Origin of the sequence: Moraxella sp. 179-F 1C4 NHS (assembly GCF_045370505.1) — a bacterium.
In the GTDB taxonomy this organism is placed as follows: domain Bacteria; phylum Pseudomonadota; class Gammaproteobacteria; order Pseudomonadales; family Moraxellaceae; genus Faucicola; species Faucicola tetraodonis.
In genome coordinates this window covers 1-57,671 of the sequence record NZ_JBIQEC010000016.1, presented here as the reverse complement: position 1 = coordinate 57,671, position 57,671 = coordinate 1, and the positions used below count along the sequence as shown (strand labels likewise).

Genomic DNA, 57,671 nt, shown 5'->3' with positions numbered 1-57,671 from the left:
CATAAAGCCTTTACGGAATGCCATTGAACCTGCCATTTTGAACGACAGCTCATCTGAGTCAACGTCATGGTATGAACCGTCATACAGTGTCGCTTTAATACCAACGACTGGATAACCTGCAAGAACACCATTTTTCATACGTTCTTGAATACCTTTGTCTACCGCACCAAAGTACTCTTTTGGTACCACACCACCAACAACTTCTTCAGCAAATTCATATTCTTTGCCATCAGCTGTGTCAAGTGGCTCAAGACGTAACCATACGTGACCGAATTTACCACGACCACCAGTTTGGCGTACGAATTTGCCTTCTTGCTCAACGGTGTTACGAATCGTTTCACGGTAAGCGACTTGTGGTGCACCCACGTTGGCTTCAACGCTAAACTCACGTTTCATACGGTCAACAAGAATTTCTAAGTGAAGCTCACCCATACCGCTGATGATAGTCTGACCAGATTCTTCATCGGTGTGAACACGGAATGAAGGGTCTTCTTTTGCCAAACGGTTAAGCGCGATTGACATTTTTTCTTGGTCAGCTTTGGTTTTTGGTTCCACTGCTAATGAAATAACAGGATCTGGGAACTCCATGCGCTCAAGGGTAATAATATTGTTTTCGTCACATAGGGTATCACCTGTGGTCACATCTTTTAGACCCACAAATGCAACGATGTCACCTGCGCGAACTTCATCCACTTCTTTTTGTGAGTTAGCGTGCATCTCAACGATACGACCAATACGCTCACGTTTCATTTTCACTGGGTTATAAACAGAGTCACCTTGTTTAGCAACACCTGAGTAAACACGTACGAAAGTTAAGTTACCTACGTATTTGTCATTCATGATTTTGAACGCAAGACCCGCAAATGGTGCATCATCCGATGATTCACGCGTCGCTTCAGTTTCAGCTTTGTCATCTAACACACCTTTGATCGCGTCAACGTCATTTGGTGCTGGTAAGAATTCGATAACCGCGTCAAGCATACGTTGTACGCCTTTGTTTTTAAACGCCGTACCACAAAGCATTGGTTGAATTTCGCCCGCTAGGGTACGCGCACGTAAACCTGCTACGATATCCTCACGTGATAAATCACCTTCTTCTAGGTATTTATCCATCAACTCTTCTGAAGATTCAGCCGCTGCCTCAACCATGTTGCTGCGCCATTCATCGACGGTATCAGCTAAGTCAGCAGGAATTTCTGCGTATTCAAATTTCATACCTTGAGAAGCGACATCCCAAATGATGGCTTTCATTTCTAGAAGGTCAACAACCCCTTCAAAAGTATCTTCTGCACCGATTGGCACAACCACAGGCACAGGATTACCACCAAGACGTTGTTTTACTTGGTCAACAACGCGGAAGAAGTTTGCACCTGTACGGTCCATTTTGTTTACGAACGCAAGACGCGGTACTTTATACTTGTTCGCTTGACGCCATACTGTTTCTGACTGAGGCTGTACACCACCAACCGCACAGTAAACCATACATGCACCGTCAAGTACACGCATTGAACGTTCTACTTCAATGGTGAAGTCAACGTGGCCGGGGGTGTCAATGATGTTAATGCGATGCTCTGGGAATTGATGACCCATACCAGACCAAAAACAAGTCGTTGCCGCTGAGGTAATAGTAATACCACGCTCTTGCTCTTGTTCCATCCAGTCCATGGTTGCAGCACCTTCATGCACTTCACCTAGCTTATGGTTTTTACCTGTATAAAACAAAATACGTTCAGTTGTTGTCGTTTTACCCGCATCAATATGTGCAGAGATACCGATATTACGGTAGCGATTTAAGGGTGTTGTACGTGCCATAGTTAATTCCTAAGGACTAAAGATTAAAATTATTCCATTATCAATAAACAGTTATGTCTTAAAATGAATAATAATTAGTTTTAACGTTTGATTGAAAGATCGACAACCAACTAGATAAAAGAAAGCCTTACTCTTGACATAAGTGCTGTATGATAAGAGCTTGCCATGACAAATGCATGACAAGCTTCTTTTTCAATATGCAATATTGGGCTAAATTTGCAAACTTCAAGTCACCCAATATTATCTATTTTATTATAAGCTAATTGCTACCTAGGTGATAGCAATCAGTATCAATTAGAAACGATAGTGTGAGAACGCTTTGTTTGCGTCAGCCATACGGTGAACTTCGTCACGTTTTTTCAGTGCATTACCTTTGCCATCAGCTGCGTCTAGCAATTCACCTGCTAAACGTAAAGCCATAGATTTTTCAGAACGTTTTGCAGCCGCATCAACTAACCAACGCATTGCTAATGCAGTACGACGGGAGGGACGTACTTCCATAGGAACTTGGTAGGTAGCACCACCCACACGGCGAGCTTTCACTTCCACCATTGGGCGAACTCTTTCTAACGTATCTTCAAAAAACTGGACAGGATCAACGCCCGAGTTTTTTTCTACAACACGGTCTAATGCACCGTATACGATTGATTCTGCAACTGATTTTTTACCGTCAACCATTACATGGTTGATGAATTTAGCAAGTGTTTTGCTACCAAACTTAGGATCTGGTAGGATTTCACGGGCAGCGATGACACGACGTCTAGGCATGATAATTTCCTTGTGTATTCAGGGTAGTCTGGTAGCTAAGCGGTTGCTTTTCACCAGCCTTACTGCATAGTGTTGTAAAACTATAATCAACTATGCAAACAATGTTAAAAAATGGGGTAAAAAACGGCTAAAATTATGCTTTAGGACGTTTTGCGCCGTATTTTGAGCGGCCTTGTTTACGATCTTTTACGCCTGCACAGTCAAGTGCGCCACGAACGGTATGGTAACGAACACCTGGTAAGTCTTTTACACGACCACCACGGATAAGTACAACACTGTGCTCTTGTAGGTTGTGACCTTCACCACCGATGTAGCTTGATACTTCAAAACCTGACGTCAAACGTACACGGCATACTTTACGCATCGCTGAGTTTGGTTTTTTTGGTGTGGTAGTGTATACACGGGTACACACGCCACGGCGTTGTGGGCAAGCTTTTAAAGCTGGCACTTTTGATTTTTCAGTAATGGTATTGCGACCTTTACGAATTAATTGATTTGTAGTTGCCATAAGGCACTCTCTCCCGTTTGTTGTCAAAAAATCTCTAAAAACCGCTAATAAGCTATTTTTAGGACAGCGTATTATAGAGATTTTTGTTGGTTTTATCAACTAAAAAATCACCTAAATGATGCAGGTGATGATTGTTAGAAAAATTTGAGAAAACTAGGGGAAGGCAAATTATCAAACATCGTGCTTATCAAGCACACCAGGTATCAAGCCTACTGTGAATTACATCACAACAGATTAAAATAAAAAAGACTAAAACTAAAAGAACCAATGCGTTAACTTTGAAAACCTTAAGAAACTTATCGGTTAAAAGTCAATGCATTGGTTCTAGCTCAGTTATTATTTATGGTTATTCTTCAGTCATATGCGTCAACTTTGGCGCGGGGGCAAATACCGACATCGCAATTTCAATCACTTCATTGATAATAATATTGTTGTAAGCCGTACCCAAGCCAACTGCAGTGAGTGGAATGACTTTATGTAAAAAACCGAAATTAAACTGCTCAATGTTAATATTAAACTGCGTCGATAGTTCTTCTAGTTTGGTTAATATCCCCATCGCTGATTGGCTGTCTTCTTCGGCAAGTACTGCCGCTCTATATTCTTCAATCGACTGGTCGGTCATTGCTTCAAATATACCCAAGCCTGCGAGCAAAGTTTGCTTTTCTTGCAGTCTATTGAGATCCACTTTAGCTAAAATTTCATAAGCGATGGCGATACCTTGTTGTCCTGTCAACGGGCGGTCATAAATTGCACTGATTTGGAAAATCGTCCGCAAACACACCGCCAACAACCACATTGTATCTATCAAAATACCTGGTAAACCTGCCAAGTTACTAAGTCCGCCTAGGGCAGCTAAAGCACGGTTTTGATCGCCAATACTACGGGCTAAGGCTTGTCGCTCACTAGTAGCCAAAGTGTCTTTAAAACGCGCATCACGCGCCAAATCAAAATTCGCCCAATTTTGCGACAGTTTACCGACTTGGGAAAAAACCGCATCCGTTGCTTTATCAAAACTTGCCTTGGGGATTAGTGAGGTCGCCATTTTGGTATAGCTGCCAAATGGGGTTTTACCAAGTAGTTTTTTTGATAGTTTGGGAATATGCTCATGAAACGCGTTTTTATCGTTTGATAAGGCTTGTTGAAGGCTGTCAAAATCAATATCCGCTAAGGGTTTGGTTTGTATCGTATCTTTTGCGCTCAGTTGTGCTAATTTGTGACCCAACGCTTCAAAGACACGGCGGCTAATAGAAGTAGAGGCTGACATGAGAGTTATCCTTAATATTATGCTTTTTTATTGGAAAATAATGTTGTAGTAAAATAGCGTAAAGAAAGTGACCGCACTTTTCAACTTTAATGCGTAAAGAGACGTTACACAATGATATCTTTTATCGATTTGTTTGAGTGTTTTTCTTGTAGCTAGATTGGGTTAGGTTGGATTAAGACAAGAAAACTAAAAGTAGCTGTGATCAATAGCTGTGGTGTAAGAAATATTTTGTAACATTTTTGGGGAAAAACTAGGCAGGTGAAATCCAGAGGGGTACAATAGCGTGATATTTATCATCAATTGATTAAACCAAAAGGAATGGTATATGCAGCGCGTTGTAATCACAGGGGCAGGACTTATCTCATGTATTGGTAATGACTTAGCCACAGTCAGCGAGTCGCTACAGCAAGGCAAATCGGGCTTGGTATTTAATCCAATTTATCAAGAAAAAGGCTTTAAAGCCTGTGTCTCAGGTAGTATTGATGACGATAGTCTAGATACCTCGCATATCGATCGCAAACTTAAACGCTTTTTGTCAAAAGCCAGTTTATACGCCTATCTAAGTGCGCTACAAGCAATCGAGCAAGCAGGATTGTCATTAGCAGATATTGCTCACAATACCAATATTGGCGTGGTAGCAGGTTCGGGTGGGGCATCGAGTGCCGATGTGGCGGCAGCGGTCGATGCAATGCGTGAAAAAGGCTTGCGCGGTGTCGGCGCCATGGCAGTGCCAAAAACCATGGCAAGTGCGGTATCAGCCAGTGTTGCAACGGGGTTAAAGATCGGCGGGGTTAGCTACTCTATTGCATCAGCTTGCGCGACCTCAACGCATTGTGTGGGTCATGCCATGGAGCTCATTCAATTGGGTAAGCAAGACATCGTAATTGCAGGGGGCGGCGAGCAAGAAGACTGGACACAATCTTGTATGTTTGATGGTATGGGCGCGATGAGTACCCAATACAACGATACGCCGCAACAAGCCAGTCGCCCTTACGATGCAGATCGAGACGGCTTTGTGATTGCAGGCGGTGGTGGTATGGTCGTGGTTGAGAGTCTAGACTCTGCTAAACAACGCGGCGCGACTATTTTGGCAGAGATTGTTGGCTATGGTGCAAGCTCAGATGGTGCGGATATGGTGGCACCCAGTGGTGTGGGTGCGGTCAATTGTATGAAGCAAGCGCTTAAACAAGCAGGCTTAAATTCCGTTGACTATATCAACACTCATGGCACTAGCACCCCTATTGGGGATATCACCGAGCTTGAAGCGATTCGTCAGGTGTTTGGAAGTGAATTACCACCGATTAGCTCAACCAAATCAATGACAGGTCATAGCTTGGGTGCGGTGGGTGTGCAAGAATTGATTTATTGTTTGTTGATGCTCAATCAAGGCTTTATTGCGCCCAATATCAATATCGAAACTTTGGATGAGAAAGCCACAGACTTTGATATTGTGCGTGAGAAACGAGATGCAAATCTTAATACGATTATGACCAATAGCTTTGGCTTTGGTGGTACCAATGCAAGTTTAATCATCAAAAAGTTTGTTGAATAAATACTGATGGACCGTCATAATTGATAAAAATAGGCGATGACAGTTACCCGATTGTCATCGCTTTTTTGACGCTAAATATAATCATAAAGGTAAAGCATGTACCCAATGCCAAGTTTACAACATCTTGCGCCCTCTCAACTCATCACCCTGTTACAACAGTTTAATACGACCAATAATCATGCAATCTATCCGATTTGGCTCAATAACGAGGGTCAAAATGTCATCGGTTTATTGCCAAAAACAATTTTTGAAATACATTCTCAGAATCAGCTTACCCAAAAGCAACGGCAAAATTGCTCATTTGATGATTTTGGTTACTGTAATAGCGTGTTTAACCCTGGTGCTGATACTGCGACTAATACTGCTACTAATAAGGCGGCTAAAGCTGTTGATATTGGCGAATTAACGGCTGCGCTTGAGGCTTATCAACAGCTATCACTTAAACAGTCTGCTAGCCAACATACGGCTAATGTGGGCTACCAAGATGGCTTGATGGGATTTATTAGCTACGATTTATCAGCGTATCATTTAGCAAATGCAAACCGTGTAGCAAATGCAAACCACATGCAAACAAGGGCACATCACGTAGAATCTAGTTACTTAACGCCCAATCAGCCGCAGCTATTTTTGGGACATTACGATATTTATTTGACCTATCAGCACCAGAAGTGGCATTTACATACAACCACTGAGGAAGCCATGGCGCAAGCCGCCACCATCGAAAACTGGCTAAATGATTTAGTCAGTGACGTCAAGCTTCCTACACCAAAGCCGCTTAGCTTGTTACCTTTATGGCAAAAATCTGCGTACCACCAAGCTTTTAACAAAATCCAAGACTACCTAACAGCAGGGGACTGTTACCAGATTAATTTAACCCAGTGCTGGCAAGGTGAGTTATCCAATCAGCAGTTGGTCGATTATTTGCCAAGCTTGCATCAGTCCACGCAGGCGCCGTTTGCAGGATATCTAGCACTCGGCAATTACGAGTTACTAAGCTGCTCGCCAGAGTTGTTTTTTACCTTTGCAAAAAACGCGCAAGGCGAAAATTGCATCATTACCAAACCGATAAAAGGCACGCGCCCACGCGGACAAAACGTAGCTGCTGACCAAGCCAATAAAAATGAACTTGCTAGCAGCGAAAAAGACATCGCCGAAAATGTCATGATTGTCGATTTGCTGCGCAATGATTTGGGCAAATATGCCAAGACTGGGACGGTAAAAGTCCCAAAACTGTTTGATATCGAAAGTTTTAGCAATGTGCACCATATGGTGAGCACCATCACCGCCACCCTCAAAGATGACATAAGCCCTTGGACGGTATTGTTTGAAAGTCTGCCCGCTGGCTCGATTACCGGTACCCCCAAAAAGCGCGCGGTAGAAATCATCAATGAATTGGAAGCCAAACCGCGCGGGGCTTACTGTGGCACGATGGGGTATCTCAATTTTGATGGCACAGGGCAATGGAATGTGCTGATTCGTACGCTACAAGCTTCAGATAATAATGTCAGTCTGTGGGCAGGCGGCGGCATCACGATTGCGTCAGACTGTGCTGCAGAATACCAAGAATGTTTTCATAAAGTAGGAAATTTACTAAAAATATTGCACCAGTAAAGTTACAACAACCTGCCATCAAGTGCGGCATTGAGTTCAGCTGCACTGATGGGCACGCTTTCGTCCTCAAATGGATTAAACACTAGGTCAATATCATAAAAGGCGATATGGGTATCCACAATCGCCAGTTTTTTATCTCCCAAGGTTTGACCAAATGCTAACAAATCCACCTTTTCGGCAAAACGGTAAGTAATAACGTCGCCTGTTTCAATGTTTTGGCATTTTAAATAAAACTGTATGCTAGGGTCACTCACAGCCGTCAAACCAAACTTGTTAAGGTATCTAGTAAGCGTTGGTTTTGTTCTGCCGTACCGATGGTAATACGCAAATAACTGCTAATTTTTGGTTTGTTAAAATGACGAACAATCACCCCTTGCGCCCGCAGTTTCTCAAATACCTGTATGGTTTCTCCCATTGAAGCAGGTGGTTTGGCAAACACAAAGTTGGCTTGTGAAGGTAAGACAGTAAAGCCTAATTGGGTCAAAGCTTGAGTGACATCATGGCGTAGTGCGATGACTTTTTGGTTGCAGGCAACAAAATAGTCGTTATCTTGCAAGCTGGCAACTGCGCCTGCTTGGGCAAGGCGATCTAGGGGATAGCTGTTAAAACTATTTTTATAGCGATTTAATGCTTCAATGAGTGAGTGATTGGCAAACGCCATGCCGACACGCAGCCCTGCTAATGAGCGAGACTTTGAAAAGGTTTGGGTCACCACTAAGTTATCATATTTATCAATCAAACTGACCGCAGAGGCATTGGGTGTGTCTGCAAAATCAATATACGCTTCATCAATCACAATGACCGCATTGCGATGTTCTTGTAGAAGTTTTTCAATATCCGCCAGCGGCAAAAGTACCCCAGTTGGCGCATTCGGGTTGGCAATAATAATGCCACTGCAAGGGCGGCGATAGTCATCGACATCAATGCTAAAATCGGCTTTGAGCGCAATGGTCACCAAATCCACGTGGAAAGTATCGGCATACACAGGATAAAAACTATAACCAATATCAGGGGTTAATACCGAACGGTCTTTGACAAAAAAACAAGCAAAAATATGCGCCAAAACTTCATCAGAGCCATTACCGACAAAAATTTGATTGGGGGCTACCTGATAAACTTGTGCCATTACCGCACGTAGTTCGTCAGATTCTGGGGCGGGGTAACGCTTTAAATGATCGGCTTGATTGAGCAAAACTTGTGCGATGGCTTCAGCGACTTTGGGAGAGGGGGGAAAAGGGTTTTCATTGGTATTAAGCTTACACAGATTGTCATGCTTGGGCTGTTCACCCGGTGTGTAGGGCGTTAGGTTGCGAATCAAGGTGCTCCACAGTCGAGTGTTAATTTCGGGTGTTGCATCTGCGTTTGAAGTAAGCGTATCCACCATGACAAATCCTTACAAGATAATCAATGTGTTAAATCAATGTGGTCAGTCAATTTGCTAAGTCAATTTACCAAATCAATTTACCAAACCAATGCGCCAAAGGCTGGCACAAACAATACATAGTAGCATAAATTGGTTAAAAATTTATCCATCGTAGCCCACTGATATCATAAAATTTGGGCTCAACGGTTGAGCAAGACGGATAGGCAGTGAATTTTTAGCCGTTATGTGAATAATCCGTGCGCTGGCTTGGCGAATGTGTTAAAAGATAACCTTTTAACTCAAGGCCGTTAAACCAAGCCTATTAACTCAAGCCCATGAAAATAAGCTTATTAAATCACCCGTGCTAATAGATTACCTAGTTAAAATTTTGGAAGATGTATGAAATTCTCAGCGTCGCAATCGAGCGAGTCGAATATTCACCCTGCTGCTAACGCGTCTCAGATTTCGGTAGCGACTGCCCCGACCAAGGCATTAATTATCACGGTAGTCATTGCCATTTTACTGCTCGCTATCAATATGCGCGCGCCCATTATTGGGTTTGGTGCGGTAGCAAAACTGGTTCAGCAAGATTTGGGGTTAACGACCAAAACCATTGGTTTGATTGGTACGATTCCTGTCATGGCATTTGCATCGAGTTCGTTTGTTGCCCCTATGCTTTCACGGCGTATTGGCTTGGAAAACACCATGATTTTGGCAACCAGTTTGCTTGCTATCGGTATTTTTGTGCGAGTGGCGCATCCGCAATTAGGGTTTTTGCTAGCGGGCACGGTGCTTCTATCGTTAGCGATTTCACTCGGCAATGTATTAATCCCTGCCGTCATCAAGAAATACACCCCCAATCACATTGGGCTTGTGATGGGAAGCTATTCGATGTTTTTGTCGGTGTTTGCTGGCTTTGCGTCAGGCATTGCGATGTGGCTTGTTAGCTTGTCCAACTGGCAATTTGCACTGGGGGTATGGGGCTGGGTCTCTGTGGCAGCGGTAGCGGCTTGGCTAATGGTCGCCCATTTGCGGCTTCGGCAAAAAATTAGCAGCCATGATGCTCAAGTCATTAATCAAGCGGTTGCCGAAGCAGGACAGCTAAGCCGAAAATCAGTCTGGAAAATCCCGATGGCGTGGTGGATTAGTGCGTTTATGGGTTTGCAATCACTACTTTATTATACGCTCGCCAGTTTTTTACCGTCGTTACTCATTGATAAAGGGCTGAGCAAAGCGCAAGCAGGCAACGTGGGCATGGTGTTTCAATTGGTGGCTTTTCCTTCGATTTTACTGTTGACCAAATGGGTCTCTAGTCAGTGGAATTTACGCACGTTAGCGTTGCTTGCCGCAGTGGGAAACTTGGTGGGTGTGTTTGGTTTTGGGTTTCTGCCCCTGCAAGGCTGGGTATGGGTTTGGAGTATCGCATCAGGCTTTGGATGTGGGGTGATTTTTACCTTATGCATGATGATTTTTACCTTAAAATCAAAGGATAGTCAGCAAGCCGCTGAACTTTCAGGGATGGCACAAACCGTGGGTTATAGCATCGCCATAACCGGTCCGATTGTGACAGGTTGGCTTAAAGACTTGAGTTATACTTGGACGCTATCGATGGGGTTTTTAACGGTTTTGATGGCGATTAATTGTGTGTTTAGTTGGTTGGCAACGCAAAACAAAGCGATTGAATAGCGAGAGAAAACTCAGCATAACCTTGCACGTTTTACCCGGTGTTTTTATGTTAAAGGCTTGTGTATCTTTCAGCTAAATTGAGTAAAAAATCCTGTTTATTGCCAGCTTTTTATCTATACTGTGAGCGTCATTACCAATGCAATTAACGGTAAACAACGGCAATAGTATTGGTAATGCTCTGTTTTATCCTTAACAACTATATAGCCAATCTTGGTAGCCAATCATAAGATAACGTTGTCTAGTCAAGATTAGCCATCTTATAAAATTAGCCACAAAAAAAATCATCAGAGGAAAATAACATGTCAAACGATAAACGTATTTCAGACGCAATGGAACAAGCGCTAAACAAGCAAATGATGGAAGAAGCCACACAAGCGCAAGCATATATTGCGCTCGGTAGCTGGGCGGAAGTGAACAATTACCCAGGCATTGCAGATTTTTTCTATAAGCATTCCGCTGAAGAACGTAACCATATGTTCAAATTTTTAGCCTATATCAATGAGCGTGGTGGCGAAGCTAAAATTGAAGCGATTCCCGCACCGCGTGACAACCCTGTCAGTCTTGAAACCTGTATCGAAGACGTTTGGCAACATGAGTTAGAAAATTCAAAAAAAATCTATGCACTTGTGGACCAAGCCATGGCAGAGCGCGATTGGGCAACGTTTAATTTCTTACAATGGTTTGTCAAAGAACAAATCGAAGAAGAGGCGTTAATCAATAACCTACGTGATAAATTTGCCTTGGCATCAAAAGATAAGGCAGATAACCAAAACTTCTATGAGTTGGATAAAGACATGGCATCAGCTTCTCAAGAAGGTGATTTGCCACGAGAAAAATCGGTTGAATAATTTTGCCGGCATAAAAAAAGCTGAGAATCAATCTCAGCTTTTTTTTACTTCATTATTATTTAATTTCAGTTTTTACTTCAGTGACAACTTAGCTTTTTAAATTAGCTTTTTAAACTAATGTCACTGGCATCGACTGGCAATTGATTGGGTTTTAACGCCACAGGCTGTGATACCAACGCCGCTTTAAATACTTCATCAATCGTTTCTACTGGCTGGATGCTTAAGCCCTGTTTGACATTGTCAGGAATATCAATCAAGTCACGCTCATTGGATTTTGGAATCAACACGTGTTTGATACCGCCACGATGCGCTGCAAGCAGTTTTTCTTTCAAGCCACCGATACGTAACACTTTGCCACGCAAAGTAACTTCGCCTGTCATCGCAATATCGGGGCGAATGGCAATACCTGTCATCGCAGAGGCTAACGCAAGCGTTAACGCAATACCGGCAGATGGACCGTCTTTGGGAGTCGCACCTTCTGGCATATGCACGTGTATATCTGTGCCTTTGAGCTTATCATAGCTGACGCCTAAGCTATCAGCACGGGCGCGAACTACCGTCATCGCCGCACGAATTGACTCTTTCATCACATCGCCTAGTGAACCTGTAAAACTTAGTTCACCTTTACCTTGCACCGCAACCGCTTCAATGGTCAACAGCTCACCACCGACTTGTGTCCAAGCCAAACCTGTGACGCGACCGACTTCAGGTTCTTGCTCCGCCAAGCCATAATCGAATTGGTACACACCCAAGTAATCAGCGACATTTGAACTATCGACCGTTAATTTGTGTGCCGCGGTTTTATCTTCCGCTTTGTCTTTGCCCGATGATTCAACATTTTGTTTTACCACTTTGCGGGCGATTTTGTTGATTTCACGTTCAAGGTTACGCACACCTGCTTCACGGGTATAGCGTTGTACAATCGCTTTGAGTGCCTCATCGGTGATATCAATTTCAGTATCACTTAAGCCATTTTGCTTGATGGCTTTTGGTACTAAGTATTTATCCGCGATGCTGATTTTTTCATCTTCGGTGTAACCTGGCAGACGAATCACCTCCATACGGTCAAGTAGCGCAGGTGGGATATCCATACTATTGGCGGTACAGATAAACATCACTTGTGATAAGTCTAAATCCATATCCAAGTAGTGATCGTTAAAGCTATGATTCTGCGATGGGTCTAACACTTCAAGCAGTGCTGAAGCAGGGTCACCACGAAAATCCTGCGCCATTTTATCGATTTCATCGAGTAAGAATAGCGGATTTTTTACGCCCACTTTTGAGAGTGATTGTACGATTTTACCTGGCATAGCACCGATATAGGTACGTCGGTGTCCACGGATTTCAGCTTCATCTCGCACGCCGCCCAATGCCATACGGATAAACTCACGACCTGTCGCACGGGCAATGGATTCACCTAAAGAAGTTTTACCCACCCCAGGCGGACCTACTAAGCAGAGAATCGGACCTTTCAAGGTATCCACGCGAGATTGCACTGCCAAGAACTCTAAGATACGATCTTTCACGTCTTGTAAACCATAATGGTCAGTGTCAAGCACGTCATGGGCTTTGTTAAGGTCGATTGAGACATCACTGGTTTTGTTCCAAGGCGTATCTAAAATCCACTCGACATAGTTGCGCACGACCGATGATTCAGAAGAGGCAGCAGGCATGGTTTTGAGTTTACGAAACTCATTTTCTGCTTTTTTACGCACCGCTTCTGGCAAATCGGCTTCCGCTAAACGTTTTTCTAATTCAGCAATGTCGTCATCTTCATAATTTTCACCGCGTTCTTCATGAAGGTCAGAAAGCTCAGATTTTATCGCTTTCATTTTTTCATTTAAGAAATACTCGCGCTGGTTGTTTTCCATCTGGCGACGGACCGCTTCTTGTAATTCTTGCTCGATATTGTGCTCGGCGCTTTGCTGAATCAAATAGTCTGACAACTCTTTGATATGCGCAGTCAAATCATCGACTTCCAAAAAGTTTTGTTTAATCGATAAATTGAGTGAGACACGCGTCGCAATGAAATATACCAACTCTTCAAGTTGGGTGATACGCTCAGCCACACGAATTAACTCGCGTGAGTTACGTAGGCGATTTTCGGCATATTTGCTAAACAAAGCAACTAACGCTTCTTTGTGCGATTTTTGCGTTTTAGCGGTCATATTGACGGTGATAGGCGCTTTTTCAAAATCGGCCAGTAATACTGCTTCTTCCTCATCGGTGTCTTGAATATTGACCAATTTGGCACGGTACAGACCTTCAATCAGCACTTTGATGCAATTTTCGTCATTTTCATGTGGCATGGTATTGACGACACGGCACACCGTACCATATTCAAATAGATTGCTGGCATCAATATCTTCAGAAAGTGAGTCTTTTTGTGCCACCACCAATACTTTATTGTCAAATTCGTTTTGCGCAAGCTCGACTGCTTTAACTGAAGGTGCACGACCCACAAATAAAGCAATTTGCATTTGTGGATAAACCACAACATCACGTAAAGCTAACAGTGGTAGCGTCGTGAATTCTTGCGATTCAGATGATTCTGGATTTGTCATTAAAACATCATCTTGCATATACTATGTCCCCTTAAATAACACAACAAGCAACTGACCATTTGTGAGCAAATGATGGCTTGCTGATAGACTTAAAAATATAAATGGCGTCAATGCAAAAAATTGCAAGGCTGGTCACACAAAGGGGGAAAAAACGACCAGCCAAGGGCGATAAAATGGTAAAAGAGGGCTGAAAATAACTACCGCAATCCTAGAGTTAGCCTAATGTCGCTGTGATATTGATGTATCCTTAGCTAATTTTTTTAGGCTAATTTATATGTCTCTAATTTATGCGCGTCTAATTTATATATATCTAAAAGTCGTCCAAGTCTTCAGAATTCACTCGGGTAAAGGCATCAGCTTGGGTTAAAAGTTGATTCAACCTATCGGGATTCATGACACTGGCAATTTCTGCATCGCTTAACTCACCGCTTGATGGGAATAAGGGTTGATGGGCTTGGCTAGTATCGGTATCGCTATCAATATCAGCATCATTGTCGGTTATGGCAGGTGAGGTCATCACCATATGTTGAAACAGGGAGTTGTCATTTTTTTGCATGGGATTGTTCCACCAAATAGCGTCTAAATAACCATAGTTTACTAGGCGTGATGAGGGCATCAAGCGTGATATCCCAAGGATTAGCATTTAGTTTTTCAACCAATTGAAAATCATAAGCCCAGCCAATTTTCAAAGGTCGACTTTTAACTTTGGCTAAGGTGCGGTCGTAGTAACCGCCACCCATACCCATACGATTGCCAATTTTATCCGCTGCCACTAGCGGCATAAACAATACATCAAGCGCCGCTACGTTAAGCATTTTTCCTTTCTCAGGTTGGCGCATACCCAGTGGGTGTTTGGGTAGGCGAGATTGTCGCCAAGTTTTTTGGCTAAATTGGATAAATACGAGCGGCTGATGTTTGCCAGTGACGACAGGTAAATAAATACTATAACCGCGCTGTCTTGCCCAATCCATCAGCGGTTGGGTAGGCATTTCCCCAAAGGCATCTGCAAAAATCCCGACCTTGACGTTTTTGCCAGTTAAAGCAGGATGCTGTAGTCGGTTTAAACTTCGTCGTGCTTGATAAGCGGCGCGATTACGGTGGCGCTTGGATAAGCGTAGGCGTTGTTGACGTAACTGTTTACGCAAGTGAAGAGCATTCATAGATTCATAGCGATGATGGAATGGTTATAGATAATAGTTAAGCCATTGATAATAAAGCATGATAATAAATCAAAATCAAAAAAAAGCCAAATGGCTGATTTGGCTGATTAGGTTTAGCTGCTTAGCGATTTCTTTACTTATTTATTTGTTTTAGACACCCAAACATCCTACCGCTAGTGTATAACCCATAACAAGTGTCCACTACCTATTATTATCTGTTATGCCATGTCCTTTGAAATATTTGAAAAATAAAGCATTTTAGCGACTGGCAATACTGGATTTTAGTAGCCCTACAGACTCAAAGTTAACTAGCAGCGCCTGTAAAAGATGCTATGATTGCTGATAACAAGGATGACGGTTTATGTATACGTCTTTAAATTTTTATCTCAAGTCCAATTACCAAAGTTTGACTTGTAAGTTAGCTAGTTTGTAGTTTATGTTGCATTTTTTTTAAATTGCTGTGTTAATAACTTAGGAAAAATTAATGGATGCACTCAGTATGTTGCTTGAAGATATACATTTGTATCAAACTCAGTATCACTATATACACGCCACTGGGGAGTGGTCGTTTGAGTTAGATAAAAAAGATTGTATCGTGTTTTATTTGGTTACCACAGGTGGGATTAGTATTAAGGTCGATGATGTATATCGCAACGCACACGCGCGCGATGTGGTCATGGTGCCAGGCGGCAAAAAACACCTTGTTTGTGGTGTAGGGCAATCGGATATCCCATCAATTGACATTGCCCCGTTATTAAGCAACCAGACTGTTGAAACTATCAACTTGGGTAACCCTGCGATTTCTAGCCAAGGTGATGAACCAGCGCAAACAACCGAAATAGTCGCGATTGTGTGCCATTACGATCGAGAGATTACGCGCCCGTTACTCAGCGCTTTACCAGAAATTTTGCCAGAAAGCGAATCAAACGATGAGCAAAAAATGATTATGCTTGATTTGGGGATCAAATTTTTGGCATTAGAGTCTGAGCAGAACCGACTTGGCAAAATGACCATTATCAATCGTATCGCCAGTATTTTGATGATTGAGTGTGTACGCAGCTATATTGAGGACTTGCCCGAAGCGACGGATAATTGGCTAAAAGCTGTGAAAGACCCTTACCTTGCCAAGGCGTTGGCAGTCATGCATGATCGACCTGAGACCAATTGGACCATTCATAAGTTAGCTGAAGTCGCCGGGATGTCACGCAGTAGTTTTGCCGAACATTTTCGTGAAGTGGTGGGGGTGCCGCCGTTAACTTATTTAACGGACTATCGACTTCGTCTTGCGGCGCGGTATTTACGACTACAAGAAAATAGCATCAGCCGTATCAGTGAGTTAGTGGGTTATGCCTCCGATAGTACCTTTAGCCAAGCATTCAAACGCGTCTATAAAATGTCACCACGAAAATATCGCCAGTCGTTTCGAACCGATGATGTGCATTTTGCTGACAGCTTGAGCGAGGAATGAGTCAGTAGTCGAGAACCCTGAGTAACCACAAAAAAGCAGGTTTGCTGCGGTTTTGTGGTTATCGCCACTTTTATAGTAAGCTTTATATCTTATAGCAAATTTTATCGCAACCAAGAATGCCCAGTCTATTTTCATAGCAATATCTGTTAGGTTATGTCGACAGGGGTATGATATAGTGACAAGCACTGTCCCATATATTATCAGCTGTGATTGCCAACATGGAAACTTCAACTACCAAAGGTCAACCTGTCGAAGCACATGGCTTGCACATCAAGCCCAATCCAGAAGACCCTGCGATGGACCATCGTGGTGTTAACCCAATGGATGTTACCAGCCAATACACGGCCGTGTTTCATGCACAAGAAAATGCGGTGACCCAGTATTTTGAGCACTCCCAACCCCACCAGCTGTTATTTTATATATCCAGTAAAAAATCCCAGTTTATTGAAACTAAAAAACTGCAAGTCGCCAAATATTTGAACATGCGCGATAATGTTGGGCTGATGCAACTGCAGCATTTGTTCAATAATTTACATATCGTCGATGATTTGGTGATGTCGATTAGCCATCATTTACCGCCGCAGCGACCGATTGGTTGGCAGATTGTCAGCCAAAGCAAAAATTTAATGAACTTACCAACCGTAGGCTTGGTGCCATCATCCGCTGAATTTCGCGGTCTTGAACATAGTTTGGCGGCGACCGTGATTGAGTTTTTGGGTGTGGCATGCTATCACAATGACCGGGGTTATTTTGTTGGTCATATTTTAGGTTATTTATTTAGTTGTTATTATTTTGCCCATCTCGGTGTCAACTATTCAGTCACCCCATTAAAAGAGGCGGCGATTCCCAATTACCCTTACCAAGTCATCAATGTGGCAGAATTGGTGAGACTATTGCAATCACTCGATGAGTCACTCAAAGCGCAAGTTTATCAATTAGCCATCTATTGTGCGCAAATCAGTGAATACGCCGTTGACAAACGAATCGAAAAAATGCTGATTACTGAGGTCAATAGCTTTAACAAACAAGACTTGCGCGATGAGCTATCGGTGTTGGTACAATATGATTCCAATGAAAACGAGTCTTTATTTCAGCCTATTAAGCCTTTAAAATAACGCTAATTTTACCCGTTGGGAACTCACATGCCCGCATTTCAGTACAAAGCCATGGATACCCAAGGCAAGTCACACCAAGGTATTCTTGAGGGCGATTCTGCTAGGCTAATCCGCCAACAACTGCGCGATAAAAATTTACTGCCTGTCGAAGTCTCACCTGTACAAAAAACCGATGTCAGTCGCAACCGATTGTGGCAAAAAGGGGTGGGTGCGTATGATTTGGCATTAATCACCCGCCAATTGTCGGTGTTGTTGGCAGCGTCCATACCGATTGAACAAGCGTTGCAAGCGATTGCCAAACAAAGCGAAAAACCGCATGTCAAAGCGTTGATGCATGGCGTACGCGGCAAAGTATTGGAAGGCTATAGCCTAGCGAGCGCGCTACAAGACTCTGGTAATTTTCCAGCGATTTATATCGCCACCATTGCCGCAGGTGAGCGCTCGGGACATTTGGATTTGATTTTAAACCAGTTAGCCGATTACACCGAAAATCGCTTTGCCATGCAAAAAAAGGTACAAGGCGCGATGGTGTATCCGATAATCTTGCTGATGATGGCGGTGACAGTGGTGGTGGGCTTGATGAGCTTTGTCGTGCCAAAAATTGTCAAAGTGTTTGAACAATCCGAGCAAGCGCTGCCATGGATCACCCAAGTGGTGTTGACATTGTCTAACCTCTTAACCCAATGGTGGTGGCTGATATTAAGCGGGCTAATCGGTGCGGTTTTTTTATTTGTGAAGTTTGTTAAAACAGCGGCAGGCAAAGCCACTTTTGACCAATTTATCTTGCGCTTGCCGGTGTTTGGCAGATTATCGCGAAATCTGAACGCATCACGTTTTGCCAGTACGTTAGCGATTTTGGTACGTTCAGGGGTGCCGTTGGTGGAAGCACTAGCCATCGGCGCGGCAGTCACCACCAATACCCATATCAAACATACCATCGCGCGCGCCACAGAAAAAGTCACCGAAGGCGCGAGCCTATCAAGCCAGCTTGAGCGCAGTAATTATTTTCCGCCGATGATGGTACAGATGATTAAAAGCGGTGAAAATTCAGGCGAGCTTGATGACATGCTGACGCGTGCAGCAGCGATGCAGCAAAATGAAGCCACCAATATGATTAGCACGCTATTGTCGCTACTTGAGCCGCTGATGTTGGTACTGATGGGGGTGATTGTCATGACCATTGTGATGGCAGTAATGCTACCGATTATCAATATGAATGATTTGGCAGGGTAAACCCTAAAACCGCCAAACAATTAATCGCCAAAGAATTAATGGCTAAATAATCCGACAAAATTAACCAAATCGGTATGCAAATTGTCAAAAAAGCCGTGTAAAATCCTAACACCTTATCAAAAAGCGCTAAAAATTTAAAAAATGGAAATTCGTATGTATTGTGCTCATGTATCAAAAAATCGTCAAGCGGGTTTTACCTTAATTGAAGTCATGGTAGTGATTGTCATTTTGGCAATTTTGGCAGGTCTTGTGGTGCCCAAAGTGGTGGGTCAAAGTGACAAAGCCCGCATCAAAACCACCGAAACGGCTTTATCCACCACCTCAAATGCCATTGATATGTTTAAAGTGGATAATGGTCGCTATCCCACCACCCAAGAAGGGTTAGACGCCTTAAATAAGCCACCACAAGGTGCCAAAAACTGGCCAGAGGGCGGGTATATTAAAGGCGGTTTTCCGAAAGATGGCTGGGATAATGAGCTACAATACGTTATCCCAGGTACCGAAGGCAGAACCTATGATTTGTTCTCACTGGGGGCTGATGGCAAAGAAGGCGGCGAAGGACAAGACGCAGACATTTTTGCTAAGTTATAAGTTTGGTGTTTCCACTGGGTTAACCAAATCAGAGTCACGCACTCTGATTTTTTTTGCTAGGTTTTTGGGCGGGGATTGGCTAAAATTAGCCGTCATAGTATAATTACGTGGCTTAAAACGTATAAATCTGAAACGTATAAATTTAAAACCTGTGAATTTAAAACATATGAGAAGTTGTCTTTGAAAAATATGTCCCCTATGCCTACGCCCCTGTGTTGTTTTCGAACCGTGAGTCGTCATGTCTCTTTGCTTGCCACGCTACTGGCTGTCACTAGCCTTACTATACCAAGCGCCCAAGCGATTAGTTTAAGTGAGGTGTTTGGCGGTAATGACAATCCCAGCTTGACCGCCAAAGACAAGCCGCTACCGGTGCATGAGGCTTTTAAAGTCTATACTGAGCAAAAAGGGCAAGTAGTGACCATTCATGTGGATGTCAAAGCAGGCTATTATGCGTATCGGGATAAATTAACCTTACAATTGCCTGACGGGGTAACAGCGACGCCGCTACAATTTAGTGCAGCACCGACCTATGTGGATGACCCAGATTTTGGTCGGGTGCCTGTGTTTGAACACCCCTTTACTGCCACAACCACCTTGAGCGCGGATAAAGCAATCACCTCGCAACCTGCTACGGTCAAATGGCAAGGCTGTGCCAAAATAGGGCTTTGTTATCCCCCAGAAAAGACCAAATTTGTCATCACCCAATTGGCCGCTTCCACCAAAAATGGCGCAAAAAAATCAGACGCAATGTCGTCAAAAACCGCCCAAGCCAAAGTCACCAATACCGTGGCGACGACCAGCGATGCCGCCCCGACAACGACTCAGCAATCTGCTAGCTTGACCCCAGCTAAAACCGTCGATGAGGCAACTAGCCCACCGTCTGCCAAACCAGCGATTTCCGGTGGCAGTGCTGCAGGCGGGCAGCAAGTCGCATCGACCACAGTGACCGATGCTTCAGCCACCGATGTCTTAACTACAGCGCAGTTAACCGCATCCGACCCTGTCGTATCTATGGCATCGTCTCAACCTGCCCAAACAACTGTCATGACTGAACCCACGGCTTCATCGGCGGCGGTTGCAACGAGTTTGACAGCTAGCGCTAGCAATCAAGATATTTTTGGATTGACCAAGCATAGCGGTGTTGCGTTATTGCTGTTGTTTTTAGCGGGATTGGGGTTGGCTTTTACCCCTTGTGTGTTACCTATGCTGCCGATTGTAGCCAATATCGTTGCGCGTCAACATCGTCCATCTGCCAAAAAAGGGTTATTACTCACGGGCAGTTATGGTTTGGGTGTTGCCACCAGTTATGGCATTTTGGGCGCAGTGGTTGCGTTATTTGGGCAATCTTTGGGTATACTAAACTGGCTACAAAACCCTGTCATTTTGCTAATTTTTGCAGGGTTATTTATCCTGCTTGGACTGTACATGTTGGATGTCATTCGCTGGCAACTGCCGCATGCGCTTCGTGTTAAGTTCCAAAAAATCAGCCAAATTGGGGAAAATCGACTCGGTAGCTTAAGTGGTAGTTATTTGACGGGCTTGTTTTCTGCACTGGTTGTCTCCCCTTGTGTGACGGCACCCCTTGCAGGTGCGTTGGCAGGTGTGGCAGCGCTGGGTGATCCTGTGATGGGGTTTGCCGCATTGTTTTTATTGGGGCTTGGGCTATCCACACCGCTCATTTTACTGGGCGCCACCCAAGGTAATTTTATGCCAAAAGCAGGCGAGTGGATGAACTGGGTCAAAACTAGCTTTGGTTTGCTGTTATTTGGCGTCGCTTTATTGATGATAGAGCGTATATGGCTATCAAGCTGGATGCTGATGCTATGGGCGCTGTGGTTTGCTGTGATTGGCTTATGGCTGTGGCGCTGGCAGGGCAAAAAAGGTCAATTACTCACTCAAGCACTAGCATTGCTAGCATGGATTTGGTCAGCGTGTCTTGTGATAGGCACTGCCTCAGGTAGTCAAGATAGTTGGCAGCCGCTTAACAAGCTTGTGAATACTTCAGGGCAATCGGCATTCACGGCAACAAAGACCACCCAAACGATTACAATCACTAAACTGTCAGAGCTTGAACCCTTGCTTACGCAATATCCAAAGCTAGTCGTCGATGTCACCGCAGAGTGGTGCATTGAATGTCGTATCATGGATAAAACACTTTTCGCCAACCCGCCGCAAAGTTTAGCCAGCTGGCAGGTTGTCAAACTCGATGTGACTGACAATACGCCGGATAGCCAAGCAATCTATAAAAAACTAGCCGTGTTCGGTCCGCCTGTATTGTTGTTTTACCAAAACGGTCAACTGGTAGCAAGACAAAACGGTGCAGTCAAACGCTCTGATTTTGAGCAACTTTTGTCCCAATTAAATTAACTCTAAACTCAGTTAAAGAAAATTCAGTTCAAGAAAACAACTCAGTTCAAGAAAACTCAGTCAAATGATTCATTGACCCATTCAACCATAAAGGTTAAATAAAAATTGAACTATCACTTAGCAAAGTCTATAGCCATCCCGTTAACTTTCGGGGTGCTAATTTTTGTCACTGGGTGTTCCCATGCAGGCAATGCCGACCAACAGCCCAGCCAAAATAAAAGCCAAAACCAAAGCGGAAATAGCCAGTTATCAAGCCCAAATTCGCAGTTAGCAGGCTCAAATTCCAATCAACAGACGGCTAAAAACTCAAGCCCTTATACTTACAAAAAACGTCAGGCAACAAATCTTCAGTGCAACAACGCCGCCATTAATCAAGCTTATCAAGCCAAAAATCCCAGCGTTAAACGACAGGTATTAGGGTGTGGTACGGTGATTAAAGTGCTAAAAGACGATAATGAGGGTAGCCGCCATCAAAAGTTTTTGGTCAAAATTGATAATTACCCAAATATCACGGTGTTAATTGCCCATAATATTGATTTGGCACCCCGCATCGAGGGTATCCAAGCCAAAAACCCCATTCGTTTTTATGGTGAATATATTTATAACGACAAAGGTGGCGTTGTACATTGGACACACCGTGACCCTGCTAGCCGTCATCAAGACGGTTGGCTTGAGTATAAAGGCCAGCAGTATCAATAGAATTACCAATACCAGCACCAATAGAAATACCAATAATTGACGAGCCAATAGTTGCTTGTAACTTTACTTTACTGTTAAAAATTATTATGCATTTGTTAACTATTTGTCATCAATTTTTGCTATTATGAACGATATTTTTGTAAGAAGGTCAACCTATGTCACAACTTACGCTTTACCATACCTCTTTATCGCTTGCTATACTAGCCACACTAACAGTTACAGCAACTACGCACGCAAAAACTTCAACAAAATCTTCAACAAGAGCTTCAACAAAAACTTTAATAAAAACAACCGTTATCCCTGTCGACCAACAAACGCTGCTAACCTGTTCAAAAATCGCTGACAATGTCGCGCGGTTGGCTTGTTTTGACAAGATAAGCGTTGGTAAAATCGAACCTGAAGCCAAGGCGCCCCTTGATATTGCCAAAACCTTGGAAGTGAGTATCAAAGAAGGTAAAGCAGTGCCCGTGTTAGCCGTGGATCAAACGGCAACCGTCACGACCACAACCACGACGATAACCAAAAACGAGCAAAAAAAACTGGATCATTTGGTGCCTAACAAGCAAGACAAAACAATCTTAAAGCAAGTGGGGGTTACCGCAGCGGATGTGGAAAGATATACGCCACTGAGTGTGTTATATGACTTGGATAAAAATGATCCCAAAGGAATACTGACGATACGTCCGCATTTGCCCATGTATGTCATGCCGCTTTGGTACAACGCGACGCCAAACTATGATATTCATTCACCCACCCAAGATCATGTTCGCGCATCGAAAGATTATTTGCAGCACTTAGATAGCAAGCTGCAAATTTCAATGAAAACCAAGCTTGCCCAAGATGTGTTTGATACCAATGCCGATGTGTGGCTTGGCTATACCCAGCAGTCTTATTGGCAAGTGTACAATGGTAAAAGCTCAAGACCTTTTCGCAGCTCAGATTACCAACCAGAGATATTTTTGACGCAGCCTATCAAGGGTAATCTGCCTGGGAACGGGTCATTAAGACTGTTGGGCGCAGGGCTAGTGCATGAATCAAATGGACAGTCAGACCCGTTATCACGTTCTTGGAATCGTATCTATGCGATGGCAGGAACAGAGTGGGGCAAACTCACCGTGATTCCAAGACTGTGGCTAATCGCAAATGAGAACAGTAAAGACTCGGATAACCCAGATATTGGCGACTATATGGGCTATGGCGATGTGCGTTGGTTGTATCCGCTCAATGACCAAAGCACAGTGGGTGGTGTGATGCGTTATAATCCAAGCACCAATAAAGGCGCTATACAGGTGGATTATGCTTATCCATTGACAGGCGGTATGAAAGCGATTTTACAAGTGTTCCATGGCTATGGTGAAAACATCCAAGACTATAATCATAAGAGCACCAATATCGGTATTGGTATCATGTTCAATGATTTTAAAGGGCTTTAACTACGTTTATGGCAATCGTTGCCCCCTTGCCTTGGTGGCGATTGCCCTTTGCCATGGCGTTGGTGTATCAAGCGAAAGTTCATCACCGTTGCCAACTATGTGGTATCAATGATTGCGCTGCAGCAGGCTTTGATAAGTTAGCACCGCGTCACCATGACCATTGGTTCAATCGACAGCAATTTCTTTGTCAGCCATGCCATAACCAGTTTGCATGGTCCGCGTCATTTTTTACTTTGCAACTAAAGCAAACGTCACTGCGTGGCGTAGCCAGCGGCTACTATCAATATCCCCTCAATCAAATCATGCTTGGGTACAAAAATGGGCAGCAATTACATCATCTGCCCGTTTTGATTCAGGCTATTAGACAACTACATATTCCCAAAGGTTGTCATTCAAAAAACTCTTTAATTGTTAAAGTGCCAACAAGTTTACAGCGCATTAGACAACGCGGCTTCGATCCGCTTGCCATTTTAACCGCTTATCTAAGCTTTCACTGGCAAATCCCTGTTTTTACGGGTGTGCAGCGACTCGACCGACCTCACCAGCAGGGTCTAAGCCGAGAAGAGCGTTTAGATAATATCAAAGATGCGTTTTCCCTAACAGATATGCCCCCTAGCAAAAATTTGATTTTGTTTGATGATGTGGTGACCACAGGTGCCACCCTGTCTGAATTGGCTAATCTACTCACAAATTATTACCCATCTGCTCATATTCATGCGTATTCAGTATTACATGGTAAGGTTTTGCATTAGGTCCTGCTTGTCATTGTTTTGCGACCAAAGGTGCATCGCTATATCGTTAAAGCTCGCAGATAAAGACGGGCTACCAGTGGGTTGTTGGAAGGATGCTTTAAAATACTGAGCTAAAAATGATTTGATAATACGTGAGCGCCCTTTCGTCCTAATTCGCTTAGCAATGATAAGTGGCTGAGGTAAACTATCGGTAGTAAGCTTTAGGTACGACAATTAACAAAAATACTGCGATAATAGGTATGTTTTTTGCTTTAATGTTAGAATTGTTTGTGCTAGTAAACATGGTATGATAGGTCGTTTATCAAGGGGTATGGATGGGTATCGTGGTGAAAGTTTTGAACAGACAGTATCATCGAGACCAAGACCAAGGTTTTACGCTGGTTGAGCTTGTCATCACCATTGCGATTATGGCTATCATTGCCGCGATGGCAGCGCCTAATATGCAAAAACAGATACAACAAGCGAAAACACGAGAAGCTGCCAGTGTCTTTGTTAATGCTCTTAAAGAAGCACGCTCACAAGCACTAATAACCCAAAGCAATACTATTGTAACCGTTGATACTGCAGCAAAGCGCATTACCCTGACTAGTGGTGCTGTCAATGCTAGTAATAGCACGTCTAAGACCTATCAAATTGACAATAGCGTCAATATTTCCCAGATATCTGATGCACCTAATACAATCACTTTTGCTGCTAATAAAAGCGTTTATCAAGGCACAGATACAGAGAGTACAGAACGTAAGAAGATAACCTTAGGAATGGGGTATGGGGTTTGTTTTAATAAAGGACTGCTCAAATCAATTGTCAAAGTAGATGGTAATGGTAGTATCTCGACAGAAGAAACAGCCGTCAATGGGAGTTGTTCATGAATTCACAACAAGGCATTGGCTTAATAGAAGTGCTGGTCGCTTTGATGTTGTTGGCAATCGCGGTGCTTGGATTTACTGCGATGCAGATGACCGCAGTCAAAGCCACCGATGAGAGTTTGATGCGTACCCGAGCATTAACGGTACTGCGTGGTGGCGCAGAAATGATGCGAGCGAATATAGATGGCATATCCGCATTCAAAACCGCGATTAACGGCACCGCCACCACACTCACCAATACAGATACTAGCAATGTGGCTATCACCAAAGATAGTTGCATGACAGGTGGTACGCCTGTTTCCTGTACGATTAAGCAATTGGCAGTAAAAGATGCCTTAACCGTCAAGCAATATGCCACAGACAATGGCTTGAACGTGGGTATGGCAACTTGCCCGACCAAACGCACGACAACCACTAGCGCTAGTGGTGTTGCCACAACGATTAGTACGGTTGGCCAAGACCGCCAATGCCTGATTGCCGCTTGGGGCGATACCGACCCGATTTTTTTGGATACCGCCGTTGCATCCGATACGACTAAAGACAAACCCTGCGCTAATGGTGATGCGGTCTATAATTTTGGTGCACAATGCTTCATTATGGAGGCATACTGATGATATCAAATTATCGTTCTACTTCAGGCTTTACTTTAGTAGAGCTAACGATTTCATTGGTATTGGGGCTACTGATTTCTGCTGCGGTGATACAAGTATACCTAACGAATACCAAAACCGCCTCAACCCAAAAAAGTGGCAGCGAGCTACAAGAGGCGAGCGTTTTTGGTTTGCAGCAGCTAGAGAGCCATTTGCGCTTGGCAAATTTGGGAAATTCAGTAACCTCTATTACCGATACAACGGCGGGTGGTGGCATCGTCATTTCACCTAAAAATATTGGTTTGGAGAGCACAGACACTTCCAAAAATCTTTATTTTACCCGCACTGGAGGCGATTCTAATATCACAGGGATCAATAGCGACCAGTTAACGATTCAATTTAAAAATACCACGGGTGTAAAAATTCCTGATTGTGAAAGCGCCGATGTAGAATTGGGTGCTACTGTAATTGAGCGGTATTTTATTAGAAGTTCAAGTACCACTGGTCAAGGGCTAGTGTTAGCTTGTGATGCGGGTAGGGTTACAACTGCAGGCATCAGTGATTTGAGTGCAAACTATCAAAGCGGTGGCAGCGAGGTAATCTTAGGGGTAGACCAATTCAAAATCTTGTTGGGTATCCAAACTGACGCACCTAGTAATGCTGGGTTGATGCGCTACCTGACCGCCAGTGAGTATTTAGCATTGTCTGGTACCAAGCCGCCCATTACCGCAGTCAAAATTGGACTAATTGTCCGAGGCAGTTCACCTGTCATCGGTAGCGATGTCGCGACCAGTTTTAAGTTATTAGGTGCAACTCAGCCATTAAAATCAGGACAGCCTAAACTGGTACGTACTACCTATGAATCTACGACCTTATTGAGAAACGCGCGAGTTATCAATATTGACACCAGTACGACATTAACGGCGGGGAGTTAGCCAATGCGCAATCCAATCTTATCGATCAGCACGCAATCCGCGCTTATCCGTCCAATAAACAAGGCGCATAATTTGCCATCTCATCAACGCGGCGCGGCGCTCATTGTAGTATTGTTGTTTTTGGTGCTGATCCTGTTGGCAGGGGCGATAGCGGTTCGCCAAAGTACCACGGATCTCAAAACCGCCACCGCTGACCAAATCAACACCCTGTTGCTACAATCAGCCGATAGTGGCAATCAAAAGTTAGAGGCGATGGTGAATGCCAGTCCCACCTCACAGGCATACAAAGATATTACCAGCGTGTCAGGGGCTATCGGGCATTTTTTACTCAATTCGGACAATGCTACCAACGAATTTATCTACTGCTATAATCCGCGTGAAAAAAAATACCTGGCCAAAAATGCTACCATCCTAAAAAAAGGCGGGGGCTACTGGAGTGGGCGTAACAGTGGCTACTGTGACTATACCAGTGCTGATAGCTATAATAGTGATAGACAAACCTCAATGACCCAGATGAATATTGCCGTCACCCCACCTGAAACCGATGCTGAACCATTTTCACAAATAGTGATTGGGAAAGAAGTAGAAAACCGCACCAGTAAAAAGTTCAAGTTCGACATTCGCGCCACTGCAGCCTTACCTGCGTATGCAGAGCCTAAGGTGGGTTCTGATAAGTGCTTTGAACAAACCGCTATCCAAGGCAATGTGAGTGCAGGAAAATCTTCTCTCATTGAGTGTATGCGTAAAGCCAACACCCCAAGCAAGATGCTTTACGAGCAAGCGGATGTCGAAAATATGTCAAGCTCAACCAACTGTATTCCGTTTGGCAAAGGTACAGAGAGATTATCGTCAAAATGTACTTTAACCTCATCAGGTAGTTAAGGTTTGTTAAGATAAAGATAATGTGGTGATAACGATGAAACCCAAATTTGGTGTTAAGAGGTCTAAAGCAATGAATCAATCGTATCAAGGTAAAATAACGACTTCAATCAAATATGTAGTTATTGCTATGTCGATAATGGTGGCGGTGAGTACTTCACAGGCGGATGTCGTTAAAAAGCAAATTGGTGACCTAGAGATTTATGCCTTGCCCACGCCTGGCAATCCAAATATCATGATGATGCTTGATATCTCAGGTAGTATGGATTCAACACTGAGTGGATGCAAGAAGAGTACAACACAAAAGAAAGATACAAGTTTTGTTTATACAGATGCAACTGACAGTACTAAAACTTTTACTACTACTATCTCAAATCTGCAAAGTTGTACTTCAAGCACGACGAATAAGACAATTTATAATCGAATCAATAGCCTTAAAGTGGCTTTGTTAACCTTACTTACCAACAATACGGTTAGTAATGATATTGGCTTAGGCATTGGTATTTTTTCTTATAATGGTGATGGTAAAACTGGCATCATTCGCTATCCAATACAAAAGCTCACAATGGAAAATCGCCAGCTAATGGCAAATTATGTTGCAGGGCTAACTGCTACGGGTGGTACACCGACACCGAGTGCGTTTGCAGAGGCAGGCGCTTATATGCTGGGTACTAACACATCAGGAACTGGTTCAGGCTTTACTAACTCTGATAATATTACAAAAATACAAGACAAAACTAGATATTTGCAAGGCGCCCAAGAAACTACCTGTGCCGGTAATGGAATCTATTTATTAACAGACGGTGAGCCTAATACCAATGTTAAGGCTACACAAGCGAAAGCATTAATGAATACATCGCTAAGTACTACTGCTACAAAAGTAACTAATTGTGGGCTATTGCCAGATGGAACGAGGGGTGCTTTAGGTTGGGGCTGTATGGCGAACTATGGACAAATTTTAGCTTCAAATAGTAATGCAACTGGTCTTCCTATCAAGACAGCTACGGTGGGCTTTGGTTCAGATATGGCAGGTCTAAGTACACCCACTACGATTAATGGCAAGAAAGTATATAACTGCACCTCATCAACTGATAAAGATGTTCAAAACTTATGTAGACTTGGTCAAGAGTTTGGTGGTGGCGGCTATTACTATGCCGATTCATCACAGGATGTTATAGATAGCTTGGCTGCGTTTATGGATGTATTAAGTGCTGATATTCGACCAGTCCCTTCAGGAACGATTGTAGTACCTGATGACCCTTATCGCGCAGATAGCCAACTTGCAGTTGCCTACTATCCGATTTTGCAAGCAGAAGTGGGTAAATCAACTGCTGTTTGGTCAGGTAACCTCAAAAAATATAACCTTAATGAAGGTACCTTATATGGTAAATCCAATGCTGCATTGTTCTCTGACATTGCGGGTAAATTAAATCCTAGTACAGAGGATTTATGGAGTGCTGTGAGCATCACCAAAGATGGTGCTGTCGCTAATGATCTAGTGACATCAGGTGGTTTTTTTAGTAATTTGAAAACCCCTGATACGGCAGTCAATAACATAAGGACGTTGTATCTAGAAGACAAACAGTCTGCAACGAATAATACACCAGTAATACGCAAATTTGGTGTTACTAGTGCAGGCAAACTCACCTTGACCAATCTGTCAGATACTAGTGGAGATGCGATTAGTGCCACTAATACCTTTAACGATACCGCTATCTACAGCCGTGACAAAATTAATTATTTGCTACAGTTTTTGGGTTTTACATTGACTGATGCGCAAAAGACGCAGTCATTGACAGATTTGGTACTTACTGCACCGCCTTCAGCTGTTAAACACTTAGGTGCAACTATTCATTCCACACCGAGTATGGTGTCTTATTCAGCAGACTTAGATGCTACTACAGGTGCAGTGACTGACACACGCGACGATTATGCGTTATTTGGTTCTAGTGATGGTATGGTTCATATGGTGAATGCTGATGACTATACTACTACAGGCAATGGGGGGAGAGAGCTTTTGGCTTTTATGCCAAAATTAATGTTGGAGAAACAACCACAGGCGCTTATCAATGGTACGAGCACAGAGGTGGGCAAACCTTACTTTGGTGTGGACGCGCCTTGGCTAGTGAGTGCTAATTATTTTTATGACCTTGATAATAACAGAGTCACTGTAACCCCTTGTGCAGAAAATAAAACTATCGACCCAAATAATACCCGTGACTGCCGTAATACCTACGTCCGTGCTTATGGCGGACTACGGATGGGCGGAGAAGGACTGTATGGCTTGGATTTAACGGATAAAAATAATCCTAAGATGTTATTTAGAATCGATTCTGCTACGATAGGCTTTGACCGTATGGGACAAATATGGTCAAAACCTACCAAGGCAAAAATTGCCACAGGCATAGACTCGACAACCAAAAAAGTCAATGCTTATAAAGATGTCTTAGTCTTTGGTGGTGGCTACGATACTTGCTATGAAGACCAAGGTTATCAAGTCGGTACCACAACTTCGACCTTAAGCAATCAAAAATCACAGGCATGTAACCGCACAACCGCTGCAGAATCCCTAGGCAATGCTGTCTATATGGTTGATGCCAAAACGGGTGCGCTTATTTGGTCAGCCACCAAAGCAGCCAATGCGGTATCCGGTGCTACCAATACAACAGTCTCCACCCTTAATAATAGTATCGTAGGCGGGATTACTGTACTTGACCGCAACAATGATGGCTATATGGATCAGTTATACTTTGCTGACATGGGCGGTCAACTGTTCCGTGCTGATTTTACCAATGCTGGATTCATCAAACCTGTAAGCAGTGGCACAGCTGCACCTGAAACTTCATTTAGTAATACGCGCGTAGTGCGTCTACTGCAACCTGCCTTTACTGGCGCAGATATCAAATATAATCACCGTTTTTATGAGCGTCCTGCCGTCAGTTTTTACCGGGGCGATAGTACCTTTAATAACAGCCGATTGTTCGCTGTGGTTAATGTCATTTCAGGTGACCGCAGTTCGCCGTTATCAAAACTACGTGCTAGCGATGCTTATGCCGATAGGCTGTATGGCATCATGGACACCGATGTCACGTTGGCAGATAGTATCTTATATGCCAGTGATTTTACTACCCGCAAAGAATCTACCGCCACGGATGCACCTAAAGTACAAAAAGTGGTAGACTTGACCGCCAATACCACAGCGTCTAGCGACTTATTGCCGTTACCCACGGTCACTGAAGATTATACTTTAGATACCAAGCGTTCGGCTATCGCTTCTGTAAAAGCCAAACGTGGCTGGTATTATCCACTAACGCGCTTTGATGGCTTTGATAAGGTCAAATATACCAAAGGCGTGGGCAAGTCTGAGGTTATTGATAGTTTCTTATATACCACTGTCTACAACCCCGATATGAACTATGGCGTCACTGAGTCTTGTTCTGCAAAAATCACAGGCGGCTCGGAGCGTCAATTGTACTGTCTACCTTACGGTATCTGCTTAAAAGAAACCACAAATTCAGCAGGGGCGGCTATCGATGAATATGCTGCATCTAAAAATGGCACGGCAGGTTTTGCGCGGGCAGGGCAAGGTATCCAAGAGTTGACACTAGGGCCACGTAGTTCTACATTGTCTAATCAACGCTTATTGATTGGTACGCAAAAAATTGCCGATAGAGTCTATAACCGAGTGGACTTTGGTGATGACGGCGGTAAGCTATTGGCGGGTGATACGGGGTCTAATAATATTGGACTTGATAGAATTAGCCAACCATTATCTGGTTTAAGTAAAACGACAGGTGATGGCTCAGCACCAGAGAATATCTACAATGACCGATATACCTTAAAGCCAAATACTTGGTTTGAAGTCAATAAATAACTGAGGCAATGATGAATCGTCACAATGGCTTTACGCTGATTGAACTGATGGTAACAGTAGCGATGGTTGCGATACTCGCCAGTATCGCTATCCCATCATATCGGCAATATGCTATCCGCAATGCCGAATCGCAAGCGCAAGCCAAAATGAAGCAGCTAGAGATTGAGCTCAATCGCTGGAGGGCGACTGCACTGACCTATAAAGGCTTTTTACCCAAAAAAATTGCCAGTGACGGTACAGTCAGTTACAGTTATGATGCGACCAATAATACAATTTATATCCCTGTCAACAGCACAGCGGATAGTTATCAATACAAGATAATGTTAGTGGATGGCGACAATACTGGCAATAGTCTAGTGCCAACGGCATCTTCGACACTCTCTAATAGCTTGACTGCAGGTAGAGCATGGGTGATGTTTGCCACCCCTAATCCCACAAAATTTAACGATGCGCATAAGATTTTGCTCACTAGCAGTGGGGCACAATGCAAAGCCAAAAATAGTGACAGTAGCGTTAGTATCATACCAACCAGCTGTGATACTAATTGGGAGTCATGGTAATGAAAAATCGATATAGCCAAAAAGGCTTTACCCTAATCGAACTGATGATAGTGGTTGCTATCATCGGTATATTGGCGGCGATTGCGTATCCAAGCTATCAGCGCTACGTCATTAAGACCAAACGCACAGATATGATGACTGAGATGCAAAATATCGCCTCGCAAATTGAATCGCGTAAACTTGCCCAAGGCAGTTACACAAACGCAGGCACGGGATTAGATGGGAGTTTCCCTAGAAGTGGTACAGCATTATATACCATTACCCTAGCACCCACCCCCCTCACTGACCGTTGGACAATTACAGCGACACCTATTATCTCATCGCAGATGGCAAATGATGGTACGCTCACGCTAAACGCGCAAGGGATAAAATGCCGAAATACCTCATGTGGGACAGGTCAAGAGTGGAATAACTAGCTTACCACACTAGGCATTGAACAATTTTTGGCAGTATGGACAATATTTAGGCTGGGTTACATAAAACAATGACAAAAATTGTCATATCTTTGACAATAAAATACGGATAGCTAAATAAATTAAGAGGGTTGAAAAAACTTTGCGCTTAGATAATCCTTGATACACTAAATAATTTTTAAATTAGTCGCCAAGTAGAAGGTATATTAGTGTTAATTTGGCTGAAAAATTAAATTGGCACATAAACTGCAGTAATTCTATTAGAAACGCAAAGTGATGGTTATAAAAACTTTGCAAATTGACTTAATTACTTGGATGACTGGCTATATAATTAACTATATGATTAGGTTATCCATTTTATACACTCAAAAATAGGAGTTCATTATGAACGCTCAAAAAGGTTTTACCCTGATTGAATTAATGATTGTTGTTGCGATTATCGGTATTTTGGCTGCGATTGCGATTCCTGCATATCAAAATTATATTGCACGTTCGCAATTTTCCGAATCACAGATTTTACTTTCGGGGACTAAGTCTGCTATTCAAGAGAAAGTTGATCAAGGAACTTCATACGCAGCTAGTAGTGCCACCGCCAACGAATTAGGAGCTAATTTAACTGGGAAATATGGTAATGTTACTTATGGTGCTTATACCGCTGGCACAAGCACTGCAGCAAAAGCTTTATATACTTTTGGTACAAATGTGAATAATAAATTGAAGGGAAAAACAGTTTTATTTACTTATACACCTGGTACAGGTAGTAGCGGTGGTACTTGGACATGTTCAACTAATGCACCAGCTGAATTATCAGGAAATTGTACAAGTACAGGCACAGCTGCTGCTCTTACTCTATAATGCTAATGGTAAATTTAGTTATTTATATTACTGAAAAACCGAAAATGCTAAACCGTCCTGTTTAGCATTTTTGCTTTTGAGTTATACAAATAATAAATCAATGCATTTACTCATCACTTGAAAAATTAATTAAAATAATGATAACAGACTATTCCAATCGCTCTCTATCAAAAAAAGAAATAAGCTATCTCTTGAACTTTACTATTAAACAAAAATATGCCTGTTTAACAAAAGATATTACTATCTAAAAATCGTAATTAATAATGAAAAATGCTAAACTACCCCGTTTAGCATTTTTGCGTTTAAAGCCCACGAAAAACACCATGCTACTATCGACATCAAACCAAACGCTCACCCAAGATATCCGTTTATTTACCCTGTTTATGGGGTTAGCCATTTTGACGTACCTCATGCCTTGGCACTCGCCACTGGGTCGAGATTTTGTGGTCAATGCCACCGCATTTGGGTTTGTGAGTTTGGCAGCCGCGGCTTTTTTTTGGCAAAACCCGATTACAAAGTTCAGCAAATCTGTGCTTACTTGGTTGCTGCTAGCGCTATTGCTTGTATGTCAGCCATTATTTAATCATATCGCTTACCCCGATGCGCTGATATTCCCCGTGATAAGCTTGCTGGTGGTTGCCTTGACTGCTTTGATAGGCAGTAATATTGATAATAAAGCGAATTTATTAAACCGCTTGTTTATTGCGGTATATCTCATGGCAATCATCACTTTTATGATTCAAATGATGCAAACCCAAGGCTATCAGATTGATTATAAAGGCTGGGTGATTGCGCGCGGTAACGCCAATGGCGGACGCTATGACGGCAACTTTGGACAAGCCAATCACGCAGGCTATGCGTTTGTGTTGGCACTGTGTGGGGTGATTTATCAACTGCAGCAGTCTTTTCAAGAAAGGTTAAATGCACCGCAGTGGCTGATGGGTCGATACCGACAATATGCGCGGTTTGGCTTGATGGTATTGTTTGTGATATTTACCATCGGGCTTGCCTTGACACAAAGTCGGGCGGGTCTGGTGATGATGTTGGCGGTGATACCCATTTTCTTTTTGACTCAGCCCATAGCGTGGAAAAACAAACTTTCTGCCACCGTTTTGGGGTTAGTTGTTTTTGTATTGTATTATATGGGCGCAAGCTGGATTAGCAATTATAGCAGCGCCAATCAGCTTGGCGCGGTGAGTCGTATGGCAGGCGGGCAGGGGAACCGCTCGGCGATGAGCGAACGCGCCATGATGATATTTCATGACCATGTGCTCACCGGGGTCGGCTGGAACAACTACATGGGCGCAAGCGTTGATTATGCCCAATATTTTAAATGGCCAGAGATTGCCGACCATTCGCATAATTTTGCTACCATGATTTTGGCGGAGCTAGGGGTGTTAGGCGCGCTATGCTTTGTGCCGATTGTTTGGCTACTCGTGCGGGCGATTCATCTGCGCCATAGTAGCGAAAGCGCGATTGCACTGGCATTTGTCATCGCCAGTATCTTGTATGCCAGTGTAGAATACCCGTTATGGTATTTTCGTTATCTCGCGGTTTTTGCCTTGTTTTTGGCGTTGATTGAACAGACCAAATGGCAGCTTTCGTGGCAAACCAAACTAACAAAAGCCATGTCTGTGGTGATGCTGGGTTTGGCGATGTTATCAGGCTACTATATTTGGCAATATTTTCATCTCAATTATTTGGATTATAATCGCTTTATCAAGCACACCAATCATCTAAACCAAGACAAAGGAATTGACTACCAAAATGAGGTGTTTGGCTTTAGTGCTTATCATGACCGCATCCTTGCCATGCAAGTGCCGATTAATCGCAATCAGGCAAGCCTCAAAGAAGCCATCTTTGAAGAGGTGCTAAATACCGATTCTTCCCAGTTTAATATATTAGCTTATGCACAGTTCTTAGCCTATAAAGGTGACCAACAAGCGGCATTAACACATATCAAAGCGGCTTGTGTCATGGTAAAAAATTTGTCGGATTGTGATAATGTGGATACTGACTTGGGCAATCTTGCCAAACAAGATCCTGCGACATTTGCAGCGTTATACCGTGAGTTTCAACAATGGCGAGACGCCAATCCTGAAAAAACAGGACTTAAACCATAATGCAGCGGGTAATTTTTTTAGTATGGCAAAATATCGCGTTCCGACTCATTGTGGGATGGTTGGTTGTAGTGGTGTTGCCGGCGTTGCTGATGTGGCGAATGCGCTTTTTGCAGGGGCGCTGGCTGATTACTGAATTTAACAGTATGGTGTTAGCCACGTTGGGTGTCTTGCTAGTGACCCTTGGTTTGCGCAAACTCACCCAGTTTCCAGGTCAACGCTCCACCAGTTTTGTGTTGCCAACCTTATTGTTGGTGATGATGCTATTAGGCATGGTGATTATCGTTTTTCGGTTGCCGTATTCGCTCTATTATTTTGGCTTATCGGGTGTTATCGGGGTAGTGTTTTTCTTTTTATCATTTTTACTTGAGCAAAAAGCGCACCAACCTTATATGGCGTATATTCCATTGGGGCATTGTCAAAACTTTGAAGCGATTTTTCAAATCCGTTGGCTGCGTCTTGAAAAACCGCATTTGGATGCCATACAATCCAAAAAAGTGCAAGCGATCGTAGCAGACCTGTCATCGCCTGCACTCGATGAAGACTGGCAGCGATTTTTAACCGAGCAAACGTTACAAGGCAGACCGGTGTATAATAATCGCCAGGTGTATGAGTCTTTGACGGGTCGTCTGCCGATTCATCATTTATATGAAAACGAATTGGGCTCGCTGTTGCCATCGCAAACCTATTTATGGTTTAAACAACTGATTGATATTATAGCGATTTTATTGGTAGCACCCTTGGTATTGCTGATTGCGGTGATCACTGTCATTGCGATACGGTTGGAAAGTCCGGGTAAAGCCATATTTGTCCAAGAGCGGGTCGGGCAAGGCGGTAAATTGTTTAAAATCTATAAATTTCGCAGTATGCGCTTTGACTCAGAAAAAAACGGGGCAAAACTGGCGCAACAAAATGACCCTCGAGTGACTAAAGTCGGTAAGTTTATTCGCAAAACCCGTATCGATGAGTTGCCGCAATTTTTGAATGTGCTCAAAGGCGATATGAGCCTGATTGGACCGAGACCTGAACAGCTAAGTTTTGTCAAAACCTTTGAAAAAACCATCCCATTTTATAATTATCGACATATCGTCAAACCCGGTATTTCTGGATGGGCGCAGGTCACACAAGGGTATGCCAGTGATACCGATGAGACAGCGCTTAAGGTACAGTACGATTTTTATTATATTAAACATATTTCTTTTGCATTAGATATCTTGATTGTGCTCAAAACCATTCAAACCATGCTGACAGGTTTTGGGGCTAGATAAACTGCGACAAATAACTTTAGCCATAATAGGTAGTGCACTATGTTAACCAATTCAACCATTTTAGTGACAGGCGGGACAGGCTCATTTGGGCATACCTTTGTGCCGATGACGCTTGAAAAATACAATCCCAAAAAATTGATTATCCTGTCGCGTGATGAGATGAAACAGTGGGAAATGGCAAAACTGTACCAAGGCGACCCGCGGGTACGTTTTTTTATCGGTGATGTGCGTGATAAAGACCGTCTATATCGCGCGCTTGATGGGGTGGATTATGTGGTGCATGCCGCAGCAACCAAAATCGTGCCCACCGCCGAATACAATCCATTTGAATGTGTCAAAACCAATATCAACGGCGCAATGAATTTAATTGACGCCTGTATTGATAAAGGGGTGAAAAAAGTCGTTGCCTTATCGACTGACAAAGCGTCCAGTCCCGTGAATCTGTATGGCGCGACCAAATTGGCATCGGACAAACTGTTTGTCGCAGGCAACGCCTATTCAGGGGAGCATGGCACACGCTTTTCGGTGGTACGTTATGGTAATGTCATGGGGAGTCGTGGCTCGGTGATTCCGTATTTTTTATCCATTAAAGACAGTGGCGTACTGACCATCACAGACCCACGTATGACCCGTTTTATGATTTCGCTTGAGCAAGGCGTGGAGCTGGTTTGGCATGCATTTGACGACATGGTGGGCGGCGAAATTTATGTCAAAAAAATTCCATCCATGACTATGCCAGATTTGGCAACTGCCGTTTCTGCCACTGCTGAGCAAAAAATCATTGGTATTCGTCCTGGCGAGAAACTGCATGAGCAAATGATTAGTGCTGAAGATTCTTTTCATACCTACGAATATCCTGAGCATTTTAAAATCTTGCCCGCGATTAATGGCTGGGATGAGACGCCTGAGCGTATCAAAGATGGTATTAAGGTGCCAGAAGGCTTCGTGTACGCCAGTGATAATAACAGTGAGTGGATGACAACTGGGCAACTCCAAGAATGGATTGAAACCAACAAAGCAAAAATTGGTAAAATTTAATCGCTAACCCCTGAGCACAAACCCACTTGATAACAAACCCCCCCCTTGGGCAAATATTATGGCAAATATTATGGCAAATCAATTTATCCCTTATGGTCGTCAGCATATCACCCAAACTGATATTGATGCGGTGGTCGCCGTGCTACAGTCTGATTTTTTGACCCAAGGTAGTCAAGTACCGGCGTTTGAAGAACGAGTCGCTGCCTATACGGGGGCAAAGTTTGGCGTGGCGGTGAATAGTGCGACGTCAGCACTACATATCGCTTGTTTGGCATTGGGTCTTGGCCAAGGTGAAAAGGGCAAAGATGACTGGCTGTGGACGACGCCGATTACCTTTACCGCATCTGCCAACTGTGGATTGTACTGTGGTGCTAACATTGATTTTGTGGATATTGATCCGCTAACGCTCAATATGTCTATCAACGCGTTAGCAGAAAAGTTACAGCTTGCCGATGCTGAAAACCGCTTGCCAAAAATAGTCATTCCCGTGCATTTCACCGGTGAACCCTGTGATATGGCGGCCATTCATGCGCTATCACAGCAATATGGCTTTAAGGTTATTGAGGACGCCTCCCATGCCATTGGTGGCAAATACCACAATCAACCAATTGGCAATTGTGAGTTTAGCGACATTACCGTGTTTAGCTTTCACCCTGTCAAAATCATTACCACCGCAGAAGGTGGACTGGCAACAACGAATGATCCGGCATTGGCGGAAAAAATGCAGCTACTGCGTAGTCATGGTATCACCCGTGATGCCAATCTAATGACCCATGAACCCGACGGTGGTTGGTATTATCAGCAAATTGATTTGGGCTTTAACTATCGCATGACCGAATTGCAAGGGGCATTGGGGATGAGTCAAATGAACTATTTGGATGACTTTGTCACTCGCCGTCACCAGCTTGGCAAGCGTTATGATGAATTATTAAAAGATTTACCGATTATGTTGCCTTATCGCAATCCTGCTAATTATTCAGGGTTTCATTTATATCCCATTCAACTGACAGCAGACAGTGGCAAAACGCGTAAGCAAGTGTTTGACAGTTTGCGGGCGCAAAATATCGGGGTGAATGTGCATTATATTCCAGTGCATACCCAGCCGTATTATGCCAAGCTGGGCTTTAAACAAGGTGATTTTCCCCATGCCGAGCGCTACTATGCACAAGCGATTAGTTTGCCATTGTATTATGACTTAAGCGAAGCCTCGCAAGCGCAAGTGGTCAATGCAATTTATCAGGCATTAGCATAATGAAGGTCTGTATCATCCCTGCGCGTGGGGGGAGTAAACGCATTCCCCGCAAAAACATCAAAGATTTTTGTGGCAAACCCATGCTGGCTCGTGCCATTGCAACGGCAAAAAACAGCCAACTGTTTGAGCAGATTATCGTGTCAACCGATGATGGCGAAATTGCCGATATCGCTCAACACCATGGTGCAACTGTCAGCCGAAGGCCTGCCGCGCTTGCCGATGATTACGCCACTACCGCTGCGGTGATTCGGCATGTGCTGCAGCACGTGCCAAAAGCTAGCCATATCTGCTGTCTATACCCCTGTACGCCTTTTTTAAAACCGCAGTATTTAACCGACAGTTTTGAGCGCTGGCAGTCATCCAACAGTTTGTATTGTTTTCCGGTTTTAGAATTTGAATCCAATGTGTTACGCTCACTGAAATTAAGCGATACTGGTGAAGTGTCGAGCATGTTTAGCCAACATGAACTCACCCGAACCCAAGATTTACCGCAAGCGTATTTTGACGCAGGGCAGTTTTATTGGGGCAGTCGTGAGGCATGGCTCAGCGAGGATAAAATCCATAATCATGCGCTAGGCTATGTGTTGCCAAAATACAGTGTTGTCGATATTGATGATGATAAAGATTGGCGATTTGCTGAGCGCCTGTACCAAGCGCAATTGGAGCTACCATGAAGATCGTGGTCCGAGCAGATGCAAGTTTAACGATGGGTAGCGGTCATATCATGCGTTGCTTGACCTTGGCTGACGGGTTAAAACAGCAAGGGCATGACATCACGTTTATTTGTCGGGAGCATGACGGGCATTTGGCGGATTTGATTGGGCAAAAAGGTTTTGCTGTGCAGCTGTTAGCCAAAAGTAACACTGCAGATTTTATCAAACAGCATGCCCATAGCGAGTGGCTCGGCGCCAGTGAAAGCGATGATTTTGCCGAATGTAAACCTATCTTGCAAGCGTTAAAGCCCGATTGGCTGATTATCGACCATTATGCGATTGGTAAAAACTGGGAGCAGCAAGCCAAACGACTTTTGCCAAACCTTAAAATTTTAGCCATTGACGACTTAGCCGACCGCACACACGACTGTGAGATTTTGCTCGACCAAAATTTTGGGCAAAAAAACGAAGATTATCAACCGCTTGTGCCAAGTCATTGCCAGCGCTTACTAGGCACGCGTTATACACTATTACGTGATGAGTTTGCCAGCTGGCGAGCGATAAGCCTAAGCAGACGTAAACGCGTACAGCAGCCCAACAATATATTGGTCAATCTGGGCGGTGTCGATAACGATAATGTCACGCTCAAGATTTTGCAAAGCCTCAATACCTTTGTCCAACCATCTACGCAAGCGTTTAACGTGACTGTCGTCATGGGCAAAACCGCACCGCATATCGAAAGTGTACAAAGGTTTGCCAAACACGCAAGTTTTGCGTGTGCGGTACTTGTCAATGTGACTAATATGGCGGAGTTGATGGCAAATGCTGACCTTGCGATTGGGGCGGCAGGCAGCACGACTTGGGAGCGCTGTTGTTTGGGATTGCCGATGGTGCTGATCGTGCTTGCCGATAACCAGCAGGTGATTGCCAAAGCGTTGGCGGATAAAAACCTGGTCAAAGTGATAACTGACATGGCTACATTGGATGAGCAACTGCCCCGCTTGTTGAGCGAATTAACCAAAAGTTATAAAAAATTCAGTCGTCAATCTGCTAAGTTGGTCGATGGGCAAGGGGCAAAACGGGTTGCGCACTGGATTGAATTTTCGCAAAAATTTCAACATTGTCAAGTGAGACAAGCGACCCAAGCCGATAGCCAGATGATTTGGCAATGGCGTAATCACATCGACGTACGCCAGTGGATGTTTGGGCAAGATGAAATTGCCCTTGCTGACCATGAGAAATGGTATCGCAAACAGCTTGACCATGCCAATGTGCATTTGCTGATTTTTGAAACGGATGGGAGTAAAGGCGGCGAGCCGATGGGGCTAGTCAATGTTACCCAAATAACGGTGGATAAATACCAGACGCTGCAGTTGGCAAACACCCATACGCCAAACCCTAATGCGTCAAATCCTAATTCTTTAAGCGCGAATGAAAAAACTGCCAGTTGGGGGTTTTATTTATCCCCTAATAGCCCAAAAGGGCAGGGGCTTGGCTTTGCGTTGGCGGTTTTGGCGATTGCACGGATTTTCAACACCACTGACATTGGCAAAATCACCGCGCAAGTGCTGGCATATAATACCGCGTCACTGGCGTTGCATCGTAAATTGGGATTTAGCGAAACAGGTGTGTTAAAACAGCATTTTGGTGTGGGTGAAAAAGTGTATGATGTGGTTGAGTTTGAATTAAAGTCGCAAGATTTTTTATTTTAGGGGTGGGTCTTAGTAGGGTATCTATGAATCAAAACATGAATCAAAATATGAAGCAAAATTTCAGCATTAACAATCGCCCAATCGGCATTGACCATGCACCATATATCATTGCTGAAATGTCCGCCAACCACAACGGCGACATCAATAACGCTTACCGTATCATTGACATGGCAAAGGCGTGCGGTGCTGATGCGGTCAAAATGCAAACTTACACTGCAGATACCATCACCCTCAACAGCACCGCCGCAGATTTCCAAATTCATGGGGGATTGTGGGACGGGCGTACCTTGTATGACTTGTACCAAGAAGCTTACACGCCGTGGGACTGGCATAAACCATTGTTTGACCACGCTCACAAAGTCGGTATCACCATGTTTAGCTCACCGTTTGACTTTACTGCGGTGGATTTACTCGAGGATTTGAACGCCCCAGCGTATAAAATCGCCTCGTTTGAAGCGATTGATTTACCGCTTATCAAATATGTGGCAAGTACCGGCAAGCCGATGATTATCTCCACAGGGATGGCAGACCAAGCCGAAATTGCCGAGGCGGTTGCCGCCGCTCGTGATGGCGGCTGCCGTGAGCTTGCGTTATTGCACTGCGTGAGTGGTTATCCAGCTCCCGCGCAGGACTATAACCTGCGTACCATTGTCGATATGCAGCGCCGTTTTGGCGTGCCGATTGGCTTATCCGACCATACGCTTGACAACACCACCGCCGTGACAAGCGTGGCATTAGGGGCATGTATTATTGAAAAACACGTCACCCTAGACCGCAATGGCGGCGGCGCGGATGACAGTTTTTCACTGGAAAAAGACGAACTCACCGCGCTCTGCCGTGATAGCAAAACCGCTTGGCAGTCGCTCGGACAAGTGGACTATGGGCGAAAATCAAGCGAAATCGGCAATGTGCAATTTCGCCGCTCACTGTATTTTGTCAAAGACATGACGGCAGGGGATGTGATTGATGAAAGCTGCATCCGTAGCGTTCGCCCTGGCTTTGGTCTTGCCCCGAAGTTTTATGATGAATTAATGGGCAAAAAAGTGATAACGGATATCCACGCCAATACCGCCACCTCGTGGGATGTCCTTGAAAGGTAATGTTAAATAAAATCAAACGTTTAACACAATCTGCCTTACTCAAAGACAGCCTGATTTATGTGGTGGGCGAGATGACCGCCAAAGCCGTGCCGTTTTTGCTATTGCCCTATTTGACACGGGTATTAGGCACAACGGGCTTTGGTGATTTGTCCTATTATTTATCGCTCACGGCGTTTATTGTAATCGCCATGAGTCTGTCGCAAAATGGCGCTTTGACCCGTTATTTTTATGTGTATGGTAGGCATGGGCTAGGCAATATTTTATTGGCGGGCGGGCTATATAGCGCGGGCGTGCTGCTAATTGGCACAGCGATTAGTTGGCTGTTACATAGCGAATTGCTTTTTTACTGCTTTTTTACTGCCTTTTTACAAACCTTGATTCAAAACCAACTGGCACTGCGGCAATGCCAAAAACGTCCGTTTAGCTATCTGACCATCCAACTGGGCTTAGCCTTGGGCAATTTACTATGGACGGTAATGATTTTTCAGTTTTTTGCTGGCGATACCACCGATAAAGTTGCCCAGCGTCTTATTGCAATTATCTTGGCGCATGGGGTTACTTTTGTCGCAGCATTGGCGTGGGCAAAATACCAATTTGCTATCAAGTTTCGCTTTACCCCAAAACGGCTCAAACTGGGACTTGGTTATATTTTAACGCTAGGCTTGCCGCTGCTGTTACATGGGTTAAGCTATACCATCAAAGGGCAACTTGACCGAGTGTTGATTCACGAGCGGTTTAGCAGTCATGAGCTAGGCGTATACTCGGCAGGGGTGCAAGTCGCCAGTAGCTTGACCATTGTGATTATGGCGGTCAATTCTGCGCTGGTGCCTCACTTATATGAACGGCTAAAATCGCAGCGCATGACAGTCATACAATTGCATCGACTGTTTTGGCTGAGTTTGATGGTGCCTGTTATGTTGACTGCCATGGCTTGGGCGATGCCGTCGTCATTGATGGCGTGGCTATTGGGGGCAGATTTTGCCCAAAGCCAGTATTATGTGGTGATGTTTGTACTGGCGTTTTCGCTGATAATTCCGTATTTATTGTTGGTGAATTTTTTGTTTTATCATGCCAAAAGCGCGCAAATCTCGCTGTGTTCCGTCATCTCAACGGTGGTATATTTGGTGGCCTTGTGGGTGTTAAGTGGCGTATCACTGGCGGTGGTGCCGTATGCGACTATTATTAGTGGCGTGGTGATTTTGCCGCTGTTATATTATTATACGCTGCAGGTGGAAAAGGTCAAAAAAACGCCATGAATCTCATTATTTGTATCACCCCCTTGCAAGTGTTGATTGCCAAGCAAATTATTAAGCAACACAGTACCCCCTTTATTGGGCTTTATTTGCCGTATGGCGTCCATTCAAAAAGCGAGCCCAAACACCGCTATTATTTTGACCAACTTGAGCAAGTCTGCGAAAAATCCGCCTTTATCGAACTGAACAATAAAACCTGGGGCGAACGTTTTGCCACCCTAAACCACATCAAAACCATGTTAAAAAAATTGGGCATTTGGCAACAGCCGATTGATGGCGTCTATCTTGCCAGTGTTGACGTGTTGTTTTTGCAATATGTTATTTCTAAAATAAAATTCCAACAGCTGTATACCTTTGATGACGGCACCGCTAATATTTTCCCCAATTCTAGCTATTTTCAACCGTTACCAAAATCCTTGCCACTACAACTGTTTAAACACGCCGTGGGCATTACTTATCCCAGTATCCCTAGTATTTTGGCTATCTCCAAAAAACATTTCACCATTTTTCCCCAGGAAAAAAATATCATAGCTACTACCGAGCCTGTTTATTTGTTTGATAAAGTAGATAACCAGCCTGATGAAAATTTGCCGGTAAAACGGCTGTTATTGGGGCAAGCACTCGACAATTTTATCGGTGATAAACCTTATGCTGATATTGTAGAAACAATGGTCAAGGCATTTCACCTTGACGCATTTTGTCCACACCCGCGAGAAAACTTGGATTTTAGCGACCTTGTGCCTATGATTCATAGCGATAAAATCATTGAAGATTATCTAAGCGAGGCATTGCAACAAAACCACCACCAACGCTTTGAAATTTATACCTTTATCAGCACTGCCGTGTTTTCGCTCAAAGAATTTCCCCGCACCCAAGTATTTATGGTATATACCCAAGCGCTGTGGGATAAATTCCCTGATGCTTATGAGTTTCTTGCCAGTCGTGGTTTTACCCTGATTAATTTAGATGACGCAGATAATCTAAATAGGTTCAGAGGGTAATCATATGAAAAAACACGCTTTACTTATCCAAGCCCACCAAGATATCAGTTATTTTATTAAGCTGGCGAAAATTCAGCCAAACGTCAATTTTTATATACATATGGATGCTAAATCCGATTATTTTCCTGACGCTGAGACTGCACAGCTAGCCAATGTATTTTTGCTCAAAAATAGAATAACGGTACTTTGGGGCGGGTTTAGCCAAATTGAAGCGACATTAAAATTATTTGAAAGGGCGTTTGCCAATAAGGACAATGCTTATTTTCACCTGGTCAGCGGTGAAGATGTGGTGTTACAACCATTTGAAGTGATAGAAAAGCAGTGGCAACAGCGGTTTGATTTTCAGGCGATGATGACCTGCGAGATAGCGCCACAGTATGCCTATCGCTTTATTATGGACAGTCCCCATGCCGACAGCAACTGGCAACGGCAATTGACGGGTAAAATCATCACCAAACTGCAACAAGGTGTGGCAAAAATAAAAACTTATCATTCACCCATTTATTTTGGCTCACAATGGTTTTCAGTGACGCGGCAAGACTGGGAAAAAATTGTGCCTTTCACCGACGAATACAGTGATTTTTTCCGTCACAAACTGGTACCTGATGAACACTTTTTTCAAACCTTGATTTGCGAAAAGCTGACTCAACAAAACCAAAGTGAGCAAGAGCACAGCCAACAACAGCATAGTCAAAAAAGCCCCGCTAATCAGCTTCGCCTTAGTAACAACAACAAACGGCTCATCGTGTTTGATAAAGCCATCAACAATGGTAATAGTCCAATTTATTTGGATTTATTAAAGCTTGAGCGGGCGAAATTTGACGGCTATTGGTTCGCTCGTAAAGTAAAGAAGGATGTGGCATTGACTTGGCTGGGTGAATTAACATGAAATTTTCTGTACTGATGTCGCTCTATGACAAAGAAAACCCCGAATTTCTAACCGAATGTCTAGCCAGCTTGGTCAATCAAACACGCCAAGCCGATGAGGTTGTGTTGGTGTTTGATGGTCCAATCAATTTGGCATTACAAAAAGTGGTACAAGATTTTAAGCCGCAACTACCGTTAACGATTATCGCTTTAGCAAAAAACGTCGGGCTTGGACAGGCTTTGAATGCAGGTCTAAACGCTTGTCAACATGACTGGGTCATTCGTATGGATACGGATGATATCTGTGTGCCTAACCGCTTTGAGCAGCAAATTAACTTTATCCAAAACCATCCTGAAATTGACGTGTTGGGCGGGCAAATCATTGAATTTGAAAAGCAGCTATCACAGGGGAAAAAATCTCGCACGGTGCCAACCTCACACGAGGCAATTTTTGCCTCAGCCAAGTCGCGCAATCCCATCAACCACATGACGGTTGCCTTCAAAAAATCAGCGGTACAAGCGGTCGGTAGCTATCGCCATGCGCCGCTGTTTGAAGATTATGATTTGTGGGTGCGATTATTGGTCGCTGGCTATCAGTTTGCCAATTTGCCAGAGGTGCTGGTGTATGCACGGGCAGGGGATGCGATGTATGAACGGCGCGGGGGCTTGGCGTATGCCCGATACGAGTGGGCAATTCAGCAAAGCTTTTATCAACAAGGGTTTTTGCATATTGCGCAATTGCTTAAAAACCTCGCCATTCGCTTACCGGTGCGATTATTGCCAAATAGTTTACGCAGTTTGGTTTATCAAAAACTGCTGAGAAAATAACTTAGCGTCGAATGACCTTGCGATTGGGACTTAAACTGTTGACCATCTTTTCAGACAATGGCAAAACTTCTCCACACATCAGTCCCGCCAACAGCTCACTACAAATCGGGGCATAAGCATAGCCCTTTGACCCCAATGCCGAAAAGCTCCATACTCGGCTTTTGCTTTCATAACCCGCTTGCCAAACCTGCCCAACTAGGGGTAGATAATCCACGGTTTGGCTACGGATAGTGGCGCGACCCTGCCAATGGGGTATGTTTTTTTCGACGGTAAATATATCGGTGTTATTGACCAAATCGGGCACCGCATCCGCCAAATCTGCCACATTCATCTTATGGTCAGCAACGGCTGGCGTGGTATCCAAGGTATCCCTGACAAAACTTGCCCCAAGCATGACATGGCGTTTACTGTTTTCGTTAAAACTGGCGTAATAACTGCCATACTTTAACGGCAGTTTTGGCAACTGTGCTTTATCATGCTCATCGACAGCAAACCACGTCACTTGCCCACGGCTGTGATTAAAGCGTTTGATGGTGGGTAGAAAATCGCAGGTGTCTAAAGCCATGCACAAAATCACATGGTCAAAAAACTGCTGACGCTCAGTGAATGTTAATAGCACCTGGTCGCAATCTTGCTGAAAATAGGCTTGCTGAAAATAGGTTAATTCCTCAGTTTGAAAGCTGATATTGGGGTGGCCTAAAACAGCATTGGCAAAGTTTGCGGTAGTGATTAACCCGGCATTGGGCAAAAATATCGCTTGCCCAACCTCATAACCGACTTTTGCTTTGGCTTGTTCAGCAGTCAATAAACGGGCAAATTCAATGGGAAAATCTTTGACTTCATCAAGTTGTAAGCGATTGTGTGAGAGTAAATCCAAACAGCCGGTGGTTTGTAGGATTTTAATACCGGTTTGTGCGGTCAAATAAGGGTAAAATCGACAGCTTGCCAAATAACCAATCGCATGTAGATTGGTTTCAAGGCGTTTTAGGCTGGTAAGTTTTGGTGCAAGAAAACCGCGGATGTTGCCCGATGCGCCTGCCAATGGCTTATCTTTATCAAAAATGGTGACCTTGTGTCCACGGACGGCTAAGGCATACGCACTGCTTAAACCCGCCACCCCAGCGCCAATCACCGCCACAGACAGCGGTTTTGTAATAGCGGAAAAATTGGGTAGTTCAAAGCCTTTAGCTTTATTGGCTTTTCGACGCTGACGACGTCGGGATTCAAACGTGTCAGTAAAGGGTAGGGTGACAAAAAATGGTTTAATTTTTTTGTTATAGCGAAAATAAACCTCGCAAAAATTGGCGGATGTTAACTTAGGTTGAAAGCTTGCGGTGAGCATTTCTCGCTTTTTGCCAAAGCCTTTACGTTTGGCCAAGGCAAAACCCTGATGTTTTAGCCCCTGTTTGACTGGGCTTGCCACACTAAATGTCGCCAAAGTCGTATGAGTTTTGGATAACCTTGCAATTTGAGCAAATAAACTCTCTGACCAAAGTTCTTGGTTACAGCTCGGTGCAAACCCATCAAGCAGCCACGCATCGACTTTACCTTGCCCAGTCACTTGCGACAAACTACTCGTCGCATCGCCAAGCCATAAATCAATCGTCAATCGTTCATCAAACCAGTTCAAACGATGGCAGCCAACCAGTGGCGGCGGATAGTTTGCAATGAGCTGTTGTGATAACCCAGCAAGCTCTGTCCACACGCTCAGGGCTTGTTCAAGGTCAGTTTTGCTTAAGGGAAATTTTTCGGCGGTAATGATATGTAAATGGCTATGATTGTCAGGTCTGATTTGTTGCCACAGTTGCCAAATAGCCAAGATATTAAGCCCTGTCCCAAAACCAATTTCACCGATGACAAATCGTTCAAAGTTCTGCAAATTAGCGAGGCGAGTGGTTAAGTCGTTGCCATCAATAAAGACATGGCGAGATTCTGCCAAGCCATCGGTTTTGGAAAAATAAACATCGCCAAATTCGCTAGAGAGGGGGACAGTCACGCCGTTATCATCTAGCTGCCAGTGCAGTTTGGCGGTTTGAATGGTTGATGCTGGGGTGCTACTTTCGCTTGAGCTTGAGACAGGACGTTGGCTAGATTGTGGCATCAGTGACCCATAATAAATAACTAAAAGTTAGTGCTAAGTAAAATATTACTAATACAAGGCTTGAAAACAGCGATTAGGGGGTATAGCATAACTGATTTTTTATCGTTGCAACATGGCATGCAGCTTTTTTTTGGGTGTGGTAACAACATGAATCAATCAAGTAACGGGCGTTATAACCTAATCACCGCATTGGCAATGATTGTGGGGATTGTGATTGGCTCAGGGATATTTTTTAAAGCAGACAATGTTTTAAAATATACCAATGGCAATGTGGCGTTGGGCGCGGTGGTTTTTGTATTGGCGGCGGTAGCGATTATTTTCGGTTCGCTATCGATTGCTGAACTGGCAAAACGTACCGATGCGCACGGCGGCTTGATTGGCTATGCCGATGAATTTGTCAGTCCACATTTTTCTACGATGATTGGCTGGTTTCAATTATTTTTGTATTACCCGACGCTTGGCGTGGTGGTGACGTGGGTGGTGGGTATTTACACTGCCCTGTTATTTGGAGTAAAAGAGGCATCGCTTGAATTACAAATGGGTATCGGGCTTACGTGGTTTGTCATTTGTTATCTGTTTAATGTGATGGCAGCGGTGTTTGCAGGGCGTTTTCAAGTCTTTGCCACCATTGTTAAATTAATTCCGTTATTTGTGCTAGGGGTGATGGCGTTTGTCTATGGCGACCCTGTGAGCGCCTTAACCCATCCAAGTGAATCCGCGCGTCAAGCGACCCAGTCTTTGGCATGGCTCGGCGCCATCGGTCCGATTGCGTTTTCGTTTGATGGCTGGGTGGTCTCTACCAGTATTTCAGGGGAAATCAAACATGCCAAACGTAATTTACCGATTGCGCTAGTTGTCGCGCCTATGTTGATTTTACTGGGCTATTTGCTGTATTTTGTTGGACTCACCTCGTATCTAGGCGCCGCAAAAGTGATGGCATTGGGTGATGAAAGCGTGTATGTGGTCGCGACCCAGTTATTTGGTGAAACCGCTGCCAAAGCCTTTTTGGTATTTGTGGTGATTTCAGTGATGGGTACGGTGAATGGCTTGGTATTAGGGCTGATTCGTTTGCCGCATTCTTTAGCGCTCAAATCATTGATTCCGTTTAGCGCGCAATTGCGTCAGGTCTCGCCTATCTATCAGCTATCGGTTGGTTCAGCGCTGCTAGGTTTTGCCTTATCTATGTTTTGGGCGGCTGTGCATTATGCGGTGATGAAAAGTCAGCTGCTTGGCGATATGGATATTTCAGAAATCGCGATTGTGGTGAGTTACTTACTGTATTTGGTATTTTACTTTGCTGTGTTTCGATTATGGCAACAAGGTCATATCAAAAGTATGTTACTGGGTGTGATATCGCCGATTTTGGCGGCATTGGGCTCATTGATGGTAGTGTTCGGCGGTATGCAAAATCCGCTGTTTTTGCCTGTCTGCTTACCGATTTGTGCGCTTGTGCTGCTGCTTGCCTACCTTTACAGTCGCTATCTGAACAGTTAATAAGTGCCTTATGTCAAGTGCATTGCATCAATTTTTTGGATAACGCTAAAAACTGCGCCACGCCTTGTCCGGCGGCTCGACCCGTGGCAAAACAAGCCGTTAGCAGATAGCCACCCGTTGGCGCATCCCAATCAAGCATCTCGCTACAGCAAAATACATAAGGATTGGATTTTAGCGAAAAATCCTCAGTTAATGCTGTGCGTTTTACCCCGCCGCCACAGCTAATCGCCTCTTCAATCGGTCGAAAGTTATCGAATTCTACCGTTAACTGTTTGATTGCCTTTGTCATTTTATCGGCATCATGCCAGTGCGTTTTTGCGACGATTTCTCTGAGTAAGGCGATTTTGACCGGATCAAGGCCTGCCTTTCGCCAAAGGTTAGCTAGCGATTGTTTTTTGGGGGTTTTTAAACTACTCAATAATTTTTCGTCAGACATATCAGGTAGCAAATCAAGTTGTAGTGATACTTTGCCCGTATGATTTAATTGCTCACGCATGGCGCGATTGAGCCGATATATCAGCCCGCTTTCCATGCCATAATGGGTGAGAATGATATCACCAAAACCCTGCTCAATTTTGCCATCGGGCAATGTCACCTGGGTTTTCACCCGTTTTAACGCTTTGCCAAAATCGCGGTGTAAATGCGCCGACCAAGGCTGTAACAGTGGGCGACAGATACCGACATTGCTGGCATAAAACGGCGTCAATTCTGTATCGCTGAGCCATGCCTGCCATTTGCCATCACTACCGAGCCGCGACCATGACATCGCGCCCGTTGCCAACACAATCGCATCAAAGCTTTGGGTAAAAGTCAGATTACCGCTTTCATGCGCTACCGAAAAAGTCGCTTGCTTGCCCTCAATGTTGTCACAGCTATGCCGATAAAAAAACGTTACACCGTCCTGCTGCAGCGCTTGCAACCACGCCCGCAGCAGGGGTGAGGCTTTCATCATGGTAGGAAAGATGCGACCTGTCGAGCCAACAAAAGATTCAATCCCTAAGCGGGTCATAAAATCACGGATATGCATCGCATTAAAATCTTGAATATGCGGTGTTAGCCAATCGTCGGGCTGATAGCGCGTGACAAAGGTATCAACGGGCTCAGCGTGCGAGATATTGAGTCCAGATTTACCGGCCATCAATAGTTTGCGGGCAGGGGAAGGTTTTTGTTCAAATACTTGGATTGTAACATCAAACTGGCGCAGATAATCTGCCGCCATCAGGCCAGCAGGACCTGCGCCGATGATGGCGACGATGGGCTTTTTTGGTAGGCCGGCTTGGTTATTTGGCATCATAGCAAGTCAATGTCAGGCTTATAGGCTTATAAAGTTGACTACCAACGACCTTTACGCCCTGCGACCAGCCAGCCCAGTCCGATACCAAGTATCCCACTGAGTAATGCAGTGACCGCACCGTAGATAAAAATCTGTCCACTGCGCTCATTGACAAGCACTTTGACCTGCGTATTTAAACTATCGACTTGGTTTTGTAATTCAGCATTTTTTGCCAATAATTGTTGGTTGGCGTTGGACAACTGGCTGTCAGTGGGCTGGTTGAGCTGGGCAAGGGTAGGTTGTTTGGGGTTTTGCATTGGTGAGGTGCTACTGGCAACGCTTGAGGCAATCTCTGGTTGTTTGGCGAGCGGTTGTCCTGTTTTTGGGTCAGTGACGACAACTTGCGGTGCTGCATGGGTCAGGCTTGTCACCTGTAATACCATCAATAAAACTGCGCCGTTTGTCAACGTGCCCACCAATTTTTTCATGCTTACCACCTATCACCACCCAGACTTTGCCAATTATGTACTACAAACAACGGTTAAACATAACATTAACTCACTGATTTAGGAAAAACTTGGATAAAAGGTTTGATATCCACATGACTATACACACCATTTAATAAGTAAGGCTCTTCACTTGCCCAAGCTTGCACAGCTTCATCGCTGTCAAAATCCACGACCAATACACTGCCACTCATTTCAGGCTCTCCATGTACAATTGGCGTAGGGCCCGCGATGATTAGACGGCGCTGTTCATCTAACCGCGTAAGACGCTCAAGATGAGCCGGGCGAAACTGTTTGCGTAGCTCAAGGCTATCAGGAACGTCATGACCGATAATAATATAAAGTGCCATCCATATTCTCCTTTAGTTTTTTCCTTTATCATTGATTTGTTGCTGCATGTCTGGATTTAGGTGGTTTTTTAAGAACACAAATTGCCCGATTAAAAATACCAGCATCACCGGTATCCATCCCCAGCTTTTAAAATTAATCCAGGTATCGTTGTTGGTAAAAAACGCAAAATAATATTGCAAACCTGCCATCAGTAAGAAATACCCTGCCCAAGCGAGGGTGAGTTTATTCCAGCCCGATTGGGTCAATCGAAACACATTTTTCATTGCCAGTTCTAATAGCGGTTTACCTATCGCGACACTGATAATGAGGGCAACTGCAAATACGCTATTGATGACGGTTGATTTCCATTTTAAAAACGCTTCGTCATGGAAAATTAAGCTTAACCCACAAAATCCCACGGTTAAAATCAGCGTCACCCACTGCTGTTTATTGAGCTTGCCTTTTTGCCGGGCAAAATGCACAACATATACCACCAGTGTCGTAATCAATAACGCCGCCGCACCTGCCAATACCCCTTGCTGTTTGGAAAAGTAAAAAAATGCCAGTAAAGGTAGCAAATCTAATAAACCGCTCATAGTCGTCTCTAACAAAAATCGCTTGTAAAAATCTTAACCGCTAGTTTACACGGATATGCTAAAATCGAAAAGTAACTTTGCGATTTTCCTTGCTTCATCAATCACGTGCCCTTGTGAGCGAGCTAGCGCAGAGTTAACCCCTCTTTGTCTTAACCCCTTTTTGTCCTATTGTTGGCAACTAGCTTTTGTAATTAAGGCGTATTTGTGAATTCTTTAAATCTCGATATCTTGTCTAGCAGTCCTATTTATACCCAACTTCCGATTGATATGCATTGTCACAGTACCCGCTCAGATGGCACTTTTAGCCCAAGCGAAGTGGTGCAAAAAGCGCATGAAAAAGGGGTGAAAGTATTATCCTTAAGCGACCATGATACGGTACTTGGTATCCTTGAGGCGCGCCAAACCGCTGATAGCCTTGGTATGACGCTGATTCACGGTGTTGAAATCAGCTGCCGTCATCGTGTCATGGGCGGCTACTCCAAAAAACCTGCCCAAAATGAAAAAGTGATTCATGTATTGGGGTACGGCTTTAGTGATATCGAAACAATGCATAGCAAATTGGCTGCCATCCAAGCCAATCGAGAAACGCGCGGCTATGCGATGTGCGAGCGTGTGGCAAGTACCTTTAGACGCCCGATGGATGAGATTTGGGAGGCGGTGTTAGTGCAAGCCAAAGGTAATCCCCAAGCGGTCGGTCGTACCCATATCGCCAAAGTGATGGCGGATCAAGGCTTGGTGAGTGATGTGCAAAAAGCCTTTACTGGGTATTTGGCTGACCATAAACCTTGCTATGTGGCACTCGATGGCTTATCGCTTAAAGATTGCATCAATTTGATTCATGACTGTGGTGGCAAAGCGTCTTTGGCTCATGCGACTCGCTATAATTTAACCGCCAATAAAGTGCGTAAACTGATTGCAGATTTTGCCAGTAGCGGTGGCGATGCGGTGGAATTGCCCGCCAGTAATGAACCCACTTCAACCCGCCATATGGTCGATAGAGTGATTAAAGAGCATGAGTTAAAGGTGTCTATCGGTAGTGATTTTCATGGCAGCACCATGCCTTGGCGGGTGCTTGGCGGTGTGCCAAAACTCCATGAAGGGCAAGTGGGGATTTGGGAAAATTTGGTATGAAAATAGAAAAGCGCTATATCGTCATAGCGCTATTTATTGCTTTTGCGTTAAGCATAAATATGTCATTCAGCGGTGTATTGGCATTTGTCATTCTAGGTAGTACGTTTTATGGATTTCATCTAATAGCCAAACAATCACGCTTGGATGATAAAAAATTTAAACAAACAAAAAATGAACCTACCGTACAGAAGCTTCTTAAAGCTAAACAGTCACAAGACTTAATAAATTGGCAGTTTGAATCAATCCCATCTTCTGTAGCTTACACGAATCAAAATGAACTTGGCTTATTGTTATTATATGCTGTTAGTTTATCAATTGGTTTAATAGTAATTTCAACAGAAGAGAGCCTTACAATTAAAGCTGTTTATGTCGTTGTTATTTTTCGTATAATTGGGGTTTTTATCAAATTTTTTAAAAAAATAGCATCAATCGACTCAATCAATAATCCAATCAGCATAGAAAAAATTGAACTAACCCCCGATTGTCTTGTTCATAAAAAACATAACATAATCAAACCAATAGTTTGGCGAGACATTGAGTCAATCGAATATCTTGAAAGAAATAAGAGAGAGCCTTCAGCTATCAACATCCTCGTAAAGAATCAACAACCAATTATTTTGGAGCAAAATTTTCTTACTTCAGAGATTCATATCACAATGGAAGTGCTAAAAAATTATTGGTATCTTTGTGCGAAAGGTTATCCCTTACCAAAAATTACTTAATTTTTCGCCTTTACATCAAACGCAGTTAGTGGCTTAAAGGCAATCGACTTCGCCATCGGCAACTCCTCAATAGCACGCAGTCGCCAGCTATTGGCTGGGTCATGCACCACAATATAGTATTTTCCTTTAGACGGGTCTAGCTGCACATTGCCCGCATAACTGCCATCACTTAACCGTCTGACGATAATGTCGCGGTCTTTTTGCTTTTGGGTGGCATGGGAAATTTCCACTGCCAATTGCTCAGGTGCTTTAAACTTGTCACTAGCGGGCGCCTCAAGTTTAAAATTCACTGCTTGGTGGCTAATCATCATTTGACCGGTTAGCCCTAAATCATGCGCCAGTTTGTCTTTCGACACATCCGCATATAAGGTCTTACCATCCATGTACCAGTCATCACGCACGGTGGAGTCTTGGATTCTCACCGAGTAAAACACGAACCAGATACAGGCGACTACCACAAATAGCGGCAGACCAATAACAAAAATCCAAACCATATAATTTTTATACCAAAGTTTGGATATCGACTGATTAGAAGTTGATGAAGCAGGAGAATTTGTCGGTGTTGCCATAGACCACTCAGCAGATAACAATCAAAAAGCTAGTATAGCAGAAAAACCCATGCCCCAATAACGTGCGCCAATAATTTGGCACAAAAAAAGCCGATTATCAAAATCAGCTTTTTTAGGCAATCAAATTTATTTATCGGTAGTAAACACGTTATCTTTTACTGCTTTGTATTTACCGCCATCATCCACGCTCACCACTTGCATTTGGATAGGGATATTGCTTTGGGTAATCACTTTTGGATCGCCCAGCACACTGACAGGGAAGTCATAACTTTCGCCTGCTTCTAATGGAATGGTTTTAAAGCGGCTATCAAGTTTTAAGCCGGGTTGTGGTGTCAATGTCACCGCATAATCATGGTCTTGCTGGGTTTTGTTGGTGATTTTGATGATGTAGTTATTTTCTACCAAACCTTGCGCATTGATTGACGACAACTGATTACGGTCACGGCGAATATCAATCTGCAGCGGTACACGACTGGTTAAAAAATAAACCCCCGTCCCAATCAACAACGTAATCACCGCCAAATAAGCAAAAAACCGGGGACGCAAAATTTTACTTGGCTCATTCTCTACCAATTGGCGTTCGGTACTATAACGAATCAAACCGCGTGGTTTATTAACTTTATCCATGATGTCATTACACGCATCGACACAGGCCGCACACTGGATGCATTCAACTTGCAAACCATCACGAATATCGATACCCGTCGGACACACTTGCACACACATCAAACAGTTGATACAGTCACCTAAGTTCTCATCTTCACCGCCTCTTTTACGTGCGCCACGTGGCTCACCACGTTTATAGTCATAGGTGACAATCAACGTATCTTTATCGAACATCACGCTTTGGAAGCGGCCATAGGGGCAAATATGGGTACAAAAGTGCTCACGCATATAGCCTGCATTGGCAAACGTCGCAAAGGTAAAAATAAGTACCGAAACCCAAGTTAGCGGTGTCCAATCTGGCACAGGAATAACGCCAAACCATTGCCAACTATGATAAAGATAATCAGTCCCAACGGCATAACTACTAAACGTCAATGCAGTCACTAACGCCATGATAAACCAAATCAGATACACCAAGCCGCGTTTCATGATTTTTTCGCCATTCCAAGGCGCTTTATCTAACTTAAACTGCTTATTACGATCACCGATGATAAGCTTCTCAGTATATTGGTACATATGCGTCCAAATCGTCTGTGGACACGCATAGCCACACCACACACGACCGGCATAAACGGTTACCATAAACAATAAAAAGGCCGCAACCATAAAGAAAAACGCAAAAATAAAAACGTCTTGGGGTAAAAAAGTTAGCCCAAATAGCACAATCTTAGAACCCGAGAAATCGAACCATATTGCTTGGTGTCCGCCATAGCGAATCCATGGCAACACCAAAAACAACAACAATAAAAAATACATACTGACAACGCGGATATTTTGATAAAAACCCGTCACAAAACGGGGGTGTACGCGTTTTTTAGTGGCATCTACTTGGTGGACAGGGAGTCTAAAATCATTACCAGCAGGGGAAGGAGGTTGTACAGACATTGTTTGCCCTCACATATTTTCTGACATGAACATAAAAAAAATGAAAGACGACAACCGCAAAACCACCGAACATCGCCTAACAAAAAATTGCTTAAACAATATATTCAATTATATATCAAATGGCAGTAAATACCCACAAAATAAAGGGAGTTATCAACAACTGCAAAATAAATGAAAAAACTTTTCCCATTAGTATTGACAGGTAAAAAGAAAAGCGTATAATACGCACTCACTGGCAGCGACTACAGCCACAAACTGTAGTAAAAACAACAACTTAAATTAATATAGATATAAGTTGAGCGGTCATAAAAAATTAAAGAAAAAAGTTATTGACAACACAAAATAAGCTGTTAAAATAGCGACCTTCTTAACGACATCAGCCGATGATGTTGTACACTAAATAACAACAAACACAAGAACAACTTGTGTGGATTTTCACTTAGGGCGATAAAATTAAGACTTTATTAATTGTATTGTCAGAGTGAAGATACTCGTAAGTTTATTTGAGCAAAGACAGTATAAATAATTGAGTCAACAAAT

General features: G+C 43.8%; 50 protein-coding genes (1 of these 50 running past the window's edge). 34 read left to right on the top strand and 16 right to left on the bottom strand.

Annotated elements, in window-relative coordinates; all coding sequences use genetic code 11:
* From fusA to ACH0AB_RS08490, 4 genes are all read right to left on the bottom strand, one after another.
* On the bottom strand, window positions 1–1,812 hold the 5' portion of the coding sequence (gene fusA / locus ACH0AB_RS08505) for an elongation factor G (RefSeq protein ID WP_406877913.1). Its footprint begins 315 nt before the window's first position; only the first 1,812 of its 2,127 coding nucleotides appear in the window; the start codon lies at window positions 1,810–1,812; the stop codon falls past the left edge of the window.
* A gap of 294 nt (window positions 1,813–2,106) precedes the next feature.
* On the bottom strand, window positions 2,107–2,580 hold the full coding sequence (rpsG, locus tag ACH0AB_RS08500) for a 30S ribosomal protein S7 (protein WP_007116467.1): 474 nt from the start codon (window positions 2,578–2,580) through the stop codon (window positions 2,107–2,109).
* A 133-nt stretch (window positions 2,581–2,713) separates the two neighbouring features.
* Window positions 2,714–3,088 (bottom strand): 30S ribosomal protein S12, encoded by a 375-nt coding sequence (gene rpsL, locus ACH0AB_RS08495; RefSeq protein ID WP_007116468.1) that lies wholly within the window; start codon window positions 3,086–3,088, stop codon window positions 2,714–2,716.
* Window positions 3,089–3,434: 346 nt separating this feature from the next.
* Window positions 3,435–4,352 carry an EcsC family protein gene (locus ACH0AB_RS08490; protein WP_406877912.1) on the bottom strand — a complete coding sequence of 306 codons (918 nt, stop codon included), beginning with the start codon at window positions 4,350–4,352 and terminating at the stop codon, window positions 3,435–3,437.
* Between the two features lie 325 nt (window positions 4,353–4,677).
* Between ACH0AB_RS08490 and ACH0AB_RS08485 the strand changes: the two genes are divergently transcribed.
* Together ACH0AB_RS08485 and ACH0AB_RS08480 are read left to right on the top strand one after the other, a co-directional pair.
* Window positions 4,678–5,904 (top strand): beta-ketoacyl synthase N-terminal-like domain-containing protein, encoded by a 1,227-nt coding sequence (locus ACH0AB_RS08485; protein ID WP_406877911.1) that lies wholly within the window; start codon window positions 4,678–4,680, stop codon window positions 5,902–5,904.
* Between the two features lie 105 nt (window positions 5,905–6,009).
* Window positions 6,010–7,515 (top strand): anthranilate synthase component I family protein, encoded by a 1,506-nt coding sequence (locus ACH0AB_RS08480; protein WP_406877910.1) that lies wholly within the window; start codon window positions 6,010–6,012, stop codon window positions 7,513–7,515.
* A 2-nt stretch (window positions 7,516–7,517) separates the two neighbouring features.
* Here ACH0AB_RS08480 and ACH0AB_RS08475 read toward each other — a convergent pair whose 3' ends face one another.
* Together ACH0AB_RS08475 and hisC are read right to left on the bottom strand one after the other, a co-directional pair.
* Window positions 7,518–7,769, bottom strand: coding sequence for a hypothetical protein (locus ACH0AB_RS08475; RefSeq protein ID WP_406877909.1), 252 nt, complete (start codon window positions 7,767–7,769; stop codon window positions 7,518–7,520).
* A 5-nt stretch (window positions 7,770–7,774) separates the two neighbouring features.
* Complete coding sequence (gene hisC, locus ACH0AB_RS08470; RefSeq protein ID WP_406877908.1) at window positions 7,775–8,899, bottom strand: histidinol-phosphate transaminase; 1,125 nt, start codon at window positions 8,897–8,899, stop codon at window positions 7,775–7,777.
* Between the two features lie 378 nt (window positions 8,900–9,277).
* Between hisC and ACH0AB_RS08465 the strand changes: the two genes are divergently transcribed.
* Together ACH0AB_RS08465 and ACH0AB_RS08460 are read left to right on the top strand one after the other, a co-directional pair.
* Window positions 9,278–10,564: an MFS transporter gene (locus ACH0AB_RS08465; protein ID WP_406877907.1), complete on the top strand. Its 1,287-nt coding sequence runs from the start codon at window positions 9,278–9,280 to the stop codon at window positions 10,562–10,564.
* A gap of 299 nt (window positions 10,565–10,863) precedes the next feature.
* Window positions 10,864–11,412 carry a ferritin gene (locus ACH0AB_RS08460; RefSeq protein WP_007116475.1) on the top strand — a complete coding sequence of 183 codons (549 nt, stop codon included), beginning with the start codon at window positions 10,864–10,866 and terminating at the stop codon, window positions 11,410–11,412.
* Window positions 11,413–11,513: 101 nt separating this feature from the next.
* Here the strand turns inward: ACH0AB_RS08460 and lon are convergent, their stop codons facing one another.
* From lon to ACH0AB_RS08445, 3 genes are all read right to left on the bottom strand, one after another.
* Window positions 11,514–13,994 carry an endopeptidase La gene (lon, locus tag ACH0AB_RS08455; protein ID WP_406877906.1) on the bottom strand — a complete coding sequence of 827 codons (2,481 nt, stop codon included), beginning with the start codon at window positions 13,992–13,994 and terminating at the stop codon, window positions 11,514–11,516.
* Window positions 13,995–14,286: 292 nt separating this feature from the next.
* Window positions 14,287–14,532, bottom strand: a complete 246-nt coding sequence (locus ACH0AB_RS08450) for a hypothetical protein (protein ID WP_406877905.1) — start codon at window positions 14,530–14,532, stop codon at window positions 14,287–14,289.
* Window positions 14,519–15,136 carry a 5-formyltetrahydrofolate cyclo-ligase gene (locus tag ACH0AB_RS08445; protein ID WP_406877904.1) on the bottom strand — a complete coding sequence of 206 codons (618 nt, stop codon included), beginning with the start codon at window positions 15,134–15,136 and terminating at the stop codon, window positions 14,519–14,521. Before ACH0AB_RS08445 ends, ACH0AB_RS08450 begins: the two co-directional genes overlap by 14 nt.
* Before the next feature lie 484 nt (window positions 15,137–15,620).
* On the opposite strand from ACH0AB_RS08445, the gene ACH0AB_RS08440 reads away from it, so the two are divergent.
* From ACH0AB_RS08440 to ACH0AB_RS08310, 27 genes are all read left to right on the top strand, one after another.
* Window positions 15,621–16,604 carry an AraC family transcriptional regulator gene (locus ACH0AB_RS08440; protein ID WP_406877903.1) on the top strand — a complete coding sequence of 328 codons (984 nt, stop codon included), beginning with the start codon at window positions 15,621–15,623 and terminating at the stop codon, window positions 16,602–16,604.
* A gap of 218 nt (window positions 16,605–16,822) precedes the next feature.
* Window positions 16,823–17,719 (top strand): hypothetical protein, encoded by an 897-nt coding sequence (locus ACH0AB_RS08435; RefSeq protein ID WP_406877902.1) that lies wholly within the window; start codon window positions 16,823–16,825, stop codon window positions 17,717–17,719.
* Between the two features lie 27 nt (window positions 17,720–17,746).
* Complete coding sequence (gene gspF / locus ACH0AB_RS08430) at window positions 17,747–18,952, top strand: type II secretion system inner membrane protein GspF (RefSeq protein ID WP_406877901.1); 1,206 nt, start codon at window positions 17,747–17,749, stop codon at window positions 18,950–18,952.
* A gap of 153 nt (window positions 18,953–19,105) precedes the next feature.
* Window positions 19,106–19,543: a type II secretion system major pseudopilin GspG gene (gspG, locus tag ACH0AB_RS08425; RefSeq protein WP_227523050.1), complete on the top strand. Its 438-nt coding sequence runs from the start codon at window positions 19,106–19,108 to the stop codon at window positions 19,541–19,543.
* Window positions 19,544–19,732: 189 nt separating this feature from the next.
* Window positions 19,733–21,910, top strand: a complete 2,178-nt coding sequence (locus tag ACH0AB_RS08420; RefSeq protein ID WP_406877915.1) for a cytochrome c biogenesis protein CcdA — start codon at window positions 19,733–19,735, stop codon at window positions 21,908–21,910.
* Between the two features lie 105 nt (window positions 21,911–22,015).
* The gene (locus ACH0AB_RS08415; RefSeq protein WP_406877900.1) at window positions 22,016–22,609 is read left to right on the top strand and encodes a DUF3465 domain-containing protein; all 594 of its coding nucleotides are present in this window, start codon (window positions 22,016–22,018) and stop codon (window positions 22,607–22,609) included.
* A gap of 155 nt (window positions 22,610–22,764) precedes the next feature.
* Window positions 22,765–24,042, top strand: coding sequence for a phospholipase A (locus ACH0AB_RS08410; protein ID WP_406877899.1), 1,278 nt, complete (start codon window positions 22,765–22,767; stop codon window positions 24,040–24,042).
* 8 nt (window positions 24,043–24,050) lie between these two features.
* Window positions 24,051–24,794, top strand: a complete 744-nt coding sequence (locus ACH0AB_RS08405) for a ComF family protein (RefSeq protein WP_406877898.1) — start codon at window positions 24,051–24,053, stop codon at window positions 24,792–24,794.
* Window positions 24,795–25,108: 314 nt separating this feature from the next.
* A complete protein-coding gene (locus ACH0AB_RS08400; RefSeq protein ID WP_406877897.1) occupies window positions 25,109–25,663 on the top strand; it encodes a pilus assembly FimT family protein in 555 nt (184 codons plus the stop codon).
* Entirely contained in the window at window positions 25,660–26,271 is a 612-nt protein-coding gene (pilV, locus tag ACH0AB_RS08395) for a type IV pilus modification protein PilV (protein ID WP_406877896.1), read from the top strand. Before ACH0AB_RS08400 ends, pilV begins: the two co-directional genes overlap by 4 nt.
* A complete protein-coding gene (locus ACH0AB_RS08390) occupies window positions 26,271–27,185 on the top strand; it encodes a PilW family protein (protein ID WP_406877895.1) in 915 nt (304 codons plus the stop codon). The genes pilV and ACH0AB_RS08390 overlap by 1 nt, the downstream gene beginning before the upstream one ends.
* 3 nt (window positions 27,186–27,188) lie before the next feature.
* A complete protein-coding gene (locus ACH0AB_RS08385) occupies window positions 27,189–28,067 on the top strand; it encodes a PilX N-terminal domain-containing pilus assembly protein (protein WP_406877894.1) in 879 nt (292 codons plus the stop codon).
* Window positions 28,068–28,137: 70 nt separating this feature from the next.
* Window positions 28,138–31,938, top strand: coding sequence for a pilus assembly protein (locus ACH0AB_RS08380; protein WP_406877893.1), 3,801 nt, complete (start codon window positions 28,138–28,140; stop codon window positions 31,936–31,938).
* An 11-nt stretch (window positions 31,939–31,949) separates the two neighbouring features.
* Complete coding sequence (locus tag ACH0AB_RS08375; RefSeq protein WP_406877892.1) at window positions 31,950–32,498, top strand: type IV pilin protein; 549 nt, start codon at window positions 31,950–31,952, stop codon at window positions 32,496–32,498.
* Entirely contained in the window at window positions 32,498–32,914 is a 417-nt protein-coding gene (locus ACH0AB_RS08370) for a type IV pilin protein (protein WP_406877891.1), read from the top strand. The genes ACH0AB_RS08375 and ACH0AB_RS08370 overlap by 1 nt, the downstream gene beginning before the upstream one ends.
* A 381-nt stretch (window positions 32,915–33,295) precedes the next feature.
* Window positions 33,296–33,766 carry a pilin gene (locus ACH0AB_RS08365; RefSeq protein WP_406877890.1) on the top strand — a complete coding sequence of 157 codons (471 nt, stop codon included), beginning with the start codon at window positions 33,296–33,298 and terminating at the stop codon, window positions 33,764–33,766.
* Between the two features lie 323 nt (window positions 33,767–34,089).
* Entirely contained in the window at window positions 34,090–35,889 is a 1,800-nt protein-coding gene (locus ACH0AB_RS08360; RefSeq protein ID WP_406877889.1) for a PglL family O-oligosaccharyltransferase, read from the top strand.
* Window positions 35,889–37,154, top strand: a complete 1,266-nt coding sequence (locus ACH0AB_RS08355) for an exopolysaccharide biosynthesis polyprenyl glycosylphosphotransferase (protein ID WP_406877888.1) — start codon at window positions 35,889–35,891, stop codon at window positions 37,152–37,154. The genes ACH0AB_RS08360 and ACH0AB_RS08355 overlap by 1 nt, the downstream gene beginning before the upstream one ends.
* Window positions 37,155–37,193: 39 nt before the next feature.
* The gene (pseB, locus tag ACH0AB_RS08350) at window positions 37,194–38,192 is read left to right on the top strand and encodes a UDP-N-acetylglucosamine 4,6-dehydratase (inverting) (RefSeq protein ID WP_406877887.1); all 999 of its coding nucleotides are present in this window, start codon (window positions 37,194–37,196) and stop codon (window positions 38,190–38,192) included.
* Window positions 38,193–38,262: 70 nt separating this feature from the next.
* Window positions 38,263–39,444 carry a UDP-4-amino-4,6-dideoxy-N-acetyl-beta-L-altrosamine transaminase gene (gene pseC, locus ACH0AB_RS08345; RefSeq protein WP_406877886.1) on the top strand — a complete coding sequence of 394 codons (1,182 nt, stop codon included), beginning with the start codon at window positions 38,263–38,265 and terminating at the stop codon, window positions 39,442–39,444.
* The gene (gene pseF / locus ACH0AB_RS08340; protein ID WP_406877885.1) at window positions 39,444–40,118 is read left to right on the top strand and encodes a pseudaminic acid cytidylyltransferase; all 675 of its coding nucleotides are present in this window, start codon (window positions 39,444–39,446) and stop codon (window positions 40,116–40,118) included. The genes pseC and pseF overlap by 1 nt, the downstream gene beginning before the upstream one ends.
* Complete coding sequence (pseG, locus tag ACH0AB_RS08335) at window positions 40,115–41,809, top strand: UDP-2,4-diacetamido-2,4,6-trideoxy-beta-L-altropyranose hydrolase (RefSeq protein WP_406877884.1); 1,695 nt, start codon at window positions 40,115–40,117, stop codon at window positions 41,807–41,809. The genes pseF and pseG overlap by 4 nt, the downstream gene beginning before the upstream one ends.
* A gap of 47 nt (window positions 41,810–41,856) precedes the next feature.
* A complete protein-coding gene (pseI, locus tag ACH0AB_RS08330; protein WP_406877914.1) occupies window positions 41,857–42,909 on the top strand; it encodes a pseudaminic acid synthase in 1,053 nt (350 codons plus the stop codon).
* On the top strand, window positions 42,909–44,165 hold the full coding sequence (locus ACH0AB_RS08325; protein WP_406877883.1) for an oligosaccharide flippase family protein: 1,257 nt from the start codon (window positions 42,909–42,911) through the stop codon (window positions 44,163–44,165). Before pseI ends, ACH0AB_RS08325 begins: the two co-directional genes overlap by 1 nt.
* Entirely contained in the window at window positions 44,162–45,163 is a 1,002-nt protein-coding gene (locus tag ACH0AB_RS08320) for a glycosyltransferase family 52 (protein WP_406877882.1), read from the top strand. The genes ACH0AB_RS08325 and ACH0AB_RS08320 overlap by 4 nt, the downstream gene beginning before the upstream one ends.
* Before the next feature lie 4 nt (window positions 45,164–45,167).
* Window positions 45,168–46,052, top strand: coding sequence for a beta-1,6-N-acetylglucosaminyltransferase (locus tag ACH0AB_RS08315; RefSeq protein ID WP_406877881.1), 885 nt, complete (start codon window positions 45,168–45,170; stop codon window positions 46,050–46,052).
* The gene (locus ACH0AB_RS08310) at window positions 46,049–46,858 is read left to right on the top strand and encodes a glycosyltransferase family 2 protein (protein ID WP_406877880.1); all 810 of its coding nucleotides are present in this window, start codon (window positions 46,049–46,051) and stop codon (window positions 46,856–46,858) included. Before ACH0AB_RS08315 ends, ACH0AB_RS08310 begins: the two co-directional genes overlap by 4 nt.
* A 1-nt stretch (window position 46,859) precedes the next feature.
* Here the strand turns inward: ACH0AB_RS08310 and mnmC1 are convergent, their stop codons facing one another.
* Window positions 46,860–48,959 (bottom strand): FAD-dependent 5-carboxymethylaminomethyl-2-thiouridine(34) oxidoreductase MnmC1, encoded by a 2,100-nt coding sequence (gene mnmC1, locus ACH0AB_RS08305; protein ID WP_406877879.1) that lies wholly within the window; start codon window positions 48,957–48,959, stop codon window positions 46,860–46,862.
* Window positions 48,960–49,106: 147 nt separating this feature from the next.
* Here mnmC1 and ACH0AB_RS08300 point away from each other — a divergent pair, with 147 nt between their 5' ends.
* Complete coding sequence (locus tag ACH0AB_RS08300; protein ID WP_406877878.1) at window positions 49,107–50,453, top strand: APC family permease; 1,347 nt, start codon at window positions 49,107–49,109, stop codon at window positions 50,451–50,453.
* A 13-nt stretch (window positions 50,454–50,466) separates the two neighbouring features.
* Here ACH0AB_RS08300 and ACH0AB_RS08295 read toward each other — a convergent pair whose 3' ends face one another.
* From ACH0AB_RS08295 to ACH0AB_RS08280, 4 genes are all read right to left on the bottom strand, one after another.
* Window positions 50,467–51,747, bottom strand: a complete 1,281-nt coding sequence (locus tag ACH0AB_RS08295; protein WP_406877877.1) for a TIGR03862 family flavoprotein — start codon at window positions 51,745–51,747, stop codon at window positions 50,467–50,469.
* 38 nt (window positions 51,748–51,785) lie between these two features.
* Window positions 51,786–52,214, bottom strand: coding sequence for an SH3 domain-containing protein (locus tag ACH0AB_RS08290; protein WP_406877876.1), 429 nt, complete (start codon window positions 52,212–52,214; stop codon window positions 51,786–51,788).
* Window positions 52,215–52,279: 65 nt separating this feature from the next.
* Window positions 52,280–52,582, bottom strand: a complete 303-nt coding sequence (locus ACH0AB_RS08285; protein WP_406877875.1) for a YciI family protein — start codon at window positions 52,580–52,582, stop codon at window positions 52,280–52,282.
* Window positions 52,583–52,594: 12 nt separating this feature from the next.
* Entirely contained in the window at window positions 52,595–53,158 is a 564-nt protein-coding gene (locus tag ACH0AB_RS08280) for an inner membrane-spanning protein YciB (RefSeq protein WP_065264024.1), read from the bottom strand.
* Window positions 53,159–53,362: 204 nt separating this feature from the next.
* On the opposite strand from ACH0AB_RS08280, the gene ACH0AB_RS08275 reads away from it, so the two are divergent.
* Entirely contained in the window at window positions 53,363–54,289 is a 927-nt protein-coding gene (locus ACH0AB_RS08275; protein WP_406877874.1) for a PHP domain-containing protein, read from the top strand.
* Window positions 54,286–55,011: a hypothetical protein gene (locus ACH0AB_RS08270; RefSeq protein ID WP_406877873.1), complete on the top strand. Its 726-nt coding sequence runs from the start codon at window positions 54,286–54,288 to the stop codon at window positions 55,009–55,011. The genes ACH0AB_RS08275 and ACH0AB_RS08270 overlap by 4 nt, the downstream gene beginning before the upstream one ends.
* On the opposite strand, the gene ACH0AB_RS08265 is transcribed toward ACH0AB_RS08270, so the two are convergent.
* On the bottom strand, window positions 55,008–55,580 hold the full coding sequence (locus ACH0AB_RS08265) for a FixH family protein (protein WP_406877872.1): 573 nt from the start codon (window positions 55,578–55,580) through the stop codon (window positions 55,008–55,010). The genes ACH0AB_RS08270 and ACH0AB_RS08265 overlap by 4 nt on opposite strands.
* Window positions 55,581–55,706: 126 nt before the next feature.
* Window positions 55,707–57,131: a cytochrome c oxidase accessory protein CcoG gene (gene ccoG / locus ACH0AB_RS08260; protein ID WP_050325858.1), complete on the bottom strand. Its 1,425-nt coding sequence runs from the start codon at window positions 57,129–57,131 to the stop codon at window positions 55,707–55,709.
* Between the last annotated feature and the right edge of the window lie 540 nt (window positions 57,132–57,671).

What these genes read in the sequence shown, in the direction of transcription:
- rpsG (WP_007116467.1), bottom strand. Translation starts at nt 2,580, where the DNA reads ATGCCTAGACGTCGTGTCATCGCTGCCCGTGAAATCCTACCAGATCCT.
- rpsL (WP_007116468.1), bottom strand. Translation starts at nt 3,088, where the DNA reads ATGGCAACTACAAATCAATTAATTCGTAAAGGTCGCAATACCATTACT.
- ACH0AB_RS08490 (WP_406877912.1), bottom strand. Translation starts at nt 4,352, where the DNA reads ATGTCAGCCTCTACTTCTATTAGCCGCCGTGTCTTTGAAGCGTTGGGT.
- ACH0AB_RS08485 (WP_406877911.1), top strand. Translation starts at nt 4,678, where the DNA reads ATGCAGCGCGTTGTAATCACAGGGGCAGGACTTATCTCATGTATTGGT.
- ACH0AB_RS08480 (WP_406877910.1), top strand. Translation starts at nt 6,010, where the DNA reads ATGCCAAGTTTACAACATCTTGCGCCCTCTCAACTCATCACCCTGTTA.
- hisC (WP_406877908.1), bottom strand. Translation starts at nt 8,899, where the DNA reads ATGGTGGATACGCTTACTTCAAACGCAGATGCAACACCCGAAATTAAC.
- ACH0AB_RS08465 (WP_406877907.1), top strand. Translation starts at nt 9,278, where the DNA reads ATGAAATTCTCAGCGTCGCAATCGAGCGAGTCGAATATTCACCCTGCT.
- ACH0AB_RS08460 (WP_007116475.1), top strand. Translation starts at nt 10,864, where the DNA reads ATGTCAAACGATAAACGTATTTCAGACGCAATGGAACAAGCGCTAAAC.
- lon (WP_406877906.1), bottom strand. Translation starts at nt 13,994, where the DNA reads ATGCAAGATGATGTTTTAATGACAAATCCAGAATCATCTGAATCGCAA.
- ACH0AB_RS08450 (WP_406877905.1), bottom strand. Translation starts at nt 14,532, where the DNA reads ATGCAAAAAAATGACAACTCCCTGTTTCAACATATGGTGATGACCTCA.
- ACH0AB_RS08445 (WP_406877904.1), bottom strand. Translation starts at nt 15,136, where the DNA reads ATGAATGCTCTTCACTTGCGTAAACAGTTACGTCAACAACGCCTACGC.
- ACH0AB_RS08440 (WP_406877903.1), top strand. Translation starts at nt 15,621, where the DNA reads ATGGATGCACTCAGTATGTTGCTTGAAGATATACATTTGTATCAAACT.
- ACH0AB_RS08435 (WP_406877902.1), top strand. Translation starts at nt 16,823, where the DNA reads ATGGAAACTTCAACTACCAAAGGTCAACCTGTCGAAGCACATGGCTTG.
- gspF (WP_406877901.1), top strand. Translation starts at nt 17,747, where the DNA reads ATGCCCGCATTTCAGTACAAAGCCATGGATACCCAAGGCAAGTCACAC.
- gspG (WP_227523050.1), top strand. Translation starts at nt 19,106, where the DNA reads ATGTATTGTGCTCATGTATCAAAAAATCGTCAAGCGGGTTTTACCTTA.
- ACH0AB_RS08420 (WP_406877915.1), top strand. Translation starts at nt 19,733, where the DNA reads ATGTCCCCTATGCCTACGCCCCTGTGTTGTTTTCGAACCGTGAGTCGT.
- ACH0AB_RS08410 (WP_406877899.1), top strand. Translation starts at nt 22,765, where the DNA reads ATGTCACAACTTACGCTTTACCATACCTCTTTATCGCTTGCTATACTA.
- ACH0AB_RS08405 (WP_406877898.1), top strand. Translation starts at nt 24,051, where the DNA reads ATGGCAATCGTTGCCCCCTTGCCTTGGTGGCGATTGCCCTTTGCCATG.
- ACH0AB_RS08400 (WP_406877897.1), top strand. Translation starts at nt 25,109, where the DNA reads ATGGGTATCGTGGTGAAAGTTTTGAACAGACAGTATCATCGAGACCAA.
- pilV (WP_406877896.1), top strand. Translation starts at nt 25,660, where the DNA reads ATGAATTCACAACAAGGCATTGGCTTAATAGAAGTGCTGGTCGCTTTG.
- ACH0AB_RS08390 (WP_406877895.1), top strand. Translation starts at nt 26,271, where the DNA reads ATGATATCAAATTATCGTTCTACTTCAGGCTTTACTTTAGTAGAGCTA.
- ACH0AB_RS08385 (WP_406877894.1), top strand. Translation starts at nt 27,189, where the DNA reads ATGCGCAATCCAATCTTATCGATCAGCACGCAATCCGCGCTTATCCGT.
- ACH0AB_RS08380 (WP_406877893.1), top strand. Translation starts at nt 28,138, where the DNA reads ATGAATCAATCGTATCAAGGTAAAATAACGACTTCAATCAAATATGTA.
- ACH0AB_RS08375 (WP_406877892.1), top strand. Translation starts at nt 31,950, where the DNA reads ATGAATCGTCACAATGGCTTTACGCTGATTGAACTGATGGTAACAGTA.
- ACH0AB_RS08370 (WP_406877891.1), top strand. Translation starts at nt 32,498, where the DNA reads ATGAAAAATCGATATAGCCAAAAAGGCTTTACCCTAATCGAACTGATG.
- ACH0AB_RS08365 (WP_406877890.1), top strand. Translation starts at nt 33,296, where the DNA reads ATGAACGCTCAAAAAGGTTTTACCCTGATTGAATTAATGATTGTTGTT.
- ACH0AB_RS08360 (WP_406877889.1), top strand. Translation starts at nt 34,090, where the DNA reads ATGCTACTATCGACATCAAACCAAACGCTCACCCAAGATATCCGTTTA.
- ACH0AB_RS08355 (WP_406877888.1), top strand. Translation starts at nt 35,889, where the DNA reads ATGCAGCGGGTAATTTTTTTAGTATGGCAAAATATCGCGTTCCGACTC.
- pseB (WP_406877887.1), top strand. Translation starts at nt 37,194, where the DNA reads ATGTTAACCAATTCAACCATTTTAGTGACAGGCGGGACAGGCTCATTT.
- pseC (WP_406877886.1), top strand. Translation starts at nt 38,263, where the DNA reads ATGGCAAATCAATTTATCCCTTATGGTCGTCAGCATATCACCCAAACT.
- pseF (WP_406877885.1), top strand. Translation starts at nt 39,444, where the DNA reads ATGAAGGTCTGTATCATCCCTGCGCGTGGGGGGAGTAAACGCATTCCC.
- pseG (WP_406877884.1), top strand. Translation starts at nt 40,115, where the DNA reads ATGAAGATCGTGGTCCGAGCAGATGCAAGTTTAACGATGGGTAGCGGT.
- pseI (WP_406877914.1), top strand. Translation starts at nt 41,857, where the DNA reads ATGAAGCAAAATTTCAGCATTAACAATCGCCCAATCGGCATTGACCAT.
- ACH0AB_RS08325 (WP_406877883.1), top strand. Translation starts at nt 42,909, where the DNA reads ATGTTAAATAAAATCAAACGTTTAACACAATCTGCCTTACTCAAAGAC.
- ACH0AB_RS08320 (WP_406877882.1), top strand. Translation starts at nt 44,162, where the DNA reads ATGAATCTCATTATTTGTATCACCCCCTTGCAAGTGTTGATTGCCAAG.
- ACH0AB_RS08315 (WP_406877881.1), top strand. Translation starts at nt 45,168, where the DNA reads ATGAAAAAACACGCTTTACTTATCCAAGCCCACCAAGATATCAGTTAT.
- ACH0AB_RS08310 (WP_406877880.1), top strand. Translation starts at nt 46,049, where the DNA reads ATGAAATTTTCTGTACTGATGTCGCTCTATGACAAAGAAAACCCCGAA.
- mnmC1 (WP_406877879.1), bottom strand. Translation starts at nt 48,959, where the DNA reads ATGCCACAATCTAGCCAACGTCCTGTCTCAAGCTCAAGCGAAAGTAGC.
- ACH0AB_RS08300 (WP_406877878.1), top strand. Translation starts at nt 49,107, where the DNA reads ATGAATCAATCAAGTAACGGGCGTTATAACCTAATCACCGCATTGGCA.
- ACH0AB_RS08295 (WP_406877877.1), bottom strand. Translation starts at nt 51,747, where the DNA reads ATGATGCCAAATAACCAAGCCGGCCTACCAAAAAAGCCCATCGTCGCC.
- ACH0AB_RS08290 (WP_406877876.1), bottom strand. Translation starts at nt 52,214, where the DNA reads ATGAAAAAATTGGTGGGCACGTTGACAAACGGCGCAGTTTTATTGATG.
- ACH0AB_RS08285 (WP_406877875.1), bottom strand. Translation starts at nt 52,582, where the DNA reads ATGGCACTTTATATTATTATCGGTCATGACGTTCCTGATAGCCTTGAG.
- ACH0AB_RS08280 (WP_065264024.1), bottom strand. Translation starts at nt 53,158, where the DNA reads ATGAGCGGTTTATTAGATTTGCTACCTTTACTGGCATTTTTTTACTTT.
- ACH0AB_RS08270 (WP_406877873.1), top strand. Translation starts at nt 54,286, where the DNA reads ATGAAAATAGAAAAGCGCTATATCGTCATAGCGCTATTTATTGCTTTT.
- ACH0AB_RS08265 (WP_406877872.1), bottom strand. Translation starts at nt 55,580, where the DNA reads ATGGCAACACCGACAAATTCTCCTGCTTCATCAACTTCTAATCAGTCG.
- ccoG (WP_050325858.1), bottom strand. Translation starts at nt 57,131, where the DNA reads ATGTCTGTACAACCTCCTTCCCCTGCTGGTAATGATTTTAGACTCCCT.